At 45.3% G+C, this 57,671-nt stretch carries 54 protein-coding genes and 1 pseudogene (1 of these 55 running past the window's edge); 15 read left to right on the forward strand and 40 right to left on the reverse strand.

All coding sequences use genetic code 11. The annotated features are described in order from the left end of the window. Positions 1 to 98: 98 nt before the first annotated feature. On the reverse strand, positions 99 to 1,184 hold the full coding sequence (locus QD47_RS02370) for a saccharopine dehydrogenase family protein (protein WP_044644615.1): 1,086 nt from the start codon (positions 1,182 to 1,184) through the stop codon (positions 99 to 101). Further along, positions 1,171 to 1,956 (reverse strand): class I SAM-dependent methyltransferase, encoded by a 786-nt coding sequence (locus QD47_RS02375; RefSeq protein ID WP_044644768.1) that lies wholly within the window; start codon positions 1,954 to 1,956, stop codon positions 1,171 to 1,173. The genes QD47_RS02370 and QD47_RS02375 overlap by 14 nt, the downstream gene beginning before the upstream one ends. A gap of 333 nt (positions 1,957 to 2,289) precedes the next feature. Here QD47_RS02375 and QD47_RS02380 point away from each other — a divergent pair, with 333 nt between their 5' ends. Then, positions 2,290 to 3,402: a LuxR C-terminal-related transcriptional regulator gene (locus QD47_RS02380; protein ID WP_044644616.1), complete on the forward strand. Its 1,113-nt coding sequence runs from the start codon at positions 2,290 to 2,292 to the stop codon at positions 3,400 to 3,402. Positions 3,403 to 3,503: 101 nt separating this feature from the next. On the opposite strand, the gene QD47_RS02385 is transcribed toward QD47_RS02380, so the two are convergent. The 12 genes and pseudogenes from QD47_RS02385 to QD47_RS33670 form a co-directional block, all read right to left on the reverse strand. Then, a complete protein-coding gene (locus QD47_RS02385) occupies positions 3,504 to 3,683 on the reverse strand; it encodes a hypothetical protein (protein WP_014280513.1) in 180 nt (59 codons plus the stop codon). Between the two features lie 76 nt (positions 3,684 to 3,759). Beyond that, positions 3,760 to 4,812, reverse strand: a complete 1,053-nt coding sequence (locus QD47_RS02390; protein ID WP_044644617.1) for an NAD(+)/NADH kinase — start codon at positions 4,810 to 4,812, stop codon at positions 3,760 to 3,762. Continuing rightward, complete coding sequence (locus tag QD47_RS02395) at positions 4,809 to 5,870, reverse strand: SPFH domain-containing protein (RefSeq protein ID WP_044644618.1); 1,062 nt, start codon at positions 5,868 to 5,870, stop codon at positions 4,809 to 4,811. The genes QD47_RS02390 and QD47_RS02395 overlap by 4 nt, the downstream gene beginning before the upstream one ends. Positions 5,871 to 6,038: 168 nt before the next feature. Then, the gene (locus QD47_RS02400; protein WP_044644619.1) at positions 6,039 to 6,704 is read right to left on the reverse strand and encodes an HD domain-containing protein; all 666 of its coding nucleotides are present in this window, start codon (positions 6,702 to 6,704) and stop codon (positions 6,039 to 6,041) included. A gap of 385 nt (positions 6,705 to 7,089) precedes the next feature. After that, positions 7,090 to 8,124: an NAD(P)/FAD-dependent oxidoreductase gene (locus tag QD47_RS02405; protein WP_044644620.1), complete on the reverse strand. Its 1,035-nt coding sequence runs from the start codon at positions 8,122 to 8,124 to the stop codon at positions 7,090 to 7,092. A 155-nt stretch (positions 8,125 to 8,279) separates the two neighbouring features. Next, complete coding sequence (locus QD47_RS02410; protein WP_044644621.1) at positions 8,280 to 8,783, reverse strand: hypothetical protein; 504 nt, start codon at positions 8,781 to 8,783, stop codon at positions 8,280 to 8,282. Between the two features lie 29 nt (positions 8,784 to 8,812). After that, positions 8,813 to 9,250 (reverse strand): hypothetical protein, encoded by a 438-nt coding sequence (locus tag QD47_RS02415; RefSeq protein WP_044644622.1) that lies wholly within the window; start codon positions 9,248 to 9,250, stop codon positions 8,813 to 8,815. Between the two features lie 199 nt (positions 9,251 to 9,449). Then, a complete protein-coding gene (locus QD47_RS02420; RefSeq protein ID WP_044644623.1) occupies positions 9,450 to 9,971 on the reverse strand; it encodes a GNAT family N-acetyltransferase in 522 nt (173 codons plus the stop codon). A gap of 96 nt (positions 9,972 to 10,067) precedes the next feature. Beyond that, positions 10,068 to 10,559 carry an 8-oxo-dGTP diphosphatase gene (locus tag QD47_RS02425; protein ID WP_044644624.1) on the reverse strand — a complete coding sequence of 164 codons (492 nt, stop codon included), beginning with the start codon at positions 10,557 to 10,559 and terminating at the stop codon, positions 10,068 to 10,070. Between the two features lie 105 nt (positions 10,560 to 10,664). Then, positions 10,665 to 11,090 carry a GNAT family N-acetyltransferase gene (locus QD47_RS02430; protein WP_044644769.1) on the reverse strand — a complete coding sequence of 142 codons (426 nt, stop codon included), beginning with the start codon at positions 11,088 to 11,090 and terminating at the stop codon, positions 10,665 to 10,667. Between the two features lie 171 nt (positions 11,091 to 11,261). After that, positions 11,262 to 11,366, reverse strand: a pseudogene (locus QD47_RS34010) (thioredoxin reductase); the annotation flags it as partial. Beyond that, on the reverse strand, positions 11,320 to 11,538 hold the full coding sequence (locus tag QD47_RS33670; RefSeq protein WP_044644625.1) for a hypothetical protein: 219 nt from the start codon (positions 11,536 to 11,538) through the stop codon (positions 11,320 to 11,322). The gene QD47_RS33670 and the pseudogene QD47_RS34010, both read right to left, overlap by 47 nt. 157 nt (positions 11,539 to 11,695) lie before the next feature. Here QD47_RS33670 and QD47_RS02440 point away from each other — a divergent pair, with 157 nt between their 5' ends. The 3 genes from QD47_RS02440 to QD47_RS32880 all read left to right on the forward strand — a co-directional run bounded on the left by QD47_RS02440 (position 11,696) and on the right by QD47_RS32880 (position 13,131). Beyond that, positions 11,696 to 12,274 (forward strand): class I SAM-dependent methyltransferase, encoded by a 579-nt coding sequence (locus QD47_RS02440; protein WP_044644626.1) that lies wholly within the window; start codon positions 11,696 to 11,698, stop codon positions 12,272 to 12,274. A gap of 11 nt (positions 12,275 to 12,285) precedes the next feature. Further along, entirely contained in the window at positions 12,286 to 12,891 is a 606-nt protein-coding gene (locus QD47_RS02445) for a DedA family protein (RefSeq protein WP_044644627.1), read from the forward strand. 189 nt (positions 12,892 to 13,080) lie between these two features. Then, entirely contained in the window at positions 13,081 to 13,131 is a 51-nt protein-coding gene (locus tag QD47_RS32880; protein WP_229716897.1) for a putative holin-like toxin, read from the forward strand. A gap of 989 nt (positions 13,132 to 14,120) precedes the next feature. Here QD47_RS32880 and QD47_RS32885 read toward each other — a convergent pair. After that, positions 14,121 to 14,396 (reverse strand): type II toxin-antitoxin system antitoxin, encoded by a 276-nt coding sequence (locus QD47_RS32885; RefSeq protein WP_052646709.1) that lies wholly within the window; start codon positions 14,394 to 14,396, stop codon positions 14,121 to 14,123. A 142-nt stretch (positions 14,397 to 14,538) separates the two neighbouring features. Here QD47_RS32885 and QD47_RS02455 point away from each other — a divergent pair, with 142 nt between their 5' ends. Together QD47_RS02455 and QD47_RS34015 are read left to right on the forward strand one after the other, a co-directional pair. Further along, positions 14,539 to 14,817 carry a hypothetical protein gene (locus tag QD47_RS02455; protein WP_044644628.1) on the forward strand — a complete coding sequence of 93 codons (279 nt, stop codon included), beginning with the start codon at positions 14,539 to 14,541 and terminating at the stop codon, positions 14,815 to 14,817. Positions 14,818 to 15,072: 255 nt separating this feature from the next. Beyond that, on the forward strand, positions 15,073 to 15,162 hold the full coding sequence (locus QD47_RS34015; RefSeq protein WP_007429455.1) for a putative holin-like toxin: 90 nt from the start codon (positions 15,073 to 15,075) through the stop codon (positions 15,160 to 15,162). 280 nt (positions 15,163 to 15,442) lie between these two features. On the opposite strand, the gene QD47_RS02460 is transcribed toward QD47_RS34015, so the two are convergent. The 3 genes from QD47_RS02460 to recQ form a co-directional block, all read right to left on the reverse strand. Further along, entirely contained in the window at positions 15,443 to 15,880 is a 438-nt protein-coding gene (locus QD47_RS02460) for an NUDIX hydrolase (RefSeq protein WP_044644629.1), read from the reverse strand. Between the two features lie 99 nt (positions 15,881 to 15,979). Next, the gene (locus QD47_RS02465) at positions 15,980 to 17,806 is read right to left on the reverse strand and encodes a B12-binding domain-containing radical SAM protein (RefSeq protein WP_044644630.1); all 1,827 of its coding nucleotides are present in this window, start codon (positions 17,804 to 17,806) and stop codon (positions 15,980 to 15,982) included. Between the two features lie 50 nt (positions 17,807 to 17,856). Then, complete coding sequence (gene recQ, locus QD47_RS02470; protein WP_044644631.1) at positions 17,857 to 19,755, reverse strand: DNA helicase RecQ; 1,899 nt, start codon at positions 19,753 to 19,755, stop codon at positions 17,857 to 17,859. Positions 19,756 to 20,001: 246 nt separating this feature from the next. Between recQ and QD47_RS02475 the strand changes: the two genes are divergently transcribed. Beyond that, a complete protein-coding gene (locus tag QD47_RS02475) occupies positions 20,002 to 21,048 on the forward strand; it encodes an RluA family pseudouridine synthase (protein ID WP_044644632.1) in 1,047 nt (348 codons plus the stop codon). Between the two features lie 89 nt (positions 21,049 to 21,137). Here the strand turns inward: QD47_RS02475 and QD47_RS02480 are convergent, their stop codons facing one another. Then, the gene (locus QD47_RS02480) at positions 21,138 to 21,986 is read right to left on the reverse strand and encodes a hypothetical protein (protein ID WP_044644633.1); all 849 of its coding nucleotides are present in this window, start codon (positions 21,984 to 21,986) and stop codon (positions 21,138 to 21,140) included. A gap of 194 nt (positions 21,987 to 22,180) precedes the next feature. Continuing rightward, positions 22,181 to 22,510: a helix-turn-helix domain-containing protein gene (locus QD47_RS02485; RefSeq protein ID WP_044644634.1), complete on the reverse strand. Its 330-nt coding sequence runs from the start codon at positions 22,508 to 22,510 to the stop codon at positions 22,181 to 22,183. Between the two features lie 225 nt (positions 22,511 to 22,735). On the opposite strand from QD47_RS02485, the gene QD47_RS32045 reads away from it, so the two are divergent. The 3 genes from QD47_RS32045 to QD47_RS02500 all read left to right on the forward strand — a co-directional run bounded on the left by QD47_RS32045 (position 22,736) and on the right by QD47_RS02500 (position 25,533). Then, entirely contained in the window at positions 22,736 to 22,942 is a 207-nt protein-coding gene (locus QD47_RS32045; RefSeq protein WP_044644635.1) for a hypothetical protein, read from the forward strand. A 94-nt stretch (positions 22,943 to 23,036) separates the two neighbouring features. Further along, positions 23,037 to 23,843: an adenosylmethionine decarboxylase gene (gene speD, locus QD47_RS02495; protein ID WP_044644636.1), complete on the forward strand. Its 807-nt coding sequence runs from the start codon at positions 23,037 to 23,039 to the stop codon at positions 23,841 to 23,843. Positions 23,844 to 24,114: 271 nt separating this feature from the next. Beyond that, positions 24,115 to 25,533, forward strand: coding sequence for an NAD-dependent malic enzyme (locus QD47_RS02500; RefSeq protein ID WP_044644637.1), 1,419 nt, complete (start codon positions 24,115 to 24,117; stop codon positions 25,531 to 25,533). A 114-nt stretch (positions 25,534 to 25,647) separates the two neighbouring features. On the opposite strand, the gene QD47_RS02505 is transcribed toward QD47_RS02500, so the two are convergent. Both QD47_RS02505 and QD47_RS02510 read right to left on the reverse strand, forming a co-directional pair. Then, positions 25,648 to 26,328, reverse strand: a complete 681-nt coding sequence (locus QD47_RS02505) for a protein kinase family protein (protein ID WP_044644638.1) — start codon at positions 26,326 to 26,328, stop codon at positions 25,648 to 25,650. A 42-nt stretch (positions 26,329 to 26,370) separates the two neighbouring features. Continuing rightward, complete coding sequence (locus QD47_RS02510) at positions 26,371 to 27,105, reverse strand: HAD family hydrolase (RefSeq protein ID WP_044644771.1); 735 nt, start codon at positions 27,103 to 27,105, stop codon at positions 26,371 to 26,373. 407 nt (positions 27,106 to 27,512) lie between these two features. On the opposite strand from QD47_RS02510, the gene QD47_RS02515 reads away from it, so the two are divergent. The 3 genes from QD47_RS02515 to QD47_RS02525 all read left to right on the forward strand — a co-directional run bounded on the left by QD47_RS02515 (position 27,513) and on the right by QD47_RS02525 (position 29,692). Beyond that, complete coding sequence (locus QD47_RS02515; protein ID WP_044644639.1) at positions 27,513 to 28,370, forward strand: hypothetical protein; 858 nt, start codon at positions 27,513 to 27,515, stop codon at positions 28,368 to 28,370. Positions 28,371 to 28,481: 111 nt separating this feature from the next. Further along, positions 28,482 to 29,237, forward strand: a complete 756-nt coding sequence (locus QD47_RS02520) for a threonine/serine exporter family protein (RefSeq protein WP_044644640.1) — start codon at positions 28,482 to 28,484, stop codon at positions 29,235 to 29,237. Between the two features lie 20 nt (positions 29,238 to 29,257). After that, on the forward strand, positions 29,258 to 29,692 hold the full coding sequence (locus QD47_RS02525) for a threonine/serine exporter family protein (RefSeq protein ID WP_044644641.1): 435 nt from the start codon (positions 29,258 to 29,260) through the stop codon (positions 29,690 to 29,692). A 132-nt stretch (positions 29,693 to 29,824) separates the two neighbouring features. On the opposite strand, the gene QD47_RS02530 is transcribed toward QD47_RS02525, so the two are convergent. Next, positions 29,825 to 30,346 carry a GNAT family N-acetyltransferase gene (locus QD47_RS02530; protein WP_044644642.1) on the reverse strand — a complete coding sequence of 174 codons (522 nt, stop codon included), beginning with the start codon at positions 30,344 to 30,346 and terminating at the stop codon, positions 29,825 to 29,827. A 176-nt stretch (positions 30,347 to 30,522) separates the two neighbouring features. Here QD47_RS02530 and QD47_RS02535 point away from each other — a divergent pair, with 176 nt between their 5' ends. Continuing rightward, positions 30,523 to 31,287 carry an MBL fold metallo-hydrolase gene (locus QD47_RS02535; RefSeq protein ID WP_459542281.1) on the forward strand — a complete coding sequence of 255 codons (765 nt, stop codon included), beginning with the start codon at positions 30,523 to 30,525 and terminating at the stop codon, positions 31,285 to 31,287. A gap of 196 nt (positions 31,288 to 31,483) precedes the next feature. Beyond that, a complete protein-coding gene (locus QD47_RS02540; RefSeq protein WP_044644643.1) occupies positions 31,484 to 32,572 on the forward strand; it encodes a M24 family metallopeptidase in 1,089 nt (362 codons plus the stop codon). A 117-nt stretch (positions 32,573 to 32,689) separates the two neighbouring features. On the opposite strand, the gene QD47_RS02545 is transcribed toward QD47_RS02540, so the two are convergent. The 17 genes from QD47_RS02545 to QD47_RS02625 form a co-directional block, all read right to left on the reverse strand. Further along, positions 32,690 to 33,649: a sigma-70 family RNA polymerase sigma factor gene (locus tag QD47_RS02545; RefSeq protein ID WP_235332164.1), complete on the reverse strand. Its 960-nt coding sequence runs from the start codon at positions 33,647 to 33,649 to the stop codon at positions 32,690 to 32,692. A 159-nt stretch (positions 33,650 to 33,808) separates the two neighbouring features. After that, positions 33,809 to 34,207: a hypothetical protein gene (locus QD47_RS02550; RefSeq protein ID WP_044644644.1), complete on the reverse strand. Its 399-nt coding sequence runs from the start codon at positions 34,205 to 34,207 to the stop codon at positions 33,809 to 33,811. Positions 34,208 to 34,224: 17 nt separating this feature from the next. After that, positions 34,225 to 34,410 carry a hypothetical protein gene (locus tag QD47_RS33855; RefSeq protein WP_327204659.1) on the reverse strand — a complete coding sequence of 62 codons (186 nt, stop codon included), beginning with the start codon at positions 34,408 to 34,410 and terminating at the stop codon, positions 34,225 to 34,227. A gap of 135 nt (positions 34,411 to 34,545) precedes the next feature. Next, positions 34,546 to 35,037, reverse strand: a complete 492-nt coding sequence (locus tag QD47_RS02560) for a hypothetical protein (RefSeq protein WP_044644646.1) — start codon at positions 35,035 to 35,037, stop codon at positions 34,546 to 34,548. 489 nt (positions 35,038 to 35,526) lie between these two features. Beyond that, positions 35,527 to 35,742: a sigma-70 RNA polymerase sigma factor region 4 domain-containing protein gene (locus QD47_RS32890; RefSeq protein WP_235332165.1), complete on the reverse strand. Its 216-nt coding sequence runs from the start codon at positions 35,740 to 35,742 to the stop codon at positions 35,527 to 35,529. 927 nt (positions 35,743 to 36,669) lie between these two features. After that, entirely contained in the window at positions 36,670 to 40,659 is a 3,990-nt protein-coding gene (locus QD47_RS02570; RefSeq protein WP_044644774.1) for a DNRLRE domain-containing protein, read from the reverse strand. Positions 40,660 to 40,695: 36 nt separating this feature from the next. Further along, on the reverse strand, positions 40,696 to 43,479 hold the full coding sequence (locus QD47_RS02575) for a hypothetical protein (protein WP_044644647.1): 2,784 nt from the start codon (positions 43,477 to 43,479) through the stop codon (positions 40,696 to 40,698). Further along, a complete protein-coding gene (locus QD47_RS02580) occupies positions 43,464 to 44,081 on the reverse strand; it encodes a hypothetical protein (protein ID WP_044644648.1) in 618 nt (205 codons plus the stop codon). The genes QD47_RS02575 and QD47_RS02580 overlap by 16 nt, the downstream gene beginning before the upstream one ends. A gap of 36 nt (positions 44,082 to 44,117) precedes the next feature. After that, positions 44,118 to 44,612, reverse strand: coding sequence for a hypothetical protein (locus QD47_RS02585; RefSeq protein WP_025682889.1), 495 nt, complete (start codon positions 44,610 to 44,612; stop codon positions 44,118 to 44,120). Positions 44,613 to 44,865: 253 nt separating this feature from the next. Beyond that, a complete protein-coding gene (locus QD47_RS02590) occupies positions 44,866 to 46,086 on the reverse strand; it encodes a hypothetical protein (protein ID WP_044644649.1) in 1,221 nt (406 codons plus the stop codon). Between the two features lie 144 nt (positions 46,087 to 46,230). Then, a complete protein-coding gene (locus QD47_RS02595) occupies positions 46,231 to 47,064 on the reverse strand; it encodes a hypothetical protein (protein ID WP_044644650.1) in 834 nt (277 codons plus the stop codon). A 14-nt stretch (positions 47,065 to 47,078) separates the two neighbouring features. Next, on the reverse strand, positions 47,079 to 48,164 hold the full coding sequence (locus QD47_RS02600; protein WP_200893383.1) for a cell adhesion protein: 1,086 nt from the start codon (positions 48,162 to 48,164) through the stop codon (positions 47,079 to 47,081). Between the two features lie 14 nt (positions 48,165 to 48,178). Next, a complete protein-coding gene (locus QD47_RS02605) occupies positions 48,179 to 51,685 on the reverse strand; it encodes a hypothetical protein (RefSeq protein ID WP_044644651.1) in 3,507 nt (1,168 codons plus the stop codon). 30 nt (positions 51,686 to 51,715) lie between these two features. Next, positions 51,716 to 53,551, reverse strand: coding sequence for a major virion structural protein (locus QD47_RS02610; protein ID WP_044644652.1), 1,836 nt, complete (start codon positions 53,549 to 53,551; stop codon positions 51,716 to 51,718). Positions 53,552 to 53,588: 37 nt separating this feature from the next. Next, positions 53,589 to 55,013: a hypothetical protein gene (locus QD47_RS02615; RefSeq protein WP_044644653.1), complete on the reverse strand. Its 1,425-nt coding sequence runs from the start codon at positions 55,011 to 55,013 to the stop codon at positions 53,589 to 53,591. Between the two features lie 64 nt (positions 55,014 to 55,077). After that, positions 55,078 to 57,396: a PKD domain-containing protein gene (locus QD47_RS02620; RefSeq protein WP_044644654.1), complete on the reverse strand. Its 2,319-nt coding sequence runs from the start codon at positions 57,394 to 57,396 to the stop codon at positions 55,078 to 55,080. Positions 57,397 to 57,413: 17 nt separating this feature from the next. After that, on the reverse strand, positions 57,414 to 57,671 hold the 3' portion of the coding sequence (locus QD47_RS02625; protein ID WP_044644655.1) for a hypothetical protein. It continues 129 nt past the right edge of the window; the window shows 258 of its 387 coding nt (coding positions 130-387); its start codon lies off the right edge, out of view; it ends in the stop codon at positions 57,414 to 57,416.

Consider the following 57,671-nt stretch of genomic DNA (forward strand, 5'->3'; position numbering starts at 1 on the left):
TGTAATCTAACAGGAAAAGAAATCCAAGACCCATCCGCAATGAGTTGCCGAATAAGCTTGGATTACATAAGTCCCTCTTGGGTCAGAAAATATGACTTCTACACCTGCTGTCCGTTCACCTGAATATCCACAGCTACCTGCTGCCCCAGCCATTCCCGCATACGATTCCACGAAAAACACTGCTCCACGTGAAATACACCATGAGGAAGCTCAGAACGGTATAGCGCCAGCGCTGCAAAGACAGCTGCCTTGGCGGTTAAATCGGATTGATGATGTCCCCTTAGTTGGCATTCGACTTTCGTTTCCTTGCCATGAAGGGTTCCTCGCGCGTCTACCTTGACCGCCACCGCATTCCCTCCCAGATGCAGCTTGCTAAAGCTGCGAACCACTGCGTTACGCACGGATTTCTGTCGGAGTAAACCCGATATCCCTGTTGTCCGAAGCCCTGCCAAAAGCCGGGTAGTTAACCGGGAATCGAAGCAAAGACGTGTGCTGACCGTAGGAATTCCGAGCGTACGTGGAAGTGTATGCTGATCGGAAAAAGGGAAACGATACGCGCGGTGACGCCCCACTCCTGCGCCGAAGTCTGCCACTCGCCCGTCGCTAAAGCTTTTTCGAATCGCCGGGCGACCCTGTTCCATAACCTCCAAATCGGTATGAATCTGGTCCACTGTCCATTCAATGGCAGCCTGACCATGTTCGTCTCCTAAGCCCAGCATCAGAGATATGTTCAACTCATCCGTCTGATCCATAAGCTGCGTCGCTTGCAATGCTAACAGATTCGTCAACCCCGGGGCCAATCCCACACTTAGCAGGGCAGTAGCCTGATAAGCTCGTGCCTCCTGATGACACCGCTCCACCTGACTCAAGAAAGCTGCATTCGCGGTAATATCCATATAATGCACCCCATGCTGAAGGCAGGCACGTACCAAGTCTGTGTTTTCCTGATCCAGACACATGATAACGATCTTGGCCTGCTTTAAAATCGATGGGGCTATCGGCTCATGAATATTAAGCTGTAAAGGCAGTACCTTACCACCCGATTGCTTGCTAAATTCAGCGGCACGTTCCATGCTACGCCCTGCAGCAAACACCTTGCCGGGAAACATTTCACTTAGTTCCGTGCATAAAATTTTTCCAACATGACCATATCCACCAATGATGATAATGCTATCCTTTGTCATGAGTAAATTCTCCCCCTTTAACTGCAAACCACGCATTCACTAAAAAAGCACCAAAATACCGAGTAATATGGGTAAAGCCTGCATCTACCAACATTCCCTGTATTGCCGTATTGGACACCGGGTCTGACTCACGGCCAATGGAGGTAGCGAATCGCTCCCAATCCTCCAGGGGAATGCCCTGATCCAGCATATGACTTTTCCACGCCTGCATTTGAATGGAAAAGGCAGACTCCTGTGGATTTCCATTGATGGAGGCCAAGCAAAAAGGCGCGCCCGGTTTGAGACGAGCAGATATCTGTTGTAGCAATGCCCGTTTGCTCTCCAAGCTGTGAAGAAAATGAAGCACCAGCAGGCAGGTGGCAGCATCATACATCGGCTCCGCGTGTGATTCTTCGGTCTGTTTTCCAGACTGCTCCTTAGGCTGTTCTTGGAGTAGTTCTCCGGGCAGCTCTTCCAACGTGCCTGTGACAAATGATATTTTGGACCTTATACCCGCTTGCGCCACACGCTGACGTGCCAAATCCAGCATGCGTTCAGATGGATCAACTGCCGCAAAAGACCATGCCGCATGTTGTCCTCCGAGTGTAATCAGCTCCTGACCGCCGCCAGCCCCGATAATCAGTACATTCGGATCCGTCGCCTGCGTGCGGGTCTGAGCCTCAAGCTGTGCGGTTATCAAGCGGCCCGTCATCTCATACAGATGAGCATATCCCGGTATTTTTAAAGCAATCGTGTCCGGGTACTTGCTTACATTCGGATCGTTCCAGCTCATGGACTGGTTAGGAATTTTATGTTCAGCGCTTGTATGACGGCTATTGCCTGTGTGATGAGCGTCTATAGGATCGTTTGGCTTACTGCTGCTATATTCCATATATAGTTCCCTCCAAAATCGAACAGCTGGAAAAAGATGCAACTGGCCTTACATCTAGCCTTGATCTTCCCCTAGCATTCGTATATTGTTGATTTAATTGAGGATTTTGCAAAATCCTGAATTAAGAATCATTCTCAATTATAACGACTATACGTATATCCACCATCCCATAGATGTGGGATTTACTTCGATACAATGTTGCGAAACTCCAGCTTTTCACGATGGGAGCAATGTATGAGCGCACAATATACACAATTTTCACAGCTAAAAGATGCTCGACAGCAAATCATTCGACTGGGAGAAAAAGCCCCTTCATCGCAAGCTTACAAACATACGCTAATCGACCGCTTACGTACTCAGGTTCCGTTCAATGCGGCGTGTTGTACATCAATAGATCCGCATTCGCTACTTTCCACAGGGGCATTCACCGAATCAGGCGTGGATGGCATTCATTACAAGCTGTTAGAGTACGAATATCTGCGCAATGATGTGATGAAATACGACCAGTTGGTGCGGGAGGGGCAATCCATAGCGACTCTAAACGGAGCTACGGGAGGTCAACCGAATCGGAGCGCACGTTACAGGGATGTTTTGCAGCCTGCCGGATTCGGGGATGAATTACGTGTTCCGTTAATGTACAAAGGAACCTGCTGGGGATTTCTCACGTTGTTTCGCCTTCATACAGAGCTGGTATTTAGTGAGGAAGAGCAGCAGCTTCTTGAAGCCTTAGCGCCGTCCATTGCCTATCATTTACGTCAGGCCAGTGTGGGCTTATCTCCAGACTCCGCTATAATTATGGAAAATGATATGGAGCCAGGGGTTCTGGTGCTTTCTGGCAAGCTGGAGCCGATTTCCTCCAATCCAACGGCAGACCAGTGGCTTAAGTTGCTTCGGCAGCAGGAAGGCATCGACGAAAATAGCCTTCCCGCGCCCGTTCGGGCGGTATGCTTTCGCGCACTATCCACAGCCCTTCCGGGAGCTTTCACTACTTCCGCTTCACCAGCCAAACTATGTATACCCGCCGCAGACGCAGGAACCCCGTGGGTAACACTCAGGGCCACCCTTCTTCAGAGCGGGCAAAGTAAAGATGAAAAACAGCTTGCCGTATGGTTTGAGCCTGCTAAAGCATCTGAAATGCTGCCGCTCATGGCCGAGATGTTTGCATGGTCCGAGCGGGAAAGACAGCTTGTCCGGCTCATTGTTCAAGGCTTTTCGACCCGAGAATTGGCAAACGCACTTCATATTTCAGCCTACACAGTGCAAGATCATCTGAAAGCGATTTTCTTGAAAACAGGTGTAAGCAGCCGCCGTGAGCTGGTATGGAAGGTATATTCCAGATTCAACTAATTTCTATCCGCCTATTCCACAATAATACATGCCAAAAAGACAGATGACCCCATTAAGGATCATCTGTCTTTGCATGTTAGCTCTATTTGGACGCAAGAGCCTTATTGCTTCGAAGAGGTTTTCGTATCATCGTAGGACACAGGTGAAGGCTTCGCAATCCATTCGTCAGCCTCTGGTTCGATATCCACGCCGTTTTCCAGCTTGTTTTTCTCCATCAAGGAATCTCCGTCCTCGTTCTTCTTGTTGCGGATTTTCGCTTCGTCTTGAGTGTGGTCGCTCATGTTGATTCCTCCTTTTTGACTTCATCTGATTGATGTACCTTACTCAACATTCCCCATTGCCATCCTGTGCAAACCTCTACACAACCAGATGCCCTTTTTTCTCCGCCGGACCAATGGTTGCCTCAATCCCGGCATTAAACTCCAGAAAGTCGCTTTCTACTCCATCGCTGAAAATGACTCCATGTTCCGGCATCTGCGAAGCAATCCGCAGCGGTTTTTCGGCTTCCACCTGACCAAATACAAGATCCGCAGCAGTCGTCTGACTGGGAAATGGTTCTCTCACCGTAAAATATAGCGATGGCGAACTCCATGTTGCGCGGTTGTCATGACTATAGTCATCGTCACTGCCATGGTCGCGCCCGTTGCTTCTCCGGCCTCGTTGCCGTCCTTCTTCCACTGCTTCTTGACGGAAGGCGGCGCCCGGCACCAGATGATCTGGAGTCAGCGAAATTGGACACTGCGTAGCGCTGCCGACAATCCCTGCCGCCCCGGCAAGCACGCTGGTCAACCAGCCTGTCGCGCCCAGCCCCGTCGAAACGATGATGCCGCTGGAGGATTGCTGCTCTACCTGATCCTCCAGCCTCAGCTCATATCTCGCAGAAACATGAGTTTTGCGACCGATGAACAAATCGTTCACAGCGTACAACGACTGACCATCATTTAGCTGTGCCTTAGCCAGCGTAACCTCCTTGATCGGACGTCTGCGCACGAATACATCTGGCACAACCCAGCGCAAATCCGATACCGTAAATGGCAGCAGTACCCCGTCCCAACGCAGCGGATCTGGATTCACACCGATAAGCGGCTGCTCAGTCAAGTATTTTAACGTGTTGGCCACCAGCCCATCCTGACCCAGTACCACCACCGTATCCTGCTCACCAAAAATAAAATTAGGCACATGCTCCCGCTCCACAATCTGAACCCGGCCCAAGGCCGTCAGCTCCGACGTCGCCGTTGCCACCGCTCTGCGGTAATTTTCATCCTCCAGCACATAATCACTGAAATCCGCACCCAGCCGTTCAATAAAAAACCGGGCCTGCTGCACCGTGTTATACCGGACAATCAGCTCCTCCAGACGTGTTTTACGCTTCACCAAAATGATCTTGTGCTCTGTCATCCGGCTGCTCATCGACCTCTTCCTCTTGATCCTCTCGTTCCTTCCGATCCGCCTGTTCCCTGACCGGACATCAGACCTTGCAACAAGTCTGGTGTAATGTTTAGCTGACCGATTTTCCCTGCATTTTCTGCAAGCTCTTGGAATGCAATCGCAATCAGCTTATCCGGACTCATATCCATGTTCGCCATAGCCTGAAGCACGTTCGGCTCGACATCCTGCAACGATTTCATGACTGCCGTCAGCTCATAGGCCTTGGCATCGGCTTCCGCCTTTTTATTCGTTACGGTCAACTCAATCAGCACACGTTTTTTCTCCTCCAAAGCCGTGTCAAAACGCAGTTGCTCCTCCTTCATCTCGCTTTGCTTCTGCTTCACTGAACGTTCGGCATCGAGCTGGGTTTCGCGGATTTGCTTCTTTTTCGTCTCCACTGCAATTTCGGTGTTCAGCTCATTCTCCTTCACACGCCGCTCCTGCTCAATGGAAGCATTCCGACGCTCATATAGGGCGTGATCCGCATTGCGAAGAATTTCCTCCCTTGCCTGCGCCTCCAGCGCTCGCATCGTTTCTTTATTCGGTAAAATCGCCAAAATCGACAGTCCCATCACCTCAATACCGAGCTTTTCGATTTCCGCGTGTTGAGCGATATCCTTCGCCATACTTTGCGCCAAACGTTCACTGGATTGAACAGCCTCTTTGAGCGGAACACGCTCCAGATATTTTTTGGTCAGCACCTTTGCAATGTTAATCACCCGTTGGGCCAGCTTGCCAGGGTCATCCGAAATATAGCGATTTGCTTTCAAGTCATACGTATAATTCAAAATCTGCGTCGTTCTCCGATAATCCACAATCCGATAAGTCAGTTGTCCCTGCACGGTCACCGCCTGAAAATCATGGGTCATTTCCTCAAATATAAACGGCACATCAATAGAGGAAACAGGCACGACGACGACCGAGGTTGTTGGAGCGTAATAATAAAAGGATAATCCCACACCTTCCCGAACCACTTTCCCGTTCTTCACCTTCATCACATACTCACTAGGCTGAAATTTCACAAAATTAAATCCGAACATGGCAGATTCCTCGCCTTCCTTATAGTTTTTATTATATTGTTATTATCAATTTGTTATTAACAATAAAATAGCACACATCCTCGATAATATCAATACGACATTTATATAAAAGAAGGCCGTTCCCCCTCCGATACACTCGGTTAGAGGAAACAGCCTTATTGAAACAACTTATTTATCATCCACATTCCATTCCCTATAAAACTGCTCCAAATACATCTCCATCCATTGATGCCGGACCGCTGCCAGCTCTTTGGCATAAGCGGTATTCATTAAATCCTTGAGCTTTAACAGCTTTTCGTAAAAATGGTATATGGCACTTTTCCCCGCAGCACGATATTCATACTGTGAAAAATCCTTGTCCGGGTGATGCATCATGCTGCCTTTTGAGCCTGCATACATAAAAGTCCTCGCAATGCCAATCGCTCCAAGGGCATCCAACCGATCTGCATCCTGCACAACCTGACCTTCCAGCGTATTCATAGGCGGATTTTGTCCACCGTTGTAGGACATTGTAGCGATAATGGTCATCACATGCGTAATCACGCCCGGATCGCTTACATGCAGACGCAGCCAGTGCTCCACTTTGTCGAGTCCCGCTTGTTTGGAGTCGTTTAATTTTTCATCCGCTACATCATGCAGTAGCGCTGCCAGTTCACAAATAAACGTATCTGCGCCTTCTTTGGCAGCAATTTCGAGGGAAAGCTTTCTCACCCGGTCAATGTGCCACCAATCGTGACCACTGTGGTCATGCTCCAACTGCTGTTGTACAAAAGGTTCTGCCTTTTGAATAATATCTGCTAAAATAGCTTCCTGTTGCTCTGTTCGATTCTCCATAAGTCACCTTCCGCTCCCACCCTTGTATTCCAAGGCGAGTTATTTTAATTTCTAACGCTTGTTCATTTACCTATTCATTTGCTTATTGCGGATCATAGAAAGCGCCTTACGTGCTGCCAGCTTTAATCGCCCGGTTGCTGGCTCATACCCGTGATGTCCCAAAAGGGTACACCGCTCCTTATCTTTCTACTCAAAATCTGCTATATAAGGCCGAAATGGATAAGCTTTCTCTATTTTATTCTATATGGTGTATGGCATCCAACCTTTGTGATGGAGTTAGTGACCGTACAAAAAATAACTTCCAATTCCACATCAACAGTGGTCTCGGAAGTTATTTTGCGTTTTGCCTATCCTAGCTCTATCCTATCAGACTTATTTACGTATCTTACTCCACGACACCAAGCTCGCGGTTTTTTTCCTTGAAGCGGCTGTTGTGGGAAGATACATAGGCCACTTTATCTGCTGCGGGATCAATGTACAGCTTGGCGCTATTCAGCGCAAGGGCAGCATCCGTGAACGTACCCGCAATCAGATACAGCTTGCTTCCGTACTCGACAAAATCGCCTGCGGCGAAAACCCCTGGCAGATTCGTTTCCAGCTTCTCACTCACTCTGGCATGCCACTCACCCATATCCAGTCCCCAATCCCGAAGCGGGCCAAAATCCGATTTCAGACCATGGTTCACAATGATTGCATCGACGTTCAATACTTGTGTTTCACCCGTCTCTACATGACTGATCGTCACCTGTTCAATCGTCTCGCCATTATTACTATGTAGCTGGCTCACCGCGTAAGGTGTCAGGACTTGGACAGAAGACGCTTTCATGCGAACTATATTTTTCTCATGTCCGCCAAAATGCTCTCGACGATGGACTACTGTCACACTTGCGGCAATAGATTCCAGCTCATTCGCCCAATCCACAGCCGAGTCGCCTCCTCCGGAAATCAGGACATGCTTGCCTCGGAACGGCTCCAATTCTTGTACAGTATAATGCAGGTTTGTAACCTCATAGCGGTCAGCTCCTTCAATCTCCAGCTTGGCCATTTTGAGAATGCCATAGCCAACTGCCAGCACCACTGTACGTGTCCAATGCTGTTCCCCTGTCGCAGAGGTCAATAGGAAGGTTCCATCCTCTTGCCGATCCAAACCTGTGATCTGCTGTCCCAACACAATCGTAGGCTCGAACGTCAGCGCCTGCTGCTCTAGCTGATCAATCAGCTTTTCACATAATATCGGCGTGACACCTCCAACATCCCAAATCATCTTCTCCGGGTAAATGCGCATCCGTCCGCCCAGCTCATGCTTGGCTTCGATCAGCTTGGTCTTCATATCTCTCATTCCGCTGTAAAATGCGGTATACATACCGGCAGGACCACCGCCGATTATTGTTACATCATATAATTCCAAGGACTCTTTCACTCTGCAACTCTCCCTACCTTAGCGTGATATGTCTGCTCCTATTATAAGTGATAATAATTATCAATATCAATTAAGAATTAAAAACATATCCGATTCGGGGGTTTTTATGACCTTAGAACTACATTTTTATACGGTATATATGGCTGTTGTTTCTCTCATTTTCCTGAGGTATTCAGAGATTGCTGCACTATAGCACGTAACGTCTTCTCATTAAGTCCTGTCTGTACAAATTGAAAACGGTAATTTGCCAGTCTCTGTACGCGGTCTATGATCTGCCCCAAATGATAAGCCGTATGCTCCACCACATGGTAAACATTGTACATATCTATTGCGCCTGTGTTGTCCAATGCTGCGCAGAAGGATGAAAAAGCCTCTTCCACCTCAACCATAAGCTGCACCTTGTCTTGTACCGAAGGTATGAAGCTGTCCTCCATCCCTTGCTTATATGTAATCGTCGGATCTATGAGTTTGGCTGCGTTTCTACGCACATGTACCATGATATGGTTGACAATACCACCCATACTGTTCGTTTCCGCCTCACCAACCTGCCACAATACCTGTTCGTCCAAAACCTCGACGCAGGCCCGCAGCTTTACCAAGTATTGATCGTTCATTCTGTGCTTGGAGATGATTTTAAACTCACGCATGGAAAAATCCATATTCTCTCTGCTCCTCTCATATGAATTTTTCAAAAAAATGACTTCCCATCTATAATCCAATACTGCTCAGACCGAGGCACCTCGTTCAAAAAGTTTTGATATTCCCCATTCCACCCCGCTGGAACATAATGCTCAAACGATGCTGGCTCTGGAAACAGCGAATAGAGAATTTTCTGGTCAAAATCAACATACAGCGCAGGGCTGAACTCTAACACTTCATCCTTATGCTCAATGGCATCAGCCAGCATACTGAGCAGTAAGATTAGTTCATCAGCAGCTACTCTATATTCACAGATATGCCCCAAAAATGCTCCTGCCGTTGTTTCATCCAAAATGGGAATACCAAACCGTTCCTCCATTTCTGTATTCAGAAACCAATACTCTCTTTCAGTCACATACCAGTTCCATTGTCCTTCAAAAATGACACCCACAATGATGTTTTGCGCATATTCAGGCTGTAATTTCATAAGCTTTTTGCGCTACCCTCTTTCTCACTTTCTTGTTGTATATCATGACTTCGCAAAATATTTATTTGGGATACACGGTTCCGTTTAATGCCAATATAACAGATTCCAACGGCAGAATCGGACGTTATAGCAAGGTGTCTCCGAATAACCGTGGAGAATACAGACCCATGTATGAGCAAGCGTATATGCGAAAATCCACTTACAGTTCTATCCAAAATCGGTTCATACGCTTCCCGTCTTCCTCTACGTAATCCCAGTCCGGCATGCCCCCGTTTCGGAGGATTGTCTTTTTGGAGGCGATATTATCGGAGTCGCATACGACCAAAGCTCTGGAAATCCCCAGCTCTTTTGCTTTTTCCAGTGCCAGCGCAAGCATAGTAACAGCGTAGCTATTCCCCCGTGCGGAAGGACGGATGCCATAGCCGATATGCCCTCCGGCATTCAACAGCTTTTCGTTAAGCTCATGCCTGATGTTTACCGCTCCGACGACCTGCTCATTTGCAGTCACTAGCCAGTACGTTGAGGTTTTGACCCAGCCTTCTGGCAAGTCAATTCCATTTTCCTGATTGCTCAAAAAGGTCAGCAAGCCTTCAAAATCATACGGTTCTGTAGAAATTACCCACGGTACCATAAGCTCCTGACTCTTTTTCCATTCCTCATAAAAAGAAAGATAAGCTTCCTTCCATACTCTATCCGGCTTTACCAAGCTGACTGTTTGCACGTCAATCACGTCCTCATATTAAAATCTCAATTCTTCTGCCTAGTGTTCATATATCTCAATATCCGTGAATTTCCGGGCCCAATCTGTAAGCTGGCTCTACACCCCATAGTTTTTAACCGTTGCTTCCAAAGTTTCATTCGTGTCCTGTATCCACACCTGGCTCACCTCAAAGGTTCCGGGAGCGAAAAACAATGGGAATCTCTGCTTAAACCAATCCTGCATCGGCAGATCGAGCGCTTCCTCCATATCCACCCATAGCAGTTCTCCTTCTGGAGGATTTTCTAGCAGCTCCCCTTCACTCGCAGTAGCCAAATAGTTAAATACCATGTATCTTAACCCTTTGCTAGGGTCACAAAATTCGTCAATTCCTTTAAATACAATTTCCGTTACGGTTAATCCTGTTTCTTCCTTCACTTCACGAATGGCCCCATTCACAATGCTCTCTGGAAATTCTACTTTCCCTCCTGGCGCGATGTAACCTGGAAAGCCCTTTTTATCCGGTCTGTTGAGGAGCAGTACCTTTGTTCCATCCTGAATCATGCACATGGTATATATTTTGTGTGTTACTTCTGTGGTCAATCCGATCATACCTTTCTTTATCCCTATTCTTTATAGTATAACTTCTAGCTTTCCAGCCGACATATTGTAGCTCTCAACTTTAACTCCCTTTAGCCGCATATATTAGAGTCCTCGCTAGATGTTTTTCTTATAATAATAGTGCTTAAAGCCTCGGGGGGCGTCATCAATGACGCCGATCACTTCGTACCCATACTTTTCATAAAAATCGGGTGCTTGAAAAGTAAACGTGTTGAGTTGTATAAAAGCACACCCTTTATCTTTGGCGATTTGTTCGATCTCACCAAGCAATTGTGAACCATAGCCCTTCCCTCTGTAGCTCTGATCTATCCACAAAATATCAACCTCCACCCAGTTCCAACATAGCACACTTAAAAGACCACCGATTACCTGACCAGCGTCATTTTTGAGGGTAAGATTGATCTCCTCATACCGGGTTTGGATATCTTCAGGTATGTGTTTTGCGTTAAATTCAATCAGTTTGTTCCTGACAAATCGCGTTTCATCCCTACTACTTCGACTCATTTGAGGTTCCAGCGTCATGGCATAAATCCTCCAATTTAAATTAAAATTTATAATCGCTTGAAATAAGATTTTCACATTAAGCTTCATCGTAGTTACTGTTTTATATTGTATAAATATTTCCATGTAAAGTCACCTTCTCATTTTTCTTATTACACCAAAAAGATCACAGTAATGATTCGAGAAAAATCTTTCATTCGCCCAATCAACCGCAGAATCTCCGCCCCCTGAAATCAGAACACGCTTATCTTTAAATCTGGACAAATCTGTAATCACGTAATGAAGGTTCGTCAATTTCAGCTAATACCTTTTCGGATTCTGTCTTCTTATCGAAGAGGTCTGCTAATTTTGGCATTGCGTCATACATGCCACTACCTGCCTGTAAAGCAATGGTTGGAGCAATCCTGGATACCTTTGCATATACTTGTGCATCCATCCTGGAACTCAGGATACTTTGCAAATCACTCATAAGAGATCTGCTTCCTAGACTATAGTCAAGGAAAATCCCCGCCTCAGGACGGGGATATGAACCCTACTCCAGACAGGAGCAAGCAAAGGTATAATTTGTTACTCTTAGCAGAGAATAAACGAACGTATTCAGAAAATCGAAAGTAGGGGAACGGTTCATGATCCGTATTAGTCATTTGATTCACGAGAGATTTCTGTTCTTATTTAAATTTTTGCATTCGCCAGCCTATGTGGGTAGTGTAACACCAAGCTCCAGATTTCTAGCTAAAAAAATGATCGAATCCATTCCATGGAGTGAAATTCATAGCGTTGCCGAGCTTGGTGCTGGTACCGGGGCAATCACTCAATACATTCCATCTGCTGCAAAGGAACAAACCAAGGTACTGCTTTTTGAGAAGGATCAGACAATGCGACGAGATTTAAAAAAGAAATTTCCGAATTATCTTTGTTACTCCGACTCCCGTGAGCTTCAACGTGCTATGCAAAATGCCGAAATTGAAAAGCTTGACTGCATTATAAGCGGGCTGCCATTTTTTAATTTCCCCCAAGCGATGCGAGATCAAATTGTAGAACAGATTCACCTATCGCTCAAGGATCAGGGAATGTTTGTCGCCTTTCAATATTCTAAACAAATGAAGCAGCAGTTAGAGGAATGGTTTGATATTGAGGAAATTAAGTTTGTGCCTATGAACATTCCACCCGCGTTCGTCTATGTATGCCGAAGAAAGCATGATTAGGGGGAGTGATTATGGACGTTGAACATTTAATTTCCATCATCGAACAGTATGGCTATGCAGCATTATTTTTTTCCCTATGGCTCGGGATCGTTGGGCTACCCATTCCAGACGAAGTGATTGTGATGACTGGCGGGGCTGTAACCAGCATGGGAATACTTCAACCGTTACTCGCCTTTTTCATCGTATATCTAGGGGTTATATCGGGCTTGTCCTTAGGCTACGTATTGGGAAGATTCTTGGGCACAACCGTTCTCGATCGTTTACGACGAAAAAAGAAAATGGACAAGTACATTACATTTTCGGAAAATTTGGTACATAAATATGGTAATTTCACCATTTGCATCAGTTATTTCCTGCCGATTGTCCGTCACATCATCCCTTATATTGTCGGAATCAATAAAATGAGCTTCAAGCGTTATGCTTTGTTCTCTTACTCAACAGGCTTGATCTGGACGCTAATCTTCTTTTTACTCGGACATTTCTTCGGCGATCATGTACAAACAGCAGGAGAACTTATACATCGTTATGGCTTACAGATCGCATTGCTTCTCATGGTACTGGCCATACTATTTTTTATAATGAAATATGTTTGGGGGAAGAAAACAACTGAGGAGTAAAGATAGAGTATAATGAAGGATAGCTCTATTAAATTCAAGAAGACGTTTTTAAGTGTTTTATCACTTTAATTATCCCTTATTTATGGTATACTTTTCTAGTACAATATACGGCTATAGAGGGCGGTCGGCTAGTCTCCCAGAAGGGAGGTGATGCCCATGGAGGTCAAAGATGCTATCTCTTTAATGATCATGTTCGGCATGTTCATTCTGGCGTTACTTACCTACATGAAAAAGAAATAGACCGCCCTGACTAAGGAAAACGGTCTATTTCCGACCTTATCTTACGCGGCCGACTGCTCTTTATGCAGTTGTTGTATGCTGGAGCCGTGTTAGCGCACGGCTCCTTACTTATTCTTACCTCATTATAACCGATTTTATAACGTGATTACAGCTATAAAGTCAAATCATAATAATAAAATTCCTTGTCTCTGATATAGCTGTTTTTTTCATAAAACCTTAGAGCCGTCTTATTATCCCTTCCTGTTGTTAAACCCATTCCTTTGACTCCAGTTAGATAGAAGACGAAGGATACAATTGTGTAAATCCGATCAATTTATCTTCTTCTATATAATCTGAATTTAAAAGTTACCTAATGCGCCACTGCGCAGTCGGATGGTGCTTCCCATCGCCACCGCCCCCGGATTTCTTGAATAAAGCCTTTTATAAGGGTAGAAATCCGGGGAGGTGATGCTTCTGAAGCGAGCTTTCCTACGGAAAGCTTTGAAAGCGATCGCTTCGCTTGTACAGCACCATTCCGCCTACTCCGTTTTCCATGTACATTTTTTTAATTCAACTTATATATATCCTTTAGGAATAAAAACGACAGATGCCATTGCTACAAAACGATCATGTAGAAACTGTCGCGGCCTCTATATCCGATTCCTGGTTATAAAATGTTTCTAAACCCCATGAACACTCCCCAAATAAATTGAAGCTCATATCTATGTACAATATGTGTTAGTTGTTCTCCGGACATCCATGGCTTCGTATTTCCATACCCATTTTCTTCAAAATCCAGATTCTGTCTACATATTCAAAAAAATCATCCGGCATCCAATTCAATTCTAACCCGGTAAGTAACCATTATATTCTGTTTAGATATTGTTTATGGATTCAAAAAACAGTCTTAAATCCGTATAAAAGGGAGGTTTGAGCCGACTTAGTATGGAGTTCATGACTGCACTCCCTTAGGCATTATTTAATCTATTACAAAGCAGAGCAGTCCTGAATTACTCTTGTTTAGCGGAGTCAGAATTATTATCTTCAACTATTTCATTAACCAGTCTTTCATTTTCCAGCTCTTCATTTTTTTTATCTTCTAACTCTTTAGCTTTTTCCTCTTCAAGCTCTTTAGCTTTTTTATTCTCAAATTCTTCAATATGTTGTTCAATTAAATATTCAATCTGTTTTGCGATTGACCGCTTATCATGCTCAGCTATAATTTTAATTTTCTCAAAATTTTCTGGATTTAATCGTAGTGTGAACGCTTTTTTATTAGTTGTCATCGTTTAGACTCCTCACCATAGTGATTTCATTATTATAGCACTGTGAAATAACCATTTAACTCTACCTATTGACATCATAGTGATGTCACTTTAAAATGAAATTATGATTTCACTTTGATGTCACCTTAACGGAGGAAGATAAATGAATGCTATACAAGATGGCCTTAACCAGTTTATTTCTATTCGCATGGAGCATGTTGCAAGTTCCATGTTGGCCACATCCCCAGAATACGAAGATTTAATGAAAAACTGTAATCAACTCTTTTCTATTCTACATGATTGCTTGCCAAAGGAATACATACAAGCACTTTACGACTATGAAACCAATACTACCTTACTCCAAGGCATGGCTGAATCTATTATGTATGAACAAGGCTTAAAAGATGGCGTATGCCTAAACCAAATTTTGGCTGGTGGATAATTTTCCCTTTTCGCCCTATTAGAGGAATAGAGTTACCCTTAATAGCTTACCCAAAAACCACACTCTGATTTCACGAAATGATAGGTTAAACTTTTCTGTCCATCCTGCACAATCGTTGGTGAACAGTTAACCTAGAATCTAGAAACAGACGTTTTCATTTTTGTCCTTTTTAGCAAGACTATCCATATGATATACTATGAACTAACAACAGAATGGCTTAGATGGGCGGTCGGCTAGTCTCCTGCAAAGGAGGTGATGCCTGTGGAGGTTAAAGATACGCTGATGTTGATGATTCAGTTTGCAACGTTGGTGATCTTGATTATTTCCTTCAACAAAAAGAAGTAGACCGCCCTCAGCAAAGGTAAACGGTCTACTTCAACGCCTTTGTTAACACAGCCACCGCCCTTATAAGCGGCTGTTGTAAAAGAGTGAGGATGTTGGTAGCATCCTTACTCTTTTTTAGTATATACCTTTTGGCTATAGTTTATCACAGGAAAAACCATATTGCCAATATGGAAAATCTTTTATTCAGGCACCCAAATGTAGGATTTCCCACTAACATACTCTATTCAAATATCAGATGACAGCATTTCATCCCAAGTTATTTTTTTGAAAGCAGGGTTATTTATAAAAACCGTTGAATAACCGGGATATCCGGGGGACTAATTTCATCAGGAAGATGGTCGAGATCAAAAAATCTTAATTCCTTGACTTCATTTGGATCTTCCTTTAGCTCCCCCGTATATTCGGTGCAAATATAGGCTGTAACGACATTATATACTTCGTCCCCATGCGGGTATTTATAGTATAATTGCGGCCCGGAGAATACATCCAATAGAGTAAGGCTACCCGCCTTCAGTCCTGTTTCCTCGGCTAATTCTCTTACCGCGACCTCTTCCATAGATTCTCCCGGTTCCAATGACCCGCCTGGCAATCCCCACAAACCATTATCTGTTCGAAGTCCTAGCAGTAATTTGTTTTCATGAAGTAATAGCACGCAAGCGCCTGCCATGATTAAGGGTCTGGTACCTACCACTTTTCTTAAGTCCATCATATAGCCCAATCTGATCACTCTTTTCATTCGTCAAAAGAAGGCACCGACTCTTTTGTTGTCAAGAACGATGCCTTCTGATGTTTAGATGTCATTTGTACCTTATTCCTCTTAAATCGCAGCAATTTCCTTGCCAATCGGCATGGTGTAGTAGAGCGGTTTTTGCTGTTCGTTTTGCTGGTAGACTACGAGTAGCAACGTTCGGCCTTCAGCGGTCAAAGGGCTGCCGCCACTCAGGATATGATCCAGCCGGAACGGCAGAACATCCAGCACAGCGTGCTTTTGCAGTTCCTTTTCACCCAGCTTCAAGGAAGCGAAAGACGGGATAATCTCGCGGTATGGCTGCGACTGATCTGCCACAAAGTCTGCAACCACAGGTGACAACAGCGCATCCGGGTGCTGGAGAGCCATTTTCATATAGCTGGACCAATCGTCCTTCTCCAAGGCGTGTTCCCACCAGATTTTACGCGGCTTGTATTTATGGTTCAGGAAATAGTCGAGCTTCATCAGCCCAAGCACCATATCCATTCGCTTCGTTCCGCGTGATTCAAGAAAGGACTGGAGACGCGTGAACAGGTCTTCGAGCTGGTGGCCGATTTTTTGCCAGCCTTGTCCCTCCCAATAGTCTCCGAACTCCTGAAAGAAATCAAAGGCGGACGCAAATTCGCGCTCGATCAGATAGTTCACTGTATGATCCATACGATGAGAGTTCCAGTATTTCTCCAGCACATCTTCCAAACGTTTGAGCCGAACGATATCGGCAAAGGAAAGGACGTCATTGCTCAGCATTTCATAAGGTGCAACGTCCATGTACGTGTAGTTGTACTTATCTGCGTCGATGCGCAGTCCAGTACCACGCAGCATTTTGAGGAAGCCGAGCTGAAGCTCTTCCGGGCCGAGCGCAAAAACGTCATTAAACGTTTTACGGAACGTGTTGTAATCCTCCAAAGGCAGGCCGGCGATTAAATCGAGATGCTGGTCGATTTTCCCGCTTTGCTTGACCTTCGTAACGGTACGGGAAAGCTTGGCAAAGTTCTGGCGACGCTTGACCAGCTCATTGGTCGGATCGTTCGTCGACTGGACGCCGATTTCAAAGCGGAATACGCCCGGCGGCGCGTTTTCTGCCAAATAATCCAACACCTCGGGACGCATAATATCTGCTGTAATCTCAAACTGGAAAACACATCCACGATGGTTTTCAATGAGAAACTTGAACATTTCCAGCGCATAATCGCGTTTAATGTTAAAGGTCCGATCCACGAACTTGATCAGGTTGGCTCCGTTGTCGATCAGATACAGAATATCCGACTTCGTGCGCTCAATATCGTAATAACGTACCCCTACCTCAATACTGGACAGACAAAACTGGCAACTGAACGGGCAACCCCGACTGGTTTCAAAATAAACAACCCGTTTGCCTAATTCCGGTATATCCTCTGCAAAGCGGTACGGTGACGGCAGCTCGTTCAAGTCCGCCTTTGGACGGCCCGGCATCTGAATGACCTCTTCTCCCTTACGGTAGGACAGTCCATAGACAAAATGGTACTTTTGCGTACCCTCAATCTCCTGAAGCAGTTGATGAAAGGTTTCCTCCCCCTCACCGACAACGATAAAATCCACATTCGGCAGGCGTTTCATCCAATGATCGGTATCGTAAGAGACTTCCGGGCCACCGAGAATGATTTTGACCTCCGGCATAATCTTTTTCAATACATCAATGACTTTAATCGTCTCTTCAATGTTCCAGATATAACAGGAAAATCCAATGACATCCGCTCCCCGCTGAAACAGGTCGGATACGATGTTCATCACAGGGTCCTTGATCGTATACTCCGCCAGTTCGATGTCAAAGTCCTTTTCACTGTAGGCTTTGAGACACCGGATCGCCAGCGAGGTATGAATATATTTTGCGTTTAACGTTGATAAAATGACTTTCATAGGTCACAACCTTTTATAGTTTGCATGACGCCTCATATCTTTTAGTATAGCTATTCAAAATCCTCGTACACATCATCCGCATAAATCTCATCTTCGTTCACTGTTCCTCCGGCATTCCCCTGATTTTGAAAAAAATCAAGGAACAGCTTGCCGTACTTGCGGAACTTCACTTCGCCGACACCCTTGATCAGCAGCATGTCCGCCTCAGATTGCGGGTTCGCTACACTCATCTCGCGCAGCGTAGCATCGTTAAAAATGATATAGGACGGCACATGCTCCTGCGCGGCCAAATCGCGGCGAATCAGGCGCAGTTGCTCGAACACCGTTTCGTTGACTGCCGCTGGGTACGCATCGCGTCCCTGTCGTCCACGTGAGCCTGTCCCACCTGCAAAAGCTGTGGCATGTCGCACCACACGCTGCATGACTTCGCGCTGACCTTTCAGCACTTCAGCCGCAGGCTGCTGCAAACGGACAACCGGATATTGTCCCTCAGACAGCAGCAGATAACCTTCCGATACAAGGACGTTAATAATTTCAGAAATTTCTTTTTCCGTCCGATTGCCCATTACACCATAGGTTGGCAGGCTGTCAAAGCCATACTGTAGCACTTTTTTGTTACGCGAGCCTTTCAATACCGAGGCTACCATCGAAACACCAAAACGTTCCCGCATGCGATGAATACATGAAAAAATTTTTTGCGCATCAATGGTCATGTCTACCAGTTCCCGTTCATCTGTACATGAGCTGCATGTGCCGCAAGCCTCATGCTCCTCTGCCTCACCAAAATACTCAAGCTGCGCTGTACGCAAGCAGCGAGTCGTGTAACAATAATCAACCATCTGCTGAAGCTTGCGGTAGTCGTTGCGCTTGCGGTCCTCATCCTGCGGATTTTGCTCGATCAGGAATTTCTGGGTCACAATATCCTGCGGTCCGAACAGCAAAATACATTGACTCGGATCGCCGTCACGTCCTGCGCGTCCCGCCTCTTGTACGTAAGCCTCCATATTTTTAGGCATATTGTAGTGAATGACGTAGCGCACGTTCGATTTGTCGATCCCCATGCCGAAGGCGTTGGTCGCTACAATGACACGAATATCGTCGTACAGGAACCCCTCCTGGCTGTCTGCCCGTTCCTGATCGGTCATCCCGGCATGATAACGCCCAGCCGCCATTCCCGCATCCCGCAGCCGTTGGTACAGGTCGTCCACGTCCTTGCGTGTCGCTGCATAAATAATGCCCGATTCGCCGTCATGCTCACGCGCATAATTCAGCAGAAAGCTGCGCTTGTCCTCCCCACGCAGCACACTGAACGCCAAATTTGGCCGTCCCAGTCCCGTGACGAATGTCTCCGGCTCACGCAGGCGAAGCAGCCGCACGATGTCGTCCATGACCTGCGGTGTCGCCGTTGCCGTGAATGCCGCTACAATCGGGCGCTCGTATAGCCCGTCCACAAAAGGAGCCACCGCCAAATAACTGGTGCGAAAGTCATGTCCCCACTGGGATACACAGTGCGCCTCGTCGACCGCAACGCAGGAAATCGGTAGCTGCGCCATCTCATCGCGGAACCAGTCCAGCTCCAGCCGCTCTGGTGCAACATATAGAAGCTTCAAATCTCCATTCCGTGCGGCACGTATGCGGTCGTTCACTTCTCGTCCACTCAGCGTACTATTGATATAGGCAGCCGCAATTCCCATCGTGGTCAGCGCATCCACCTGATCCTTCATCAGTGAGATCAGCGGTGACACAACAATCGTCAGCCCATCATGCAGCAGTGCAGGAATCTGGTAGCATATGGATTTCCCGCCGCCTGTCGGCATAATGCCTAGCGTATCGTTGCCCTCCAGCATACTGGCGACAATTTTCTTTTGACCCTCCCGGAAATCGGGATAGCCATAAAATTTTTGCAGTAAATCCTGCGCCCGTTCCAATGTTGGTGCTTGTACACTCATAGTTTCAAAACTCCTCATATTTCTGGCGTCCCTCGACGCATATCGGCTTATCTTTCGTTACCTTTAGTTTACCGGGGTTCGGGGTAATGTTCAACCGCTGGAAGTCCATAGGCATGATGTATAATGAAATTCTTATCGAACCCTTCTACCATGGCGTTCGCTGTTTTCTCATGATATAGTGGACACGGTGCCGCAAGTTTGTCCATTACTATGATGAGACACGGTACCAAGAAGGAGAAAGAACCCATGAACAATCGTAAACCCAATCGAAAAAATCATACAAAATCCACGCCAAACACAGGCAACTCCAAACGCAGCCATAAACCCGCCGGAAAATCCGGCTCACATAGACCCGAAGCACGGGGCAAAACGGGGGTTTTTGATAAAACTGCTGCCCGAGAGCACGGTAAACCGGAAAAAAGCGTTGCAAAAACATACATCGTGCAGGAGCCTGCCGAGCTGTTGAATTTTTTGGTAGAGCATGTGTCTGGCATGGGCCGCAATTCCATTAAATCAGCGCTGGCCCGTGGACAGGTGTCCGTGAACGGCATTTCTCGTACCGTGTTCAATTTTCCGCTGGAGCAAGGTCAGACAGTGGCCCTCTCCAAGGAAAAGATCACTCCCGTGGTGCCGCTGACCGGGCTGCGTATTTTGCATGAGGATGAGGCCATTATTGTCATTCACAAGGATGCCGGGCTGCTATCCGTCGCCTCTGCGCAGGAACAGGAAGTAACGGCATACCGTCAGCTTACGGCACATGTGCGACGTGAACATCCATACAATCGTATTTTTGTGCTGCATCGTCTGGATCGTGATACATCTGGAGTCATGATGTTTGCGAAAAGCGAAGCCATACAGCAGGAAATGCAACAAGCGTGGAAGGAAGTCGTGTATGAACGAACGTACATCGCTCTCGTAGAAGGACAGGTTAAAAAGGCTGCGGGCACTATCACCTCATGGCTAAAGGAAAGCAAGACGCTGAAAATGTATTCCAGCCCATATCCGAATGACGGACAGCACGCGGTTACTCATTACAAGCTGCTTCAGGCCAATCGGCATTTTTCTTTGCTGGAAGTACGTTTGGAAACCGGACGCAAGAATCAGATTCGCGTTCATATGGAGGATATCGGCCATCCGATTGTGGGAGATAAAAAATACGGCTCCAAAGCCAAATCTATCGGTCGCCTCGGCCTGCATGCGCGCGTACTGTCGTTTATTCATCCCGTCACTGGAGTATTGCTGCGGTTTGAATCCGACATTCCTAAAACCTTTTTAAATCCGTTTCGAGAGTAGCCTTACGTAAGACAAGCAGTAATAATTGGAGCGGAAAAAATATACGGGGAAATCAGGGGGCTGTATGATACAGCTCCCTTTTTTATTCATTAAGCGGTATGCTTTCGGACACCATTAGCTGTTTTCATCAGCTCGTCCCAAATGGAGATCGGTGTATTGCAAATGGGACAATTCAGCCGACCGTTTAAATAGGGTAAATGGGCCAAAAGGTTGTTCTCTTCAATTTTTTGGGCATATTGATATAGCCATTGTAGATTAGAGCCTTTATGGTCCAATGAGCCGGGTTGGATCGAATAGGGAACCAGGTTGTTTGAGTTTACCGGATCTTTATCGTAAACCACCAGAACATCACTTTGTTCAACAGGCCAAATATAGAGCGGAGTTCCGCAATGCGGACAATCCAGCGTATATTCATCACCAGTATCAAAGCTTTGCAGCATAAAAGCTACACATCGATAACCCTGAAAGGCAGCCCCCGCAGCCAAAACATAACGCTTGCCAACATCTCCTTCGTGGTCCTTAGCATACAGCACCATTTCCTCGGTCAATCCTGTAAGCCGGACAATGGCCTGCTGGTATTGTTCATATATATATTCAGCCAGATCTGCATCCAATTCTACCTGATCCCTTGCAAATTCCAACGGAACTTTTGTATGTAATGGATTAACATTCTTGGCTTCAAATATTCCGCAAATATTATAAATATCTGCTCGAATACTTATATCAGAACTGCTTAACGCAATATCTACGAGGTATGGTACAGCCGCAAAGGTACATGTATATAACGTATTTTGGTGATATAGTTCCTCCCAATACAAGGTGTCAGCTATTTCGCCGTCATATCCGGCTTGGAGCTGCTTCAACATTTCCGGGACGTATTGAGAGGAACCATAGGGGCCTTGGAGCAAAGCCCAGGCCGGATCGGACAAAGCCAGCATCTTGAAACTCCTTTCACCGTTTTACTTTCAGTGTAACATGGCATGGTATTGTGAAATCCTTTTTGCTATCAAATTCATTTTAACTTCATAATTCTCAGCTTCTTACGTTTATTTTATTATACGCTTATTATTAGCTGAAGTTTCTTTTCTCATTTTACGCAATGCCCAAAGTCACTTTCCTTGCAAGTCTATAATCATATTCGGTTAAGCTTGCGGTATTTTGAAGGTGACATGTGCTTTCTAGCTGAAAAAACCCGACTAAAATAAAATCTGTTCAGATATCCGCATTTTCCCGCAATATCATCAAGCGTATATTTTGTCTCCAGCAATAAAGTCTGGGCCTTCTCAAGACGCAGTGTGGTCACATACCGGATGGGTGTTAAGCCCACCGCCGTCTGAAAACGCCTCGTGAATTGCACGGGACTTAACCCCAAACATGGGCGTTCACCGCCTTCATTTTCCATGTCCTGCTGACTGTGCGCCAAATGTCCACAAAGCGTTCTATTCATCATCTGCTTTGTCATTATAAATCCTGTTACTAAAGATTAGCTAAACGTGAAATAAAGTATATACGTATGATGTTTCCGTGCATATCAAAACAAAGCTCGCTCAGGTAACAGCGTCCAGCAGCCTTAAAGCCTTGCGTATGATGACGTTAACGAGGATTTAATCAATCTCCATCATCATCGGACCCCCTTTTGAAGTCATGTCCGAATTGGTACGTCATTATCGAATTGAGGTGTTTACAGATGGAACGTGGAGGACTCTCCATACAGAACAGAATAACCGAAAGCGCAAAAAGAATTCATGAAATCAGGAACTCCGTTGTTACGGATCGGCTTCGTTTGGTCGTCGAGGCCACACACGGCAGTCCACGGGCTGAAACCGTAGAAATTCGTCTATATGAACAGAACATAAGCGTACGTGAACGTTCATTCCAGGTTATGGGTACATAATCCTAGCTACAGGATGGAGTATATGAATGGGTATATGAAAAGAAGTGATGGGAACATTATGTATGAATACTGCAACTATAAGGGGAAATAGCCCATGACCATGACACCGGAACAGCGGATTACCCTGCACGGGTTTAACAATCTGACCAAATCGCTGAGCTTTAACATGTACGATATTTGTTACACTAAAACAAGGGAAGAACGCGAAGCCTATATCGAATATATTGACGAACAATACAATGCGGATCGGCTGACTGCCATTTTAAAAAATGTGTCCGATATCATCGAGGCTCATGTGCTCAACGTAGCCCAGCAGGACTATGTTCCTCAAGGAGCCAGTGTGACCATGCTTATATCGGAAGGTCCTATCATGGAGGTGCCTACAGAATCCTACGCCGAATCACCCGGCCCTCTGCCCGATTCTGTCGTTATACAGTTGGATAAAAGCCATATCACTGTCCATACCTACCCGGAATATCATCCCGACGAGGGAATCAGCACGTTCCGAGCCGATATTGACGTCTCTACCTGTGGAGAAATCTCCCCGCTCAAGGCACTCCACTATTTGATTCATTCCTTCGACACAGATATTATGACGATTGATTATCGGGTACGCGGCTTTACACGTGATACGAATGGGCACAAGCTGTTCATCGACCATGACATCGCCTCCATTCAAAATTATATTCCCGACGAAGTGCGTAACCAGTATGACATGATAGACGTGAACGTGTATCAGGAAAACATTTTCCACACTAAATGCAAGCTGAAACAATTCGATCTGGACAATTATCTATTCGGCTATACGAAGAAAAGTCTGAGCGGGAACGAGCAGCAGAACATAACCGCCCGTCTTAAAACAGAAATGGATGAAATTTATTATGGCAAAAATATGACGTAGCGGGATGGGACAGCAGGATGGACTATATGTTATCCATTAGAAAAGGACAATAGCTTTGGAGCTGAAACAGAGCCGGGCTTTTGTCCTTTTTTGATGCAAAATGAGAGATTTGATTCAGCTTTATCTGTACAAGTGGGAGATTGTTCACTATGATAGGGAAAGAATCCACTAATTTGAAATATTAAATTACACCTCTTAGGCACGCTTTCGATTGTAAGCGCAATCAATTGATCCTACTAATTTTGTTATGGAACACAAAGGAGGAATTTGCATGCAAGGCGGTATTGGCGGTAAAAATATCATTTTACGACTGGAAATTTCCACTGAGCACATCCAATTTGGTCAATTGATTACGCTGGTCAACGAACATGGCGGGGATGTTATTGCGATTGACGTCATTCGCACCTCTGAAAAGGTCACCGTGCGGGATATTACGGTTACCATTGCCGACCCGGCCGAAATCGACCGAATGATTGCCCGAATTAAAAAAGCGCAAGGCGTGAAGGTACTGTCCATCTCTGACCGGACCTTTCTGCTGCATCTCGGGGGTAAAATTGAAATGCAGCCCAAGGTTCCGATTCAGAATCGCGACGACTTGTCCCGGGTGTACACTCCAGATGTAGCACGCGTGTGCATGGCGATTCATGAGGAGCCGGACAAAGCCTTCCGTTTGACGATCAAACGGAACACCGTTGCTGTCGTCTCGGACGGAAGCGCTGTCCTCGGCTTGGGCAATATCGGCCCCTACGCGGCTATGCCGGTCATGGAAGGCAAAGCTATGCTGTTCAAGCAGCTTGGGTCCGTCGATGCTTTCCCGATTTGTCTGGACACACAGGACACTGAGGAAATCATTAAGGCGATCAAGCAAATCGCTCCAGCTTTCGGCGGTATTAATTTGGAGGATATTTCATCGCCCCGCTGCTTTGAGATTGAGCAGCGGCTGCGTCAGGAGCTGGACATTCCTGTTTTTCATGATGATCAGCACGGTACCGCTGTTGTCTTGTACGCAGGGCTGATCAATGCACTGAAGGTCGTCGGCAAAGCGCTGTCTGATGTGAAAATCGTCGTCTGCGGTATCGGAGCTGCGGGTGTAGCCTGCACTAAAATTTTGCTGTCTGCGGGTGCAGTTAACATCATTGGTGTAGATCGCCACGGGGCCATTACAGCCGATGAAACGTACGATCATCCGGTGTGGAACTGGTATGCACAGCATACCAATCCCGAGCGGCTGTCAGGCACGCTGTCCGAGGTTCTGAAAGGCGCTGACGTGTTTATCGGTCTATCGGCTGGCGGGCTGCTTCAACGGGAAGACGTAAAACGCATGAACGAGGCTCCGGTGGTGTTCACCATGGCTAACCCGGTTCCCGAAATTGCCCCCGAGGATATCGAAGACATTGCAGGCGTCATTGCCACCGGACGTTCAGACTATCCTAACCAGATCAACAACGTGCTTTGCTTTCCCGGCATATTCCGCGCGGCGCTCGACTGTCGCGCCCGTGAAATTAACGAAGAGATGAAGCTTGCGGCAGCAGAAGCCATTGCGAGTACGATCCGCCCCGAAGAATTAAATAAGCTGTATATCATCCCCGGCGTATTTAACGAGAATGCCGTTCAGCGGGTGCGTGAGAAGGTCATTCGGGCTGCGATTGAGAGTGGAACCGCCAGAAGAGTACCTCGCGATTTCAGGTAAAAGAGAATCTGCCTATTCCGTAAGACATGTCTGGTAACGTGCCAAAAAGGATTGCTCCCCTATCTAATACGGGTGCAATCCTTTTTTTTATAAGAAGATGAAGATTTTCTGCGGCTATGACTTCCATTTGGAAAATAACTGGCTGGCGCGTTGGGCGAACTCCTCCAGATTAAAGCTGGAGTTGTCCAGCTTGTAGTACCATTTTTTAATCGTCTCCAGAATCCATGACGGAACTTTAACCTCCGAGATACTTGAGTAAAACGTATGATACGCCCACACCAGATGCTCCCAGCGCTTGTCATCGCCCTCCTTCACATATTCGGATACGTCCAATACCTTGGCGCGTCCATCTTGCATCAGTACATTTTTGAGATGAATATCACGGGGATTCAGCCCCTTGGATCGGACAAACTCCCTCGCCTCTTCCACGTCCAGAATGACTTGCTCCGGCACCGGAATGCCTTGCAGCAGACAATCCAGCAGCGTAATACCTGATTCATAGCTTATGACAATATACTTGTCACCTTTCCCGTAATAATGAGGAAAAAAATCGGATCCCCGCAAACGCTCGTATACATCGGCCTCCGCATCCTTCTTCTCGATCGCCATGTCTGAGTACACCTTGAACGCGTAGCCGGGCAACGTATCGAGCGTAAATACGGCCGCATCCGTCCCGATGCCAATACAACGGACGTCTTGGGAGACTGTTTTAATCGTAACCGGATCATTATCCTCCGTACTGTAAACAGTCACTTGACTTATAATTTCGTCTGCCTGCCTCCATTGTTCAACCATGTGCGATCCCTTCCTTCTCTGTTCTAAACCATTGGAATGAAGTTAGACATATGTCGGATACAGCAGTAATTTTTTCAGCTCTGAATAGCTTGCCGCTGTTTCATAGACTCCCGCTACCTCAGACTCCGGGGCAGCCTTTCTGTGATTGAACCAGATGACCCGCCAATTCGCCGCTACAGCTCCCGCCACGTCATTACGCCAGGAATCCCCGATATAGCAGCAATGCTCCGCCAGAGTCCCTGTCCGTTCGTTCACTACTTCAAAAATACGTGGATCAGGCTTGGCATAGCCAACCGTTCCGGATACAAAAATATGCTCTGCCGCAATATGATTTTCCAGCGCCATGGCCCTGATTTTGCTCATCTGGTGATCTTCGAGACCATTCGTAATCAAGCCGACCAGATATCCTGCCGAGCTCAATTCATCCATTAACGATGTAGCTCCCTCGAAAGGCTCAATCCGATACTGGCGATCCAAGTACTCTTTTTGGATATCCACTGCCTGCTCACGGGTAATATTCACCCCAAATTCCTGTAAAGCCAAGACAAAACGGCCTTCCCTCATATCCTCCAGCTCATCCTGTCCCGCTTTCCCCTCCAATAGTCCTCCTTTTGCCGACAATACATCACTGTAATAACGAATTCGATGATAGGCCTCTTCATAAGGAAAACGCTCACTCAATCCTAATACTGTACGCAACGCATCGCGAGTAGGGTGCAAATGATCGTACATTGTATCATCCACATCAAAAAATAAGGCCTTCTTGTGCAAGTTCATATACCCACTTCTTTCTGTAAAAATCATTGGATGACGTCCATCCTCACCTTGTCCTGATATTATACCCGCTGACCCGATACGTTGCACCTTACTCCTTCGCCATCCATAGCTCGTATCTGTAGTTTCGATCTGTAATTTGTAGCAATTATTTGTATCCATTCCCGCATTCACACTTCACCGTGGCGGTCATAAACTGAAAAGACATCTTTTTCACAAACTCACTTTACTTCTGTACTTATCTAGGTATCTCGTCCTGTTTTGCCCCGAAAGCGGTTTATTCCATAACACACGGGTAAAAGGTCACATTTTTGAAAAGATTCAGCATACAGGTTTACATTTCGTGTAAAATCACGTACCTTTTAGGGACGAACGCTTTATGGATGTACTTGGATAAGGAGGCATACACGATGATTTCCGGTTCTAACCCTGCCTACGGATCAGCTACACCTTTGATTGAGGCAATTATAGAATTTGAACAGGAGCTTGAAGCGAACCGGCATTCTCTGAGTTTTGATTTGGGATTGATTATGGAGCATGGCCGCGCGCCACGATATATGGCTACACCACCGGATGTGATTCCCTTTGCCCGCGCAGGCGTGGACGGAATACATTACGGCTTTTTAACGGATTTTGGACTTGTAAAGGATCTTTCGCAGGCCCCCATTGTGTGCATATCCCCTGTTGACTGGACAGGTGTATGGGTGGTTGCCCGCCACTTGCAGGATTTTTTAAGTGTTGTTTATACAGAGAACAGTTCATTAAAGCGCTACTACGCTAGTGGACAGGATTATACAGGACATACAGGACATCGGCCGCCTCAGGCCGTAGATGAACGCACTGCGTTTGTGCGGGAATCCTTTCGGGAGCGCTTCGGTGTTCAACCGATTCAGGATATGGCTGCCTACATCGACAGTTTGCGAACCGAGCGCAAGCAAAACGAAGCTGCCCCTACACTGAACGGCTTGGGCATTCCGGCATTTCCTTCTTCCGCAAAACAGCGTTCCTCTATGAAGAGTGCTCTTTTAAGCGTGGCAGAGCCCTTTCATTGGGATAAACAAGGTGAAACAGTACGTGATTTGTTTCGCAACGCTTCGCGTGAAGCGAGATTGGCCTTTATCCGGGATGCTCAAACACGCCATCTGTTCACCCATTCTGCCCTTCGTGTTTTTGTAGCAGGACAGCTTAGATCCATGGGCTTGTCTGAGGCTGCAACACATTTGGAAGAGTCCTACTATACAGTTATTCCCGATACGATGGAATCTTGACGGATTCCTTCTTATTTCCCACACAACCGCCTCTGAAAGGGCGGTTATTTGTGCTACAATATATACAAATAATACGGCCAAACGGCCCGGTACGAATGAAAGAGAGCGAGCATGAATAATCATTCCCATCCTACCCCTGAGATCATCGAGGTTTGCCTGCTGGCTGGCAAGCTCATGATGCAAAATGGAGCCGAAACCTATCGTGTCGAAGATACGATGTCCCGCATTGCCTTAGCCTACGGCATATCCCAGTCCCATAGCTATGTGACACCGACCGGGATTTTTTTTGCCATTAACGACTCGGAGCCTGCCAAGCTGATCCGGATTGCGGAGCGGACCACCGATTTGCACAAGGTAGTAGAGGTTAACGCGATTTCACGTAAAATAAGTCTGGGTGACCTGTCACCCCGCGCAGCAGTTACGGAGCTGTCCAAGATTGAACGTGGTCCTCTCCGCTATTCCAACGGCGTACAACTTGCAGCCGCGGCATTGGCGAGTGGCTGCTTTATGATTATGTTTGGCGGGGTCTGGCGGGATTTCCCCGCAGCCGTTCTCTGCGGCGGGGCTGGCTTCGCAGCCGTGCAATATTTTCACAGGCTCGTTAAGGTTAAGTTTTTCTCAGAATTTTCGGCATCTTTTCTAATCGGCTTGCTGGCGGCCTTACTGACAGTTGCAGGCTGGGGCCAGATGATGGACAAAATCATTATTGGCTCCGTTATGCCGTTGGTGCCGGGCTTATTAATTACAAATGCCATTCGGGATTTGATGGCCGGACACCTCGTTTCGGGCATATCCAAGGGTGCTGATGCTTGCTTGACGTCCTTTGGCATTGGAGCCGGCGTTGCGGTTATCATTTCGTATATGTGATTCGGAGGAGATCCAAGTTTATGCTTGCACAATTATTCACAAGCTTTATTGCTACCGCTGCTTTCGGCATTCTTTTCCATGCTCCCCGACATTCACTGCTACAATGTGGCTTCGTCGGCATGTTGGGCTGGCTCGTCTATTATTGGACGACAGACAGCATGGGACCCGTGAGTGCCAACCTGTTGGCAACGGTTCTAATCGGAATCATCAGCCAGAGCTTGGCCAGACTGTACAAAATGCCCGTTATTATTTTCAGCGTGGCAGGCATGATTCCGCTCGTCCCGGGGGGAATGGCCTACAATGCAATGCGACAGTTTGTACAACATAATTATCCTCAGGCACTGGAGCTAGCTATGAGTACGCTGATGATCGCAGGTGCCATTGCTGTCGGCTTGGTGCTGTCCGAGGTGCTCAATCAAATTTTTCGCAACATCCGTTTTAAACCGCAACGTTAAACGATGGGGAAGGCAACATTTTTTTTCACAACATAAAAAGACTGCTTCCAAAACCACGCACGATTGTAGTGCGCAGAACATTTTGGATGCAGCTTTTTTTCATGTTCCACTTTATAAACGATGTTTGTTCGTCTATTTATCCTCAACATCCACTCGTTTACCCAGAATTGCCAAATCCCGCTCTATGCTGTCCAGCACTGCAACACGCGGATAATAACCCCATTGCTCAAAACCGAACTTGCGCAGCAAGGCGATACTCGGCTCATTGTGACCGAATACAAACCCCAACAGTGTCGTAATTCCAAGCCTATGGCATTCATTCAGTATGTGCTGCACCAAACGACTTCCTGCTCCAGTTCCACGAGAATCTTCATGGACATAAATACTGATTTCCGCCGTACCGTTATAAGCTGGACGTCCGTAAAAAGACTGAAGGCTGGCCCACCCTGCAATCGTCTCTTTATGTCTCAGAACCCACAAAGGTCGATGGTCTTCTTGATGAGCCTCAAACCATGGGATACGGCTCTCCACTGTCACGGGCTCCAAATCTGCCGTTGCCATTCGACCTGCAATGGTGGAATTATAAATGCCCACAATAGCCGGAAGATCCTCCCTGCGCGCAAATTCAATGGAAAAAGATTGGTCCCTATTCATCGTTTGTACCCGCCTCCTGTTCTGTTGATTTATTTCATTGTACAAGACAAGCTCCCAAACAGCCATATCGAGTTGTTTTTTTGCGGTTCGGATGCAAAGGGTTCTATAATAGAGCTTGAAGAAAATCAAAAGCTTCAAAGATTAGCCGACCCATTTAACAATATAAGACAGGAGGTGTGCTTCGGAGTTCACGGGATTCTGAAGCAGCTTATATGAATATTGGAACTCAAATTTTGATTTTGGAAATACCTATGGAATCTTTCTTTGGAAAAACAACGATTTATCCTGTGCTGCTCAAGGATGAGGACGGGCTTACGCTCATTGACACGGGGATGCTAGGCCAGTTGGAAGCGTTGCGCAAGGCTATTGCAGATGTGGGAGAGGATATCAGCCACCTGAAGCGAATTATTTTAACGCATCAGGACATTGATCATATCGGTAATGTTCATGCACTACTGGACTTGCTACCGAATACCGCTCTATTGGCTCATAAGGATGATATTCCTTATATGACAGGGGATCGGCCGTTTGTGAAGCTGACACCGGAACGAATCAATCAGTTGGATAATACACTCAAACAGCAAGCAGAGGATATGATCCGCCGCTTGCCAGACTTGCGCTTTGCCCATATCCTCGAAGACGGTGAGCATCTTCCGTATGGTGGAGGAATACAGATTATTCATACACCTGGTCACACACCGGGACATATCAGCTTGTATGTGCCCGCACAAAAGCTGCTTTTGGCGGCGGACGAGCTACGTGTAGTTGAAGGCGAACTGGTCGGCCCTGCTGAGTCGGCTACACCGGATATGCCACTGGCCTTGGAAAGCCTCGGTAAACTGACTGTATTGGATGTCGAGAAGGTGCTGTGCTACCATGGGGGTTTTTATGATCAAAATGTACAGGCACGTCTACAGACATTAAGTCAGGAACGAGACTAAAGTCCGTCAGATCTATAAACAAATATGCAAGGATTTTTCATAATTCCATTCTCAACGCTTAAGTGTACACTATATAGACGAACTAAACCGTTTCGATCTATTATAATGCTGATTTAAAATCGCTCTTGGGATTTATGTAAAATGCTCATGCAATAAGCGTTATAATGAATCCATGAATAGAAAGGGTTGAATCTGTATGAATGATAAAATAACCCGGCTGTATGATGAATTGAAGTCACAGTCATGGGACGGATTGCTCGTTACCGATCCCAAGCACATTTACTACCTGACTGGCTTTGCCAGTGAGCCACATGAGCGATTTCTTGGCCTGGTACTGCTTCGGGACGAGGAGCCTGAACTAATCGTGCCTGCACTGGATGCAGAGGCGGCCCACGCTGCTTCTTCCGTGACTCGCATCTCCACCCACACAGATACAGACAATCCATATGATCTGCTGCGCCAGCGCACAGGTACTGGGGTAAAGGTGTTCGCCTTGGAAAAGGAACACGTCTCTGTACTCCGCTACGAGCAGCTACATACTGCCATTGGTGCGGCTCAATATGTGGATCTCGGTCCCGTGCTTCAGGCTATGCGCGTAAGAAAAACACCTGAGGAAGTACGGCGTCTGAAACATGCCGCACAATTGGTAGAGGACGCGCTTCGCCACGGCCTGACCCATGTGCGTGAAGGCGTGACAGAAGTCGAGCTGGTAGCCGAAATTGAATACCAGATGAAGAAAATCGGCGCAGATGGCCCGTCCTTTGACACTACGGTGCTATCTGGACCCAAAACAGCGCTGCCTCATGGTGTTCCTGGTACCCGCAAGCTGCAACACGGCGATCTGCTCATGTTTGATATGGGCGTATATTCAGATGGCTACGCCTCAGACATTACGCGCACTTTTGCTTTTGGCAAGCTGTCAGCTGAGCTGGAGACGATTTATCAGACGGTACTCCGCTCAAACGAGGCTGGTATTGCCGCCATTCGCCCGGGTGTATCCTGCGCGTCGGTAGACCAGGCAGCACGTGCAGTTGTAGAAGCTGCCGGGTATGGTCCCGCCTTTAACCATCGGGTTGGACACGGCCTTGGCATGAGCGTTCACGAATATCCGTCTGTGCATGGCGGCAATGAAGACCTGCTTCATGAGGGCTTCGTGTTCACCATAGAACCCGGCATCTACGTGCCAGGCCTCGGCGGTGTGCGGATTGAAGATGACGTTCTGGTCACCTCTGACGGCGTAGAAGTACTGACCTCTTTTCCGAAAGAGCTAACGGTACTGGGATAAGTTTGATATCTTTTTTTGCTTTAAAGCTCATGCTGAAAACTGCATGGGCTTTTTTTACCCTCTTGATTCTAATATCGATCGAGAGCAGTTGTGATTTGCGTTTAACTTTGCTATACTTTATATAGCTAATTTTGCTTTTTTGCGGATATAGTAAAGAACACGTTTTGAATACTTTGAAATATCATAGCCGGATATTTTAAGTACATCTGTAATGTCTGTAACATTCAAGACTTGTTTATGCTCTTTACTCATCTCTACAATTAAGTTAATTTCTTCTCTGTATTTTGATTGAGCTTCAATTTGGATATTCTCAGTATCCTGTTTGTGTTTGTCTATTTTTTTCCTGATGCGTGCTAACGTCCTGGTGATTGTCATGGGGTATACGTGGAGTATTTCAGATATCTGGGAGTTATTAGCTCCTTTCATAATTAAGTGCATCACTGTTTTTTCATGTTCTGTAAACAGAGAACTACATAACAGTTGTTGAACATAAACCTTATTAATCACATGTTCATCCATGTTATTTTGTGAGTTGTCTGTAGCTTCGAAGTTATCTATTGAATCAAAATGTTCCATTGCATCACTGAATTGGGCAACTTCCCTGTAACGTTCTATAGGAACTTGAAGTAACTTTGCCATTTTTTGCTCACTCGGCCTGTAGCCCAGTGTATCTTCTATTTCTACCATTCTTCGGATCATATCAATAGCTCCCCGACTAAGTCTTACCTCTTGAGAGTTGCTATATAATAACTGATTAACCTCCCATAAAATTGGCCTTACTACATACGTAGTAAATTTAATTCCTCGATGAATATCAAAATCCTTGAGTGCCGTTAGTAATCCTATACATGCATGTTGGTATAAGTCATCTTCAGTAACCTTGAATTTCATTTTTAGCTCTTCTATACTTCCCTTATATCGCATAATAATCGAAAACATAAATTTCCGATTCTCTTGAAGAAATTCCCCAAGAAGGTCTTTGTCCTCTTTACACGCACAGATCAGCTTTATATTATGCATATCCTTCACAGCAGGTTTTCTTAATTGTATATACGTATCACTGAGCAATCTGTTCACCCCGTCTTTTCTGGCGATACCAGCATAATGAATCTCCTTCTACATTGATCACACTCACACTCCAGTAGTCGGTCTACCTTTTTAGAATTTATTTATCTAAGGATTTTGCAAAAATCCACAAAGCGACGCTTAATCAGGAATATATAGATCGAAGTGATTTTATTCGTCTATATATTGTACCTTGGAGCGAATGGAATCGAATTTTGCAAAATCCTGATCTGAATAGTTAATGAGATACGTATGGCCGGAATCATCCAGGTATAAAAAATTCTTTGAATGCGTTTGGTTAGTTTGCATCGAATCCAACACATACTCATGCTGGGTAAGGAACTGCTGCTCCATTTCCTGAACCAAAGACATATATTCATTCATTTGCAATTCGAGCAATTGATTACGGGCCGCAAGTTGTCTATTTTGGGAAATCAGATGATGATTTTTCCTTTTAAGCTCCTTATTCTCTTTGACAACTCTCTGAATTTTGCTAATAATTTGTATAAATTCTACTGAATCAGAATCTTCCCTATCTTGCTGATACATGTTGTTGTTCATATGGTTCATATCATTTCCTCCAGAGTTTATTTATAGCGATAGTCTGTAAAATCCTTGAGATGGATTTCGACCCGATTCAGGTTACAGTCTGGTTCATCTGCTAGCGTTTGTTCCAGCCTTTCAAACATAAGCAGTATCCCTTTGCTCACAGGCGGCTTAAATGTGTCTTCGCCTGCATCGTATCTCGCCCACCACTTCCTCAGGGATTCCATTGTTATAGTCTGATTGATATAATCCCCACAGTGCTTACACCAAAGAACAAGGGATTGATCGCATTCCATCTCTTCAGGAACAAAAGAAGATTCCGCCCCACAATGGGGGCATTTATTCATATAACCGATCATGTTCTATAACCTCGTTCCTAGGTGCTGTTCCTTAAACCCGGCAGGTAGAGAAACAGGATCATAGCTTTGGTTCGTTATACCGTTTAGATGAAGGGTAACCTTCGGGTCTGTCAAAAAATAATAGGATACTTCTATTCTTTTGCGTTCAGCACTCTCCGTGTAGAATTCAAAACAAAATTCTCGCCCGCCCTTTACAGGATGAGCTACCTGAAAATAGAGACCTTCACTATAATCTTTACAATATACGTGGTTAACAATTACATTTTCATCAACCACTAAGGACCAATAATCGGCAGGGGTAATAACATCCGCCTTTATTGAAATAGCGAAAAACTCCAGATCATTAGATATCTTAAAGGTGTCTGTTACCTTCCTTTTACCTTCTAAAGCTCTTAAACCATCTATATCAACCCTGCGGCTTGCTATGCAGGGCCTTGTTTTGGTAGGATAGAAAGGTGGATCTAATCTTCCACCAACTATATAGCGACTTAACATGTAAACTACCTTCCTTTTTAACAATTTTCATTAAATTTTCAGAATCATTCACTTGCAATGCCTCGGCCAGATATGTATACTAAAAATGTATAGTAAGGGGCAGTGCGTAGTGCCTTTCTATTTCCTTTTGGATTTGATTTTATTCTGATAGTGGTATATCAGAATGTTTATTTGTCAATCTCAGTTTTATAGAGATCTCTTAGTTTTTTCACGGCTCGACAAGCATGGGATTTATGAATATCAAGATAATGGGCGATTTCTGCAGGTTTCATATCCATTCCTTCTTCAGTGAATAGCATGAAATTTATGATTCGTTGCTCCTGTTTTGTGAATCTGTTACGGTTGCTTAAGTAGTCTACTTTCACGTCTACTAATTTAAACCCGTAATCATTCACTTGAACCGAGTAATAATTGGCCATTGAGCCTTCTTCATCTGTGCCATCGCAAAAGTTTACGGTTGTACTGAACTGTGTAATTTTACGTTTTTTTTTACGTATAATAGTCAACCACAGAACGTTTAATAACCGTATGTGAAAAAGTAGATATATCCTTTTTTATATTGCCTTTGTGGATCGCTGTCAGAATTTGAACGATTGAATCCTGTTTCACATCTTCTCGATCCTCCTCGTTAACACCACGAAGTATAAAGTTAAAAATATGATTTAAGGTATCTGGGTTAAATGAGCTAACATTTGTCGTTATCATTGCGGTTCTCCTATTTTAATAGTTTATTTTAATTCAATAGGTTCCAGTTCACTCTGTTCCCTCCTTAAAACTTGTATCACAACTCCTTTCCGAATTTCGACATTCGACAATTAGTTTCCACTTTTTTCTTTATCTTACCCTACTCTTTTTTTAATACGTAATACATTTGAATCAGTTCCATTTACCTAATTGAATATATAATTTTTAGGATTCTACTCTAATAGTCGTCATATCTATCAGAAGAGTTGCAATTTATCTATTACTTTTTTTGAAAAAATGCGAACCTATGTTCCCATTCTAATAGGTATATATAACCTTGTCAATTCCTAACATTGATTGATGTTATTTTCATCTGGTTATATTGTTCCATTTTTTTGTGTATACATCTTTAAAAACAAGCCTTTTGAATCAATTCGAGCATATTTCTTAAGACCTATTCCAACATTCCTTTGGAAACTGTCGTAGTTTCTCGATAGCCTCATTAGTACTTCATTTCAAACGTCAGTTTGCTTCCCCTATAAATCTATTTCCTATCCACCTTCAAGTCTGGCTACCAATGCCTCTACCTTCGCATTCAAGGATCTGTTTTCTGCGAGCAAGCTTAAATTTTCGTTCTGAAGCACAGCTATCTCTTCACTTAAGCGATGGATTTCCTCCTTATGACTTGACAAGGCATCCATTAAAGTAACCCGAAAAGCCTGCTCATCTTTGGACAGTAGCTCTCGTTCTTTAACCTTATTATTGCTACGACCGCTGGCGTAGCCGATGACTCCTGAAATGCCTGTACCGATGACTCCAATAACTGCGGTTATTACATTTATGTCCAGCCCACAGCACCTGCCTTTTGTCTATTTTCTTCCCTGACAGGTTCAATATAAGTAAAAATCAGTAAAACTTAACCCCTGCTACGAATAGCAGGGGTTAAGTTTACATGATAAAGCAGTATCCGTATTCTGTAGCCACATCTATGCTGGAAGCCATGTCATCATACACCTGAACCTGTATAGCCCCAGGTAGTAATGATTTCTGCCACACGGAAATTTGGCCTTTTAGTATAGATCTTTTCCAAATGTCCATGGAACCATGAAGATCATTTTGTCGATACTGTCTGACCACCACTAAGCCAGTGACAATGGATTTCTCCCACACACTCATATCACTTTGTAAGCTTATTTGGGCTGTCCTTCTCACAGTTAGAGAGCCTGTGATGTGACTATGTTCCCGAATCCCCAAATCTGATGGAAGCTCTGTTTGCTCTGAATGTCGAACGGCAACATGACCATATTTATCATACGCTGCGTCCCGCCTAATCCCCACTTCAGCATTCATATCATGGTGTTCCATAACACGAACCGATAGTTCGGTATCCCAATCCTGCTGATCGGAAAGACGCACCAAGATTCGAGACCATCTATCAGATTCACGGCTTTTCCGTGCACTGATCCTGCCTTTAAGTTCAGATTTCTCCCAAGTTTTTACGTAAAGCTCACTCGAGATAGAGTCCAAATGACTACGTCTGATTCGCAGGTGAGAAGACTGATCCGTATGGCTGTCCACTCGAACCTTTATGTTAGAGCCTAGATTACCGGATCTTACTCCTACTGCAATTTCCAGATCAGAAATGAGCTTAACTCGCACTGTAATTCGTGACTGCATATCCATTCTTATATGGTACGGAATGGATATGGAGGCCCATAAATTTCCTGAAAGTACAGTGAGACTTGAAGGCACATCTTTTTTCGGCCAGATCGCTATACTTGATCTCAAAGAAGTATAATGCGGTATTGTGACCGTTGAAGGTAGCCCGGAATGCGCTCTTGTTCTTACAGACAAATCGGATATGAGCAGATTACTAAACACAATTTGGAGCCTGCCGTAAAAATCAGGATTGTGGATATTCATAGCCACAGGCATATCTTGTCTATAAAGTATACGCCCCTCCACCATCAGATCCACTTCACGAGATCTACGGACTGAAATAGAGCTTTTCTTTACTGCTCCCTGAAAAACGGTTATGCTCCCTAATATATTAGGGATACTCAGTTCCATACCGGAAGAGATATCCTGATGCTCTGTCCTTCTTACACGGATCGACCCAAGCGTTTCCTTACGATTGACAAGAATCGTTGCCAGAAGCTCGGGAAACGGAGCTGCCCAGCGGGCAACGCTCACTTCGGAAGCAAGGTTCTCCCTGTAAAAGACATACATATTAGAAGGTACTATTTTCCTATTCACCCATAGGGTGCTGTCCAATGAATTTTCACGTGCAACAGCAATAACAAGCTGAGCTTGCAAAGAATGATTATCCTTGCGCCGTATGGACACCTTACCGTTTAAGTTAGGTACCGTCACTGTGATATCAGCCAGGATCTCCCTTTGGTTATGGACAAACAAGCTTCCCTTCCAAACCGTTGCTCCATAGGACTGTTTGATGCGAAACGAAGCTGGAAGATGAGACCCCTTGCTTACACGAGAGGTAAGGCCGCCTTCTATACTGTTCCTGCCCAAACTATAGATACGAGTATCATAGTAGGTAATATCTAATATAGGACGGTACGATTTTTGCTCCTTGGTAAAAAAACGGATACTTCCATTTTCAAATTCATCCAGAGCTTTAAAGATATATCCAAAATTCGGCCTTTTTCCTTCATACCATGCACGAATGGAATCAGTCACATCAAAAGAAATGTACCCTGAATCTCCACCTACATCTTGAACGATGTTTATACCGTCATAGGTTGAATTAGGACTGCTAAAGCCAAACGGAAACGGTTGGTTTTGCCAGGTAACTCCATATTCTGTCCATTCTCTGGATGCTTCAATGAGCTGTATCCCCTTCAGGGGTACGTTGCGACCATCGAAATACACTTTGAGCTCGGCAGATTTAATCGTTGTATTTTTCTTGGGAATAGCAGCTGTATCCAAATCAAAGCCAGCATAAGATCTGTATCTCTCCTGAGCCGAGGCAGAATATCCGACATACATTTGTTCCTCAACACCATAGTTTAATTTGGGCTGAGACTCACGAACAAAAGCATCTTTATTAGAATAAATAATCGTCGTGTACGTTGGAGGTTCGATAACATCATATCTGCCTTTCATCCATGTATAGGGTGCAACTCCTATGGATGAAGCCATATCCGAAACTTCCCGAACCGTCATTGCAGACGGAAGATCATCATAACTCCGAGAAGTTATCCCGTATCTGCCGGTAGACTGGGTATAGGATGCAATAGACAAGAATGAAGGTAGATTCTCCGTCTTCTTAATCTCCAGACTAGCATATATATCTATAACATGACTTTTACGAATATGGTAATGCCCCATGATTCGGGTATGGGTACCTACCAGAATGCTACTGTGTAGTTCAGATATACTTGGTACCGTCAGGAAGGAGGTTAAGTCTTCGGCTCCTAGAGACTCTATACCATATTTCACGGCCAGGTGAGTATGGGTACGTACAGACAATGATGAATATATTTGATGAATAGACTTAATTTGCAGGCTGGAGCTGAGATTAGCAGGCTCGATCCCCCGTACCTGATATCTTCCGTTGCTGTTTACCTGAGTGTTTACCTTTAAGCTGCTGACGATATCATTAGGCTTTTTGACCTCTATTGCAGCTTTGAGGTTTTGCTCCTGAGCAGCATGAATATCGTATTTGGCGGCTAAGGTAGTACTTGCTTGAACCGATATACGGGAAGGTAATCCCTGTTGCACAACATTCAGACTGGAAAGCAAATCATTTGGCATGAGCCGCTTCACATCGTATGCGGCTACTGCTATAGCTGATGAGCTAACACTCAGCACAGCAGTGAGATGATCGGATACCTTAACTGCCAACCTACCTTGGACATCACTATTATCCGCAGGCAGGATACTATATCGAGCCTTTACAGCCGTTTTCCCTGACGCACTAACACCCAGTACGGCTGAAAGATTATCCGCTACTTTAACTTCAATAGTACTCTGTACATCATCATGATCCGCAGGGCGGGTCGTATAGTGCGCTTTTACAGAAACATGAGTATTAATATGCATATTGCTCACTATATGACTAGGCTTTTTAACGGTTATATGTGAAGACATGTCAGCCATGTCGGTAGGAATAATGGTCTGCTTTCCTTGAACTCCTCCGCTAATTCCCACTTGCAAAGATGCTGTGAAATTCTGCCTCTCTGGTACTCTCGTATAAATCTGCATGTCAGAATGACCTATCCCCAAAAGGTAACCAGCCATATAGTTTGCAACGATTTCATCCATCGTTAACGCAACATTGTACATCCGTACAACAGGAATATATCCACGAAACCCTTGGCTATCCTCTGTACTGTGCCTGCCAATAAAAAGTCCATTGGGCCATTGGCTATGTTCAATGACTTCAGCTTGTACGTTTCCCTGAGGAGCGCCATTCAGAAAAGTAGATAGATTGCCTGTAATTTCGTCATATGCGCCAACAATATGATACCATTTGTTTCTGGGTAATTCCCCTAAGTTGGCATATGCTTTTCTCGTACGGGTCGCAACCTGAAGCTCCAATTCCCCCACAGGGTTAAACATGACCAAAATGCCCTGGGTATCATTCAACCGTCCCCCGGAAGACAAAACAACGTTGCCCCCGATATAATATATCCACACTTCAAAGGTAACACTGGCGACAGGCTTAGAGGTATCCGCACCTGTACATTGGATATAATGGCTCGTCCCATTAAAAAACAGGGCATAGGGATCGACGGGGGTGTTTCTGCCTCCCCAACCATCATCTTTCGTAAAATGGAAGCCATTCAGTATGCCGTGATTTCCTTTACCACTCGAATCATGCCATTGCGAAGTGGGTTTTGAGTTGGAGCCAACCTCCAAACCTTGATCGGCAAGGGAAGCGTGAAGGGAAAGGATTAATCCTCTCTTACTAAACATGAACATCACGCCCTATTCCATTGTATTGGAACATCATTACATGGGGCTTGCTTTCGCCCTTAGATCAAACGTTCCACCCGTCTTCACTGCAATATCCGACTTTATTCTGACATAGAACTTTTCCGCGCTGCCCCTGGCCAATGTGCCGTTAAAAGCTAATTCCTGAGCAGGCAAAAATGGAGTATCCGACATACTTAAATCGATTTCCATCCCTTTAGCTACTGTCGCACTATCCACCCATGTTTTGAGTTGATTCACCGGGAAATCAGCATTGTTTTGCAACCATACTGGTTTGGGGGAAGAGGTTTGGCTTGCTACTAATGTGCCAAACTCCAGGTAACGCAGCCGCTCTCCTGCATTATCCGTATAGTATTTACCAAATTCATTACGGAAGCCGAGCAACGGTAGATCAAGAGGTAGGAGCTTCCTTAATGCGGGATAACCGTCATTGTATTTAGGGTCCATAATCCATATGTCGTCAAAATTCCAGGCCGTATTGGAGTAGGTTCCTCTGAACTTCATTTCACGGGTAGTCAAGCCTGATCCCCCTGTGCTGGAAGCATTCTTATACAATTCCTTATCAAAGTAATTATCCGAAAAAACTCCACTACCTGTATAAATAAATCCACTCCAAGTGGATGAAGCAAATGCCTTGCCTAACGCGAGGCACCGTCTTATAGTGAGGGTAGCCGTATTTCCACCAAATCCACCCACCGTTTTTCCATTTAACTCCGCAACCGTGCAGCAATCCTCCACTATAGAAGAACTAATACCGTAACCTAGAAATCCCCCCAAGTAATCTCCTGTACTCTCGCCTTTACCAGAAGCATAACATCGGCGTATGATTCCATTACCAGTCACGTATCCTGCGAACACTCCAGTGTAGCTTACTCCTACAACAGTTACATTTACACTACAGTCCTCTACGATTCCATCCGTAGTTAGTTGTCCTACCAAACCGGCTCCATGACTTCCTGTACTTGTAACTTTGCAATATGAAAATGTATCGACATGGCAATTGCTAATGGTAGATTTGGAAACCTGGCCTGTTAATGCCGACGTATAATGAAACCCTGTAACATTACAATCAATAATATCCAGATTTTTGATCCACCCGCCCATCATGTAGCCAAACAGACTTACAAATGAATCATTGGGACGATAGATGAATAAGTTAGCAACACAGCGCCCCCCACCATCAACATATCCTTTGAAATACGATTCTTTACCCACAAGATTAAAACCAATGGGGTAAAATCCGTCCTCCGCCTGGAATTGTGTGATTTTGATATCATCTTCGAATTTGAAATAAGATTCATTGCGGAACCAGCGCATTTGAGCAAGATCAAACTCGGTCAGGATAATAAAAGGGTCTTCTTTTTTCCCTGTTCCATTCTGATATCGAATAAACTGTCGATGCTCAGGATATCCTCCATTGTAATCCTGACTCATGTACCAATAAATAGCGAAATCCCAATTCACAAATGTGGATGCAGTCTTTAATTCCGATGTGGATTTGCCAACACCCGCTGCACTGGTTTGAACTCCAGAGGTTTCTATATCCCAGTAACAATTTGTTATTGCAGCAGCAATATTGCTGCTGCCTATAAACCCTCCAATATTGCTTCTTTCCCGAGCTAATGTGATATCCTCAACCGTACCGGTAGAGTAACAATATGCTATGGAAAGTCCACCAGATTGACGGGTTACATCTCCAATGAGTCCACCTGCAATATTGTCTGCTGATCGAACACTACACTTATAATTATATGAATAATTAATAATTGAGCTGCCTGAGTAACTACTGTTATCTTGATAGAAATATCCTATTAAGCCACCAACATATCCATTCTGACCTTCTACTACACCCGAAATAACATTACAATTATATATTAAAGTATTATATGCACAACCTATTAAAGCTCCTGTATACCCCTTTTTGTTAGTGATGCTAGGATCAAACAATCTTAAATTACGTATTGTGGCTAATCTCGTGTATCCAAATAAACCAACATAATTTCTGTCCTGATTCATGTACAAGCTTTTTATAGAGTAACCATTTCCATCATACACACCTGTGAACAAAAGAGAGGCACTACTATTACCTATCGGAGTAAACCCCTCTCCACTCTGAAAGCTGCCCATGACAATATCCCTATCCTGCATATACCAGGCTCCGGGCTTCTTCCGTACATCATCCAAATCCTGTTCGGTAGAAACGATATAAGGATCTGCCTGCGTTCCGCCGCCACCTGAGAAATGGTCCACATAAATATAGGTCTGACCCTCTATCTTTTCATAATAGGGTCTTACGCCGTCCGTCTCTTCCTTCGTCTTCACATAGGTCAGCTCAGCAACACCGTCTTCATCTGCATCACTGACTACGTATACATCCGAATAATCATCATAGGGTAAAATAATCGTTCCGCTAAGGTTGGAGGCCCCATGCACATAAGCAAATTCACGGCCAAACGGAATCTGTTCACGGGTTTCTGCATCCAATACATGCTGCACCCGATCTCTGCCTACGATGTCAATTCCCGTCGGATCGACGGTATCCAAAATAATCGTGGAAGCTATTTTATTCTCGTAAAAGGAATCAGCCAATTGCTTATATTCCTGATACATCTGCTCTTCATCAGGTGTTAATGTATCATTGACATCCAGCTTTTTTTCCTGCAGCTCTTCAAATTCTTCTTTAATACTTTCCCAACCATTTGGAGTGAGAACTTCTACAGGATATGGGTATATACTGAAAACTGACTTTTTATTGATTTTATCCACTTCAATCGTATAATTACGAATTACTGAACCAGCCAATTCAATTCACCTCCGATATCGGGTTTTAATGGAGCACTGAATTCCTGTGTAACCAGGCCGTTTACCTTGACCTGTAATTTACCATTCAGTTCCGTATTGGATACTAGTCTCAATGCCATATGAACGGGTGCGTTGAATGGAATCTTACAGATCGCTTTGACATGAAATTCAACATGGTCAATCAGAAGTGCCGCCTTATATCCAAAATTAAATTGGGTAATTGTACTGCTCATTACGCCTTTTTCTCCAGCCGCAGCAGGGCTATAATTGGGTAATCCAGATGCCTCCGCATCCTTATATGAAATAATGTCTCTGTAGGATTGAAACACATTACCCGTCAGGTTATAGTCTTTGTCCGGCGTTGAATATACCAGCTCCACCATCCTGCCAGCTAATTTGAAAATACCGTCACTTTCAAAGAAAAAGGTTTGACCATGCCCTACCATGCCAAAGCGAATCAATTTATCTCTTTGAATAGCATAGAAGCTGTTTTCTGCCTGAGTGACAAAATCATACTCAGAAAGGTGAGTACCATCCGTATACTCACCTAGCCAAATAAAATCCTGTGACACAGGAGAATATCCGTTACATTGTGCAAACATAGATATTCTTCCTCCCATTGTATTGGATATCAGTTGTTAGACGTATTGATAGGCCACACGTGTCAGAAAGTTAACGTTTCCTGCCGTAGCTGTAGCTGGAACGCTTGCTTGTAGTGTCACTTGTGTGTAATTGCCTTTGGAGTTCCCTACGGAGCCATCGTTGATAACGCCCAGAATTTCCTTGTTTCCCGGCGAAAAGGTTCCCTTGGAATTGACCGTATTCCCGCCCGCCTGAATGACTTTCGTCGCTGTCCCGCCAATTGAAGTAAAGCTGGATTCTGCCATACTATCCACACGTACCTGAATCCATGTATTCAGGACCAGCTCACCACTATCCCCACCTGAGCTATCCTTGGTCGTAATGGTGCAATTGGTCATCGTAGAGAAGTCAGTGTTTACATTTCCCCGGTTGTTCCAAATAAGTACACCCAGGGATGGAGAAGAAGATCCTGCGTCTATCGTCCCGATCTCCCATTTTGACAATGTTGTTACGTTGTCTGTTTTAAGCCATGATACTGCTGGTGCTGGCATGTTTTTTCCTCCTTCATTTTAGAAAAGATAAAATAACTCTTCGCCACGTTCTTCATGGCATACTCAATATAAGTAACTAGAATCGAAAACTAACATTCTGCGGAAATAAAACCTACAAACTCTTTAGAGGTAGACATAAATACACCCCTTAGCTGCTGCGAATGAGCATATACTCGTTCACGCTTCTAAGGGGTGCTGCTATAACTCAAGCTGATAGATATAGAGTTAAAATAGGATTAAGCCTGCTTATTGCTTATTCAGCCTTTTTATACTGAATGAACAAGACATCCGGTACATCTCCGACAACCTTCAACGTATCCGGCGTAAAGTTAAAGCCTGTAATCAATCCGCTGACATCCTTGATATAGGTAAAGTTAATACCTGGTGTTTGGAGCTGCCCGTTGATGGCCAGACGTACCGTTTTGTCTTTGGCTTTTCCCTTTTTTAGAGTGTATTCCGTCTCGCCCCCAACTGCTTCAAATACCTCTTCTTCATCCGCAGCTTCGATCGTGCCCACTTTCACACTTAATGCTTTGAACGCAGCATCTGCCGCCTTCTCCAAATCAAGAATACGACCTTCCGCATTACCAAAAGCACCTGCTTTGAAGTAACCATTTGAAGAATCTGCATCCCGGTCAGTAATTCCATTCATCAAATCCTCAGAAGATTTCAAGCGCTGCGCCAGATGGCTGAGAGCCAACTGTAAAGTCACTCCGCTATAGTTCGGATCTGTCGCAACCCCGATCAGTTGTGCGCCTGTAGCAGACGCCAACTGATTCCGAATCGCCTGATCCGTATCTTGGCGATCTTGTACCTCCTGGCTAATCTGATCTTGAATAGAAATTACGAGATTCGAATTACCGTCATTGTCCAGCGTACCCGTCGAACCATATACATCCTTCATCAACTGAATCAGGTTCATATATGCCTTGGCATCGGTGGCCCCTTCCACGAATCCGCTACCACCTTGAATGATCGCATCCGAAGGAATGACAGACAAATTCGTGCGAATCACGAAACGATAATCAATTTTGCCCGCTTTTGCATCAAATGTATAAGGCTGCTCTTTGCCCCCTTCTACACTATAAAATTTCAGAAGGTAGCTGCCTTTACTTTCTTCAAGACGACCGTATACCACGTCAGAATCGCTGTCTCCGATTGGACTGTCTGTACCGGCGGCACGAAGCTGTACCTTCTCGGTCAGCACGACACCTTCCACTTTGTCTCCGGTCGAGACGGTTCTTGTACCGATATCACCCGATACATCCAGTTGTGTGCTGCCGGCAACCGCTTTTTCATTAACCTGTACAAATACATCAATCTTGGTGTCTTCCAAAATTTCACGGTGATTATGAAACTGGAGGTCAATGTACTTCTCTGCAATCTTGTTCGCTTCATCAAAATGTTGATTCCGCAACAGTTTGTTATTCAACTGCTCACCACGGAATCTCGCAATACCTCTTGTTTCTGCCATAACTCATCTCTCCTTGTCGGGATTTCACAAAATCCCATTTTATGTTTTGTTACGAATGCAATATAAGCTTGCTTTATGCCTTCTTATCCGATATTGTAGTCATATTTTATTATAAATAATTAATTTTCCACCTTATTTTCAACCTTATATAGTAACGACAATTTCTAGTGTCAAGCCTCTTAAGTCTTCGCCTGCCACATGAGTGTAAATACGAAAATGATCATTTTTATGAATCAGAGAATCGGACAGAACATAGGGTAAGTTGCTCGTATTACTGGATTTCTCACCTGCATGAATGGTCAGGTTGCGGCTGAAAATATTAGTCCATCTCGGCAATGTTTCATAGTCAAACTGTGAACATTTTTCAATGGAAAACTCACTTTTACTCGTCCCGTACACTCCGCAAGAAGCATATATTTCCCTGATCTTACCTTCGAAGGGGAACCTCATTTCATATTTACAGGGACCCAGCGGAATCCGATCCAACACAAATACCATCGTTTTGACCTCTGCCCGCTCTTGAATATAATCCAGCCTGTCATCCAGACGGTGAAACTGAACATCACGCTCCGTATATTTACGGGCCGAAACAACCTCTTCCTCCAGCCTTTTGAACCTGAGATCATCAATACCGCCCCCGCTCCCTTGACGATACTCAGGCTTCCAGGTACGGATGTATATTTCATCATCAATCACGAGAGGAATGTGCTGTCCTGCCAAGGGATGCTCCAGCGGATAAGTACCCAAATCGAGACGAATCGTGTTTTCGTCCACTTCTTCATATCCACCCTGAACCAGCAAATGCTGCCCATTCAGATATACGTCCAGCATCTTTGTACCCAATATATAAGGATGTGTCAGACGGATGTACAAGTCTTCATGCTTGTCCAGGTAGGCCTGATCCACAATAATCTCCTGCTCGTTCCAATAGATTAGTTCATTTCCATATCTGCGCAACGTCATCTTCGTACCAGCCAAAATCCAACACCTCCTTATATATGAGTAATATCCAAAATAAAATGAAGAGGCTTGATGCCAAAGTGCTCATTTTTGCGCTCTATCTTCATCCAGAATTTCATCTTGCCGTCAGGTGGCAGAGTTCCCATAGGGAGTCGCTGCATATAATCCCCTTGCGGATGATCTAACCCATCATCATGGCTCAAGTCCGCCCATTCATAACCAAATTCCTCCAGATATTTCAGGATACCCATCGAGATCTGCTCGGCCTTCTTATTTTTCGAGGGATTATATAGCTCCATCTGCACCTGAATGGTATTGTCATACATCGTGCCCAGGTAGGTTTCCCCGCTTAAACTAAGCTCTTTATCCTTCCACAGCACACGAAGATCGGTACCATACAGATACAGATCACCACCGTACATATCCATTTCGCCAAGGCTCGATAAAAGAACTCCATTTTCATCATAAACCCTCAGCATTCCGTTAAAGGGCATCGTCGGAAGCTCCAAATGAACCCCTGTCCACGTGGGCTCTACTTTAGAGGAAGCAATAGCATATCCGTCGGGATCGCATAAAAACACGGAATATCCCTCTGGCAAATTTCCCATCGTTATTTTGTTGCTTTTACATAACACGAGCCTGTCTAAGCCAAGCTTTTCATATTCATCACGTTGTGGATTTTTTAAGAGGACACCTATTTTTTCAGCCGCCAGATCAGCCGAGTCAAATAGCTCCCACCCCAATCCGCGATCGGCATAAAAGGTCCATCGGTTACCCTTCTTTTCTGCCCGCCATCGGCTATACTCCCGGGTTGTCGTATCTTTACTCTCCAGAAATTCCAACCGATGGTAGCCATCCTGCCAGATGACAATCCCCCCTTCGTCACCATATGCAATAGGAACATAGTCAGCAGTAACTTCTAACAGCAGGGTAGGCTCATCCTTTGATGCATCAAACAAAAGCATGGTTTCCGGTTCTGTGTGGGACATGATTAACTGCTGCAAACCTGTATCCAGGGTACAAGCCGTTGTCGGAGATAATTGGTAGCGGGAATGGATTTCTCCACTTTGGAACGCATCATCAAAAATCAATCCACTCCATTTCTTGTAAATCCCCATGAGATTTCTATCACCTACCTTGTCTTCTTCCAGTTCCAGATGTTCCAAGAAGCGATCTTGCCCATAATCATCCATATTTTTCGTTTAGGCATGCCTGGTACCGATTGATTCGTAGCTTCGGATGGAGTCTCAATCACCGTCTTCAGGGTTTTATGCCGCTTGGCTGACTCTGGAGCTTCGATACGAACAGTAGCTGTTTTTTTCAAACGTGTACCCTCTTCTGCATCTGTAATCTGTGTTTTTATTACCTTTTTCTTTCTGCTAGCTTGTTGGTGTTCATCCTCAATATTTGTAGACATGACCTTCTTCTTGTGAGTTCCTTCAGATATAGCATGTAGGTCGGTTTCTTCTATTTTTAAAATAGGCTCTGCATTTGTATGAGCAGGCATCACCGCTTCCAACGTTTTTTCGTTGGCTTGACCTTGTTCCAACTCCTGCATATCCACCATTCTGCTGATATCTCCTGGCGTAGCTGTTTCAAAATCGTCTCGGATACTCGTGTAGGTCTGCTTTTCACCACTGGAGCCTTCCCCGTGAACCCGTATGGCTTCAAGTACATTTTCAACATTGTTACCTTGTCCATGCACCTGCTCGATCACAGCCTCATTCGTTCTCATGATGCTGTTCGCCTGATCGATCTCATCTATAATCGTCTTCTGAACGAATTCCATAGGGGCTGCTCGCTCTCCGTCAAGGAGGACAGCATCGGAGACCTGATTATGCTCCTGATTGTCAGCACAAATGCCGCTATGGATAACGCCCGCTTGAATATCCGGATAGACCAAAGCGCGCTCCAATGAAGTAGCGTCAGCTTCCTTCATCTGTTCTAAAAGCTCGCCAGCTTTGACCTCATGCCGATCGGCTTCCATGCTCACGATGCTTACACGTTCCGATGGAACCAACCTGACTTTCTCCGCCTCCAGACTCTCTATACTTATCCGCTCCGACGGAATCAGTGCGACTTTCTCCGCTTCCAGGCTCTCTATACTTATCCGCTCCGACGGAACCAGCGCGACTTTTTCCGCTTCCAATTCCCCAATATACTGTGCACTTTCCAGCGGCCCTGACTCCGTTGCATCAAAGTTTCCACTGCTCATGGCTGCACTCTCCAAATGACTGTATTCACCATCCGTAAACGATTGGAGAACGCCCTGTTCCATGGAATCCGTAACACCTGTAGTGCTGGAGAAGGTCCTGCCTGTTTGCGTGCCCTGTATCATGACATTCGCACAATCCGAGCTAATAAGTGCTTTACCCAACGCTTGGATTTCAGCTTCGGTAGACATGCGTCTTTCTGCATGTTCCATCGCATGATACGCACCTTCTTTGGAAGAATAGGAGTTACCGGATTCGGAATTTGTAAGCTGTCCCTCTTCAGCGGAAGACTTACTTCCTTGTTCAGCATTCGTTTGTAACGTTCCTTCGGTATGCTCAATATTGGCTTGATCCGAACGAATCTGGATAGCTTCCAGCGAACCACCATCCAATGATGTTTCCAACTGATGAATGACGCTATCTGTAATTAGACCAACCGAAGCCTGAGTTGTCCCTTCCTTCACAGCCTCTGCCACAATATTTTCAATGCCTGCTTCAATCAGTTCCATCGCTTGCTCACCGTACATAATCCGGAGCATTCGAGCCATCTTGCTGATTTCAGGAGACTCTGCAATAATTTCTCTCAGAACATCAGCTGCAAGCAACTCTCCATGCTGCCCATCCAACTCCAAGTCATTAAAACGGGCAGAACCAAGATCGTCCAACTCTCCTTCTTCACTGACATATATCCGCTCTCCACGCTGAGAGTCGTCTAACGTTGCGTGATGTTCAGATAATGCTGAACCTAATTGTTCATTGTCGGCATCTGTGGAGGCATGAATATAAGCTGTACTGCTCTGCTCCACTGGCAGAACTTTAGAGTCGTCGTATGGAGAAGCTGCTCTATACTGATCTAGACTGGTAGAATAGACTTGTTCATTATTGTAGCTAGCCACGCTCGCAGGCTCGTTCAAACTGTCTCGGCCTGAGGATGTGAGACCGCTTGTAACCGTTTCTGTCTGCACACCTATCGTGCCATTAGATGATTCCATGCTTCCTGTCATCGAATGCCCTTGAACCCCCTCCAGTGAGCCGCCGTTCAAAGTCTCCTGCATTCGATGAATTACACTTTCAATCGAGCTTGGTGTGGCTGGTACGTCAACTTGCTGCAAGCCCTCTGGCAGGCTACTTTCCATTCCCGCTTCAACCCATCCCATCGCTTGTTCGCCATATACAGAGCGGATCTCTTTAGCCAGCATGCCTTGAGACTCCGTAGCAACTTGAGGATAAATTCGATTACCTGTGGCAGACTCTTGAATCATCATTGGCCTGTCATGACTCAACTCTGTTGCGCCCATTCGTTCATGTTCAGCACCAGTGCCAGAACGCATCAATGCAGCAGTACTATGTTCGTCGGTGGAATCCTTAAATTGGCGCTGATTGACAGACACCTGCCAATCTATGATGACATCCTCGCTTTTGTCGGACTTCGCCATACGAGCTTCCATGGGAGCATTATCATCCTTGGCTCTAGCCTCTGTCTCTATCAAATCATCGGGAATAGTCCCGACTACCTGTTCAAGCTTCCCGGCTTTTGTTAAATCGTTGATTTCGTCCGAATCCAAAATCTGTTCCTTCACACTGGACTCTGATGTCTCAATCAGGGCATCCCGAATATCGGTTCGATAGCGCAACGCCTCACTTGCTGGCTGGAAGAGAGTTTCCATCGCAAGGCTTTCTGCCGCATTTTGCTGTTCTACCACTACTTCTCGATCCTGAAATATCTGGTGAATAACCGTCTGTTGTTCAACGTTGTCTCCCTGCTTCACCGTTTCTCCGTGAATTGCAGATTCTGAAGAAGGCGATCCGTTACCCTGACGCTGCTCAGATCCAGAGCCTGCATCAAAAAGTCCCTCATAAATAGAGAAAGCCTTCCCGGATTCATAAGCATCACTTGAAGCCTCTACCTGCTGCCTCATTTCAGAAACAGCGTCTTCTTCCTGCACCGCATTAAAAGTAGAATCAGCCTGAATGGACTCCTGCCTATATCCCTGCTGTACAGAATCTGCATGTTCCATGGAATGGATCTTGCTACCGATTTTCCAACGCGCATATGACGCTGTGGAATGTGAAGGCTGCTGCGCTTTCTGTCTGATTTCTCCTCTAAAATGCCTGTGAATATCTGATAGGTAAGATACAATGGTCGAGTGAACGGCTTCCACGGTTTGACCCTCGAATTCACCAGCAATCGCTGCCTCTCTCCAATCTCTCCCGAATAAACTTGTAGCGGAATATGGAGCTTTGGATGCATTCTTTAACGTATCCTGCCTCAGCGTTCGGTACGTACTATTCACAGGAGCAGACAGATGGTAACGCGTATCCCGCTGTGTATCCAAGATCATGTCTGTACCAAATGCCAGTTCATAGCCCTTTTTAGAAAAAAGGGCGGTGATACTGATCAGGTAAGATTTTTTACCGTCCAGCATGTCACCGCCGACCTCCTTTAACCCTGTAGGTTAACTGTTCTTAACAAGCGTTTCCTTCAGAATACCCAAGCCGATCGGAGCGAATGGACTAATAGTAGCCAGCGTAAACGGGCTCACAGGTGTATCCGCCAAGGTATAACGGTAAATCTGTTTATACTCATAGGTGGCCAGAACCTCTTCATCCGCTTTCGGTCCTTTACCGTCCAGGAACGTGATTTGCTTGGTTTCCAGATCCAATGTGTAATCCGTGCCGAATTTGGCCTCGACACAATTAACTTTGATCACCAGATTGAATGGTGTACCATCATCTTTTAATGAAGGCTGATGAGATAAATGGAATACCTTATTTTTCCCGTCACCTGTGCCCAGAATTTCATGATCTGTCGTTTCTACGACCTCCAGCTCGTCGAGCTGAGAGATATTTTTCGGATGAACAGCGTAGCACTCATCCAGCTTACCGACAAAACCGTCATTGGGATGAACCACATACATAGGAGAAATATGGTATTTTCCGCTGTATACCGAAGGATTGAATCGGGACTCACCCGCATCCACCTGTTTATCATGTGTAATGAAGGCGAGATAATGCTGCTGATAATACGTTCCGCCAATAGACTGTTGAAGCTGTACGGAGCTGTTACCATTCGAGGTATTCAGTCCATAGTCTACGTATGTGGCACCCAGCTTCATATCCTTTTTCCATTTCACTTCGTCCTTTTCCCGGCATCCGGAGATCAGAACGTGATTTTTTCTTGGCGATTTGCCAAGCGTGGTCATTTTGCCAATGTAAAGTGGTGCAAAGTATGTGTTCTCTGGACCCGAGGTAGGGTCAGGACGCAGAAACATGACAATACGGTCTTTGTTGAAGTTACCCCAATAATAGATGCTGGAATCGCGCTGCCAGCCCCGAGTATAGTTATCCAGTGAAGTAAAGGACAAAGCTGTTGGCAACGAAGGATAGATATAGTATATGCAGGAGTATACAGCGTCCATTAAGCTTGCTCCAGAATCCGGGTCAAAATTCCGGGTAGTTACATCCCCGAAATTAATCATTTCTGTTCCTGTACCCGCCAATACCCTGATATAAGAAGCGTGAAGCTCACTGCCAGCGTCCGGCGCCTTAACCGTGGTTGGGATTTTAATCGTATTGGTATCGTAGTCAACCGTAAAATCGGTAGGAGAAACCTCTACCTGATTAATATATAACCGGACGCTTCCTGCCTTGATCGTCGTGTCAGCAGGTATTTTAAATTCTCGACGAGTTCCATCTCCGTCAGGAAGAAGGGATTCAGGGTCGCCTACCCTTACTCCATTATTTACAGCTTCCACAATTTTTTCCGAGCGTACATCATCGAAGGTAAAGAAAAATAAACGTTTGGGCAGACTTGGAGCATTAGCAGCAGGTGCATAGGATACGGTAAATTGGTCGCTTGCTAGTGCAGCTTTATTCAGCTTAATCACGCCACTGTAAGGCTCAAAGGTATATTCTGTCTTCTGAACGAATACGCCATTCTTATATAGCATCTCCGAGTCCGCCTCTACAGGACGTACGACGACCTGCAATTGCGTGTCACTGCCTTGTACCCGCTGTGCCTCTCCAAGCACGGAATTTTGTGAGATGAAGTCCATCTCTCCCGGCTGTTTGACCGTTCCACCGTAACCAAAAGCCATACCGAAGTTACGTATCTGACCGTCACTGCCCGTGGACCTGAACAATCGGACGTCAGCGAATTTGGTCGCCGTATTTCTAGGGTTCCCGGTTACTGCCCGGTATTTAATAAACGTGTTCCAGCCATGAGCATTGAATTGTTTCTCTAATTCCTGCGGAAACAGTTGAAAAGTAGCATCTCCATCAAACCACGACACAATCAATCACCTCTACTATTAGATTAGCCAAGCTACACTACAGGGTAGTTGGTTTTATTTCATTTCCTTCATCATCTACGGTGTTCACATACAAGCCAATGCCCGCGGATCTGAATTGAGTACCTGGTTTTTTGGTCAATGGGGAAATTCCCTCTATCAAGAAGTAACGGTATACATCAAATTCATCTGGACAGTTGGCCCGCTTGACTCTTAATTTGTTGGCATTAAACGAAAAGGCAGCCAAGGAGATCGTATCTTTTAACGTACCGCGCACACCCTCCTCGGGGTGAATAACGTATACTTTGGAAGTATGCACCTTCCCACTGTAACGAGAAGGATTGAAAGTGTATTTATACAAAGGATTTTCAGCATTATTCCAGGCGCGCGGGTAATCTTTCTTGCCATCCGCAGAAGTTCTGGCTGGCGGCATAAGATTGGGCGGCGAATTCCAGGAAAGATAATGGGCTTGATATCTCGCACCCAGCTTGGCGCGATTAACCATGATATTATCCATACCATTAGCTGGAAAGTTAGGATATGATTTTAATAAAGGCATAATATGGGGTTGTCTGGTGGTGGTATCGTCAAAGTCATACGTAGCGACTCCATTCACCGTATCCCTGATCGGAACCGTTCCTGCGAATAAGGCATAAACGTTATCGCCTTCCTCAACCGGGTCCAGCTTGCCAAAGTAGAGCGGAATGATCGGAACCAGATTGTTTTCTGGAGCCGGTACATTATCACACTGAATGGTGAAAAAGAAATTGGTGTCTGAAAGAGTCCCTTTCACGGAAATTTCAGAATCACTCCACCAGTTTGTGTTTTGGACAGGATAGTTAAAAGAGTTGTTATAATAAGACTCCATCAGCTTGTAGCGCAGACCTGCTTGCATGATCGGTGACTGCATACGTGCTCCTTCTGCTTTAGTCACCGTAAACATAGGACCGCTAACCGTTGTTTTCCAGGCAGATTCCTCTACTTCGATATCTAGCGCTGCTCGAAGCTGTCCGGCTTCAGAATTATCATTCCAGGCCAGTACAACATCTGCACCGTCTGGTTTCAATCCTTTCAAATCCTCCAGCATGTACACATATAAAGTATGGGACAGCCGGTATTTGCGGAATTCATTCGTTGCCCATTCCCCAAACTGCTTGTAGGAATCTTTATCCGGACGCTTCACATAATCAACCAATCGAGGGTACCATGTTCCGGCGATGGCGATACCAAAGCTTTGATTATCCTTATTGGAATATATAAAATGCTCGGCAACTGTAATCCGGAAATTTTGATAATTCCTCACTGCATCTGAGGGATGGGTAATATTGGCGTCGAAAATGACCCTTTTATAATTGGCTGCGACTTTCCAGCCTGCGGTAGCCAGCAACTCTCCCAAACGGGGTTGTAGGTCCGCTTCCGTTACTTTTGGAGTAAATGCTGCTGCTGTCGTATCAATGAATGACATTTGTTTCTCCCCTTTCTTTGAATTACGATTGTGTTCTTTGCTACTTCAGGATTTTGCAAAATCCTCACTTCACTACGGTAATGTCCGCTGTCGCCGTTCCTGTCTGTCCCAGCTCATTCGTTAAGGTAAAGGTTACGGTATACTTCCCCTCTTTATGAAAAGTAAAGCGGGCGTTATTCACCGTATGGCCTTCTGGATTCGCACCCCCTGAAGCAAACCAGTTGGAGATCAATACCGGAGAATGCTTGTTATAGGAAGACATCAATTCCACTCCCTCCCCAGCATGGACCGAAATATGGGACGGAGTCAGGGATACAACGAACGGAGGCGGCGAAATAGGTAACCGTTTTGCTGGCCTTCGAAGATTTCCAGCCTTCAGAATACCGATACCCGCTGGTCGATAAGGTGTCGCTGCCCGCTTGGTCAATGGTGATATGCCCTCTGTCAGATAATAAGAATACGTCTGATGCTTAGGAACCTCTCCATCGGTGCAGTGTTCATCAACGGCCTCCAACTCATCCCCGTTCATTATAGTTAGGGGCGACAGTAAAATAACATTTCGTAGTGTTCCGTGCGTACCATCTTCCGGATGTATTAATATAGCTCTCGAAGAATGTACCTGCTCCGTGTAGCGGGATGGATTAAACTGATACTGATAGGCACTACTCATATCGCTGTTGTTCCAGGCTCGGACGTGCTTGGCTCCAGTCGTGTCCTCCCGCAAGGGAGGCATCCTGTTTGACGGAACAGTCCAGGCAAAATAGTACGATTGATAACGTGCGCCATACTTTGTTCTCTTGACCATGACAGAATCAATACCGTTACTCGGATGAACAGGATATTCTTTTAACATCGGCATAAGCGTATCCTGATGACGTTTTGGATCTGCATCATCATAGTCAAACCGGGCCGATTGACTGAGCGCACTCTCTAAACTTAAGCCGTCTTTTGCAAATGCAGTCCCTGCGAATAGAGCGGCTGTAGCCCCCGCGTTTTCTGTATAGATTTGAAGCTCCACCCAGGCTCTTGCGGAAACAGGACTAAAGCCATCAACTCCGGAAGAAGAGAACACTTCCAAGTCAAATGAATTTTTACCATCAACCCCGTAAACAGAGAACTCTCCAAGATACTCTGCCTGATCTCTGGAATGAACGGGTTCACGGGCTTCCGTGGTTCGTAGCTTTACAAGCTCCTGACCTGCAACACGTAGAGAAATATAGTTTGATTCCGCAGCCACATCTCCCGATAACCACACTTTCATCGTCGATCCGGTATTAACCATAGGACTATCCGAGGAAAAGGTTGCTTTGCGAGATTCCTCACCGCCATTCAGTTCAAAAACGCAACTCTCGTTCATTATCGAATGGGTATTGCCCTTGACATCAAAATCGCCCATATAGATCGGGATCGAAGGTACTGCATTACGTTCCCAGGCAGGTGCTGTATCTGCCAGCAAAACCAACATGACAGTCTTTGCATCCACGTAGCCTCTAAGCTGCACCTTGCTGTCCTGCCACCAGTTCGTGAATTTCACATTCATGGAGGCTACCTGTTCATAGCGATCCATTTGCGGAATCCGCGTCCGCGAAGCAACGTAAGGAGATTGGTAGAATTGAGGGAATTGATGCGTAATCATCAATTGAAGCGCTTGGGTCTCATCGTGCAGCCCCCACATCGAAGATTGAATCTCTACATCCAAAGCGAGCCTTTTAAAATCAGCAGATTTATCCCAGCCTACAATCATTCTGCTCGTATTCACGAACTTTTCCAATTGATAAAAATACATCGTATGACGCTCAAACAGATTGTCCTCTTCGATCTTCTGAACAGCCCAAGAGAATATCCCGTCAGATTGTGGCTCCAACTGCGTTCCCCAACCGGCATGGTTTCTGTAAACAGCAAACGGGATTTTTGAGCCTGTATTGTGCAGCTTTTCCTTCACATTGCCCAGCATAGCCATGCCAAAAAGATGCCCTGATACATTTCGCAAAATGTAGTGCTTGGCTACGACAAATTCAAATTCCTCCGAGCCATTCAGATCACTGTAATAAACAGCCGCCTCTCCTGAAACCCCTGACGCGAAGCTAATACGTTGTCCGCCATCCTTCTTCTCTTCTGCCAAATAATAGGAAGACGGCATAAGCTCGCCATCCAAATACACATAGTAGTCACCCTTATGCGCAAGCTTGGGAATATCTACATAGGAGTTGACGAGTGGAAGAGAGAATCGCTGAATCGTGGGTTTGACCAGTCGGCTCGAATACACGACCTTATGAAATTCATCCACAATATCCCATCCGTTTTGAGAGCACAGGGTAACGATTTGGCTCAATAGCTGATCTTCGTTAACGAGCATTTCCAACCAAGGACTATCCTCTGGCATTATGTTTCACCTCCTTTCTATTGGAGCATTTGATAGTTCACCCATATATCCTTGTTCCTGCCGCCTTCATTAAAAAACTCAAAACGAAATTCCGTCCCTGTCGGACAAGGAATAACGGCTGTAAAATACATCCCTTCAGGTAGATCCTTCGTGAAGATACGTTGGCATACCAGCTTATCCCCTACATACAGATTCCAATAATCACTGGACTCATAAAAGGATGTTCCCACAGCTACCGCAAGCAGCTCGCAATCATGGCTGACTTGCATTGTGCT

This window comes from Paenibacillus terrae, assembly GCF_000943545.1.
Taxonomy (GTDB): domain Bacteria; phylum Bacillota; class Bacilli; order Paenibacillales; family Paenibacillaceae; genus Paenibacillus; species Paenibacillus terrae_A.

What these genes read in the sequence shown, in the direction of transcription:
- QD47_RS34015 (WP_007429455.1), top strand. Translation starts at nt 15,073, where the DNA reads ATGCCTGTGGAGGTTAAAGATACGCTGATGTTGATGATTCAGTTTGCA.
- QD47_RS02615 (WP_044644653.1), bottom strand. Translation starts at nt 55,013, where the DNA reads ATGTCATTCATTGATACGACAGCAGCAGCATTTACTCCAAAAGTAACG.
- recQ (WP_044644631.1), bottom strand. Translation starts at nt 19,755, where the DNA reads ATGAGTGTACAAGCACCAACATTGGAACGGGCGCAGGATTTACTGCAA.
- QD47_RS02505 (WP_044644638.1), bottom strand. Translation starts at nt 26,328, where the DNA reads ATGGTTGAACAATGGAGGCAGGCAGACGAAATTATAAGTCAAGTGACT.
- QD47_RS02395 (WP_044644618.1), bottom strand. Translation starts at nt 5,870, where the DNA reads ATGTTCGGATTTAATTTTGTGAAATTTCAGCCTAGTGAGTATGTGATG.
- QD47_RS02515 (WP_044644639.1), top strand. Translation starts at nt 27,513, where the DNA reads ATGATTTCCGGTTCTAACCCTGCCTACGGATCAGCTACACCTTTGATT.
- QD47_RS02540 (WP_044644643.1), top strand. Translation starts at nt 31,484, where the DNA reads ATGAATGATAAAATAACCCGGCTGTATGATGAATTGAAGTCACAGTCA.
- QD47_RS02480 (WP_044644633.1), bottom strand. Translation starts at nt 21,986, where the DNA reads ATGCTGGCTTTGTCCGATCCGGCCTGGGCTTTGCTCCAAGGCCCCTAT.
- QD47_RS02410 (WP_044644621.1), bottom strand. Translation starts at nt 8,783, where the DNA reads ATGGATTTTTCCATGCGTGAGTTTAAAATCATCTCCAAGCACAGAATG.
- speD (WP_044644636.1), top strand. Translation starts at nt 23,037, where the DNA reads ATGACCATGACACCGGAACAGCGGATTACCCTGCACGGGTTTAACAAT.
- QD47_RS02425 (WP_044644624.1), bottom strand. Translation starts at nt 10,559, where the DNA reads ATGATCGGATTGACCACAGAAGTAACACACAAAATATATACCATGTGC.
- QD47_RS32890 (WP_235332165.1), bottom strand. Translation starts at nt 35,742, where the DNA reads ATGATAACGACAAATGTTAGCTCATTTAACCCAGATACCTTAAATCAT.
- QD47_RS02385 (WP_014280513.1), bottom strand. Translation starts at nt 3,683, where the DNA reads ATGAGCGACCACACTCAAGACGAAGCGAAAATCCGCAACAAGAAGAAC.
- QD47_RS02500 (WP_044644637.1), top strand. Translation starts at nt 24,115, where the DNA reads ATGCAAGGCGGTATTGGCGGTAAAAATATCATTTTACGACTGGAAATT.
- QD47_RS33670 (WP_044644625.1), bottom strand. Translation starts at nt 11,538, where the DNA reads ATGAGTGATTTGCAAAGTATCCTGAGTTCCAGGATGGATGCACAAGTA.
- QD47_RS02560 (WP_044644646.1), bottom strand. Translation starts at nt 35,037, where the DNA reads ATGTTAAGTCGCTATATAGTTGGTGGAAGATTAGATCCACCTTTCTAT.
- QD47_RS02525 (WP_044644641.1), top strand. Translation starts at nt 29,258, where the DNA reads ATGCTTGCACAATTATTCACAAGCTTTATTGCTACCGCTGCTTTCGGC.
- QD47_RS02590 (WP_044644649.1), bottom strand. Translation starts at nt 46,086, where the DNA reads ATGGCAGAAACAAGAGGTATTGCGAGATTCCGTGGTGAGCAGTTGAAT.
- QD47_RS02400 (WP_044644619.1), bottom strand. Translation starts at nt 6,704, where the DNA reads ATGGAGAATCGAACAGAGCAACAGGAAGCTATTTTAGCAGATATTATT.
- QD47_RS02580 (WP_044644648.1), bottom strand. Translation starts at nt 44,081, where the DNA reads ATGTTTGCACAATGTAACGGATATTCTCCTGTGTCACAGGATTTTATT.
- QD47_RS02585 (WP_025682889.1), bottom strand. Translation starts at nt 44,612, where the DNA reads ATGCCAGCACCAGCAGTATCATGGCTTAAAACAGACAACGTAACAACA.
- QD47_RS02620 (WP_044644654.1), bottom strand. Translation starts at nt 57,396, where the DNA reads ATGCCAGAGGATAGTCCTTGGTTGGAAATGCTCGTTAACGAAGATCAG.
- QD47_RS32045 (WP_044644635.1), top strand. Translation starts at nt 22,736, where the DNA reads ATGGAACGTGGAGGACTCTCCATACAGAACAGAATAACCGAAAGCGCA.
- QD47_RS02510 (WP_044644771.1), bottom strand. Translation starts at nt 27,105, where the DNA reads ATGAACTTGCACAAGAAGGCCTTATTTTTTGATGTGGATGATACAATG.
- QD47_RS02465 (WP_044644630.1), bottom strand. Translation starts at nt 17,806, where the DNA reads ATGAAAGTCATTTTATCAACGTTAAACGCAAAATATATTCATACCTCG.
- QD47_RS02430 (WP_044644769.1), bottom strand. Translation starts at nt 11,090, where the DNA reads ATGACGCTGGAACCTCAAATGAGTCGAAGTAGTAGGGATGAAACGCGA.
- QD47_RS02375 (WP_044644768.1), bottom strand. Translation starts at nt 1,956, where the DNA reads ATGAGCTGGAACGATCCGAATGTAAGCAAGTACCCGGACACGATTGCT.
- QD47_RS32885 (WP_052646709.1), bottom strand. Translation starts at nt 14,396, where the DNA reads ATGACAACTAATAAAAAAGCGTTCACACTACGATTAAATCCAGAAAAT.
- QD47_RS33855 (WP_327204659.1), bottom strand. Translation starts at nt 34,410, where the DNA reads ATGGAATCCCTGAGGAAGTGGTGGGCGAGATACGATGCAGGCGAAGAC.
- QD47_RS02550 (WP_044644644.1), bottom strand. Translation starts at nt 34,207, where the DNA reads ATGAACCATATGAACAACAACATGTATCAGCAAGATAGGGAAGATTCT.
- QD47_RS02475 (WP_044644632.1), top strand. Translation starts at nt 20,002, where the DNA reads ATGAACAATCGTAAACCCAATCGAAAAAATCATACAAAATCCACGCCA.
- QD47_RS02445 (WP_044644627.1), top strand. Translation starts at nt 12,286, where the DNA reads ATGGACGTTGAACATTTAATTTCCATCATCGAACAGTATGGCTATGCA.
- QD47_RS02605 (WP_044644651.1), bottom strand. Translation starts at nt 51,685, where the DNA reads ATGCTGGACGGTAAAAAATCTTACCTGATCAGTATCACCGCCCTTTTT.
- QD47_RS02530 (WP_044644642.1), bottom strand. Translation starts at nt 30,346, where the DNA reads ATGAATAGGGACCAATCTTTTTCCATTGAATTTGCGCGCAGGGAGGAT.
- QD47_RS02485 (WP_044644634.1), bottom strand. Translation starts at nt 22,510, where the DNA reads ATGACAAAGCAGATGATGAATAGAACGCTTTGTGGACATTTGGCGCAC.
- QD47_RS02455 (WP_044644628.1), top strand. Translation starts at nt 14,539, where the DNA reads ATGAATGCTATACAAGATGGCCTTAACCAGTTTATTTCTATTCGCATG.
- QD47_RS02390 (WP_044644617.1), bottom strand. Translation starts at nt 4,812, where the DNA reads ATGAGCAGCCGGATGACAGAGCACAAGATCATTTTGGTGAAGCGTAAA.
- QD47_RS02415 (WP_044644622.1), bottom strand. Translation starts at nt 9,250, where the DNA reads ATGAAATTACAGCCTGAATATGCGCAAAACATCATTGTGGGTGTCATT.
- QD47_RS02380 (WP_044644616.1), top strand. Translation starts at nt 2,290, where the DNA reads ATGAGCGCACAATATACACAATTTTCACAGCTAAAAGATGCTCGACAG.
- QD47_RS02570 (WP_044644774.1), bottom strand. Translation starts at nt 40,659, where the DNA reads ATGTTTAGTAAGAGAGGATTAATCCTTTCCCTTCACGCTTCCCTTGCC.
- QD47_RS02600 (WP_200893383.1), bottom strand. Translation starts at nt 48,164, where the DNA reads ATGGGGATTTACAAGAAATGGAGTGGATTGATTTTTGATGATGCGTTC.
- QD47_RS02520 (WP_044644640.1), top strand. Translation starts at nt 28,482, where the DNA reads ATGAATAATCATTCCCATCCTACCCCTGAGATCATCGAGGTTTGCCTG.
- QD47_RS02370 (WP_044644615.1), bottom strand. Translation starts at nt 1,184, where the DNA reads ATGACAAAGGATAGCATTATCATCATTGGTGGATATGGTCATGTTGGA.
- QD47_RS02440 (WP_044644626.1), top strand. Translation starts at nt 11,696, where the DNA reads ATGATCCGTATTAGTCATTTGATTCACGAGAGATTTCTGTTCTTATTT.